This is a genomic window from Paenibacillus popilliae ATCC 14706 (genome assembly GCF_000315235.1).
Taxonomy (GTDB): Bacteria; Bacillota; Bacilli; order Paenibacillales; family Paenibacillaceae; genus Paenibacillus_B; species Paenibacillus_B popilliae.
Genome location: NZ_BALG01000064.1, coordinates 1 through 53,317 on the forward strand (window position 1 = coordinate 1; position 53,317 = coordinate 53,317).

Annotated in this window: 44 protein-coding genes, 9 pseudogenes and 2 riboswitches; of the genes and pseudogenes, 25 read left to right on the forward strand and 28 right to left on the reverse strand. The window is 52.1% G+C overall.

What is annotated here, in order from left to right:
- The first annotated feature begins 194 nt into the window (after positions 1-194).
- From PPOP_RS23315 to PPOP_RS23905, 3 genes and pseudogenes are all read left to right on the forward strand, one after another.
- Complete coding sequence (locus PPOP_RS23315; protein ID WP_006285376.1) at positions 195-353, forward strand: hypothetical protein; 159 nt, start codon at positions 195-197, stop codon at positions 351-353.
- A gap of 1,052 nt (positions 354-1,405) precedes the next feature.
- Positions 1,406-1,540, forward strand: a pseudogene (locus PPOP_RS23900) (transposase); the annotation flags it as partial.
- A 6-nt stretch (positions 1,541-1,546) separates the two neighbouring features.
- A pseudogene (locus tag PPOP_RS23905) lies at positions 1,547-1,691 on the forward strand (IS5/IS1182 family transposase); the annotation flags it as partial.
- Between the two features lie 320 nt (positions 1,692-2,011).
- Here the strand turns inward: PPOP_RS23905 and cydC are convergent.
- The 5 genes from cydC to PPOP_RS06690 all read right to left on the reverse strand — a co-directional run bounded on the left by cydC (position 2,012) and on the right by PPOP_RS06690 (position 9,778).
- Positions 2,012-3,769 carry a thiol reductant ABC exporter subunit CydC gene (cydC, locus tag PPOP_RS06670; RefSeq protein ID WP_006285377.1) on the reverse strand — a complete coding sequence of 586 codons (1,758 nt, stop codon included), beginning with the start codon at positions 3,767-3,769 and terminating at the stop codon, positions 2,012-2,014.
- The gene (cydD, locus tag PPOP_RS06675; RefSeq protein ID WP_006285378.1) at positions 3,766-5,493 is read right to left on the reverse strand and encodes a thiol reductant ABC exporter subunit CydD; all 1,728 of its coding nucleotides are present in this window, start codon (positions 5,491-5,493) and stop codon (positions 3,766-3,768) included. The genes cydC and cydD overlap by 4 nt, the downstream gene beginning before the upstream one ends.
- Positions 5,493-6,509, reverse strand: coding sequence for a cytochrome d ubiquinol oxidase subunit II (cydB, locus tag PPOP_RS06680; protein ID WP_006285379.1), 1,017 nt, complete (start codon positions 6,507-6,509; stop codon positions 5,493-5,495). The genes cydD and cydB overlap by 1 nt, the downstream gene beginning before the upstream one ends.
- Entirely contained in the window at positions 6,493-7,896 is a 1,404-nt protein-coding gene (locus tag PPOP_RS06685; protein ID WP_006285380.1) for a cytochrome ubiquinol oxidase subunit I, read from the reverse strand. Before PPOP_RS06685 ends, cydB begins: the two co-directional genes overlap by 17 nt.
- A gap of 385 nt (positions 7,897-8,281) precedes the next feature.
- Positions 8,282-9,778, reverse strand: a complete 1,497-nt coding sequence (locus PPOP_RS06690; RefSeq protein ID WP_148277855.1) for an N-acyl-D-glucosamine 2-epimerase — start codon at positions 9,776-9,778, stop codon at positions 8,282-8,284.
- Positions 9,779-10,017: 239 nt separating this feature from the next.
- Here PPOP_RS06690 and PPOP_RS21740 point away from each other — a divergent pair, with 239 nt between their 5' ends.
- The 3 genes from PPOP_RS21740 (at position 10,018) to PPOP_RS06700 (ending at position 12,413) form a co-directional block, all read left to right on the forward strand.
- The gene (locus PPOP_RS21740; RefSeq protein ID WP_006285382.1) at positions 10,018-10,335 is read left to right on the forward strand and encodes a hypothetical protein; all 318 of its coding nucleotides are present in this window, start codon (positions 10,018-10,020) and stop codon (positions 10,333-10,335) included.
- Between the two features lie 105 nt (positions 10,336-10,440).
- On the forward strand, positions 10,441-10,680 hold the full coding sequence (locus PPOP_RS06695) for a hypothetical protein (RefSeq protein WP_006285383.1): 240 nt from the start codon (positions 10,441-10,443) through the stop codon (positions 10,678-10,680).
- Between the two features lie 530 nt (positions 10,681-11,210).
- Positions 11,211-12,413 carry an MGDG synthase family glycosyltransferase gene (locus PPOP_RS06700; protein ID WP_006285384.1) on the forward strand — a complete coding sequence of 401 codons (1,203 nt, stop codon included), beginning with the start codon at positions 11,211-11,213 and terminating at the stop codon, positions 12,411-12,413.
- Between the two features lie 175 nt (positions 12,414-12,588).
- On the opposite strand, the gene PPOP_RS06705 is transcribed toward PPOP_RS06700, so the two are convergent.
- Positions 12,589-13,407: a GNAT family N-acetyltransferase gene (locus PPOP_RS06705; protein WP_006285385.1), complete on the reverse strand. Its 819-nt coding sequence runs from the start codon at positions 13,405-13,407 to the stop codon at positions 12,589-12,591.
- Between the two features lie 367 nt (positions 13,408-13,774).
- On the opposite strand from PPOP_RS06705, the gene PPOP_RS20165 reads away from it, so the two are divergent.
- Positions 13,775-13,906 (forward strand): DUF4023 domain-containing protein, encoded by a 132-nt coding sequence (locus PPOP_RS20165; protein WP_042227695.1) that lies wholly within the window; start codon positions 13,775-13,777, stop codon positions 13,904-13,906.
- 233 nt (positions 13,907-14,139) lie between these two features.
- Here PPOP_RS20165 and menA read toward each other — a convergent pair whose 3' ends face one another.
- Positions 14,140-15,093 (reverse strand): 1,4-dihydroxy-2-naphthoate polyprenyltransferase, encoded by a 954-nt coding sequence (menA, locus tag PPOP_RS06715; RefSeq protein ID WP_006285387.1) that lies wholly within the window; start codon positions 15,091-15,093, stop codon positions 14,140-14,142.
- A 240-nt stretch (positions 15,094-15,333) separates the two neighbouring features.
- A riboswitch (cyclic di-GMP riboswitch) is annotated at positions 15,334-15,423 on the forward strand.
- Between the two features lie 98 nt (positions 15,424-15,521).
- Here menA and PPOP_RS06720 point away from each other — a divergent pair.
- Positions 15,522-16,178: an anthrax toxin lethal factor-related metalloendopeptidase gene (locus PPOP_RS06720; RefSeq protein WP_042227698.1), complete on the forward strand. Its 657-nt coding sequence runs from the start codon at positions 15,522-15,524 to the stop codon at positions 16,176-16,178.
- Between the two features lie 65 nt (positions 16,179-16,243).
- Here the strand turns inward: PPOP_RS06720 and PPOP_RS19310 are convergent, their stop codons facing one another.
- Positions 16,244-19,519, reverse strand: coding sequence for an S-layer homology domain-containing protein (locus PPOP_RS19310; RefSeq protein ID WP_006285389.1), 3,276 nt, complete (start codon positions 19,517-19,519; stop codon positions 16,244-16,246).
- A gap of 104 nt (positions 19,520-19,623) precedes the next feature.
- Positions 19,624-19,711, reverse strand: a riboswitch (cyclic di-GMP riboswitch).
- 142 nt (positions 19,712-19,853) lie between these two features.
- Between PPOP_RS19310 and PPOP_RS23910 the strand changes: the two genes are divergently transcribed.
- From PPOP_RS23910 to PPOP_RS06755, 6 genes and pseudogenes are all read left to right on the forward strand, one after another.
- Entirely contained in the window at positions 19,854-20,261 is a 408-nt protein-coding gene (locus PPOP_RS23910) for a nucleoside hydrolase (RefSeq protein WP_042227699.1), read from the forward strand.
- A gap of 441 nt (positions 20,262-20,702) precedes the next feature.
- A complete protein-coding gene (qoxA, locus tag PPOP_RS06735; protein WP_042227701.1) occupies positions 20,703-21,608 on the forward strand; it encodes a cytochrome aa3 quinol oxidase subunit II in 906 nt (301 codons plus the stop codon).
- A 27-nt stretch (positions 21,609-21,635) separates the two neighbouring features.
- Positions 21,636-23,579 (forward strand): cytochrome aa3 quinol oxidase subunit I, encoded by a 1,944-nt coding sequence (gene qoxB / locus PPOP_RS06740; RefSeq protein ID WP_006285391.1) that lies wholly within the window; start codon positions 21,636-21,638, stop codon positions 23,577-23,579.
- Complete coding sequence (gene qoxC / locus PPOP_RS06745) at positions 23,576-24,172, forward strand: cytochrome aa3 quinol oxidase subunit III (RefSeq protein WP_006285392.1); 597 nt, start codon at positions 23,576-23,578, stop codon at positions 24,170-24,172. The genes qoxB and qoxC overlap by 4 nt, the downstream gene beginning before the upstream one ends.
- 1 nt (position 24,173) lies before the next feature.
- Positions 24,174-24,461 carry a cytochrome aa3 quinol oxidase subunit IV gene (gene qoxD / locus PPOP_RS06750; RefSeq protein ID WP_006285393.1) on the forward strand — a complete coding sequence of 96 codons (288 nt, stop codon included), beginning with the start codon at positions 24,174-24,176 and terminating at the stop codon, positions 24,459-24,461.
- Between the two features lie 117 nt (positions 24,462-24,578).
- Positions 24,579-25,285: pseudogene (locus tag PPOP_RS06755) on the forward strand (SDR family oxidoreductase).
- A 51-nt stretch (positions 25,286-25,336) separates the two neighbouring features.
- Here PPOP_RS06755 and PPOP_RS06760 read toward each other — a convergent pair.
- From PPOP_RS06760 to PPOP_RS06775, 4 genes are all read right to left on the reverse strand, one after another.
- Entirely contained in the window at positions 25,337-25,768 is a 432-nt protein-coding gene (locus PPOP_RS06760) for a threonine/serine exporter family protein (protein ID WP_006285395.1), read from the reverse strand.
- Positions 25,769-25,784: 16 nt separating this feature from the next.
- Positions 25,785-26,543, reverse strand: a complete 759-nt coding sequence (locus tag PPOP_RS06765; protein WP_042227703.1) for a threonine/serine exporter family protein — start codon at positions 26,541-26,543, stop codon at positions 25,785-25,787.
- 145 nt (positions 26,544-26,688) lie between these two features.
- The gene (locus PPOP_RS06770; RefSeq protein WP_006285397.1) at positions 26,689-27,345 is read right to left on the reverse strand and encodes a TVP38/TMEM64 family protein; all 657 of its coding nucleotides are present in this window, start codon (positions 27,343-27,345) and stop codon (positions 26,689-26,691) included.
- 266 nt (positions 27,346-27,611) lie between these two features.
- A complete protein-coding gene (locus PPOP_RS06775) occupies positions 27,612-28,463 on the reverse strand; it encodes a VOC family protein (RefSeq protein ID WP_006285398.1) in 852 nt (283 codons plus the stop codon).
- Positions 28,464-28,685: 222 nt separating this feature from the next.
- Here PPOP_RS06775 and PPOP_RS20170 point away from each other — a divergent pair.
- Positions 28,686-28,832: pseudogene (locus PPOP_RS20170) on the forward strand (winged helix-turn-helix transcriptional regulator); the annotation flags it as partial.
- Between the two features lie 138 nt (positions 28,833-28,970).
- Here PPOP_RS20170 and PPOP_RS06780 read toward each other — a convergent pair.
- Positions 28,971-29,258: an alpha/beta-type small acid-soluble spore protein gene (locus PPOP_RS06780; RefSeq protein WP_042227705.1), complete on the reverse strand. Its 288-nt coding sequence runs from the start codon at positions 29,256-29,258 to the stop codon at positions 28,971-28,973.
- A 186-nt stretch (positions 29,259-29,444) separates the two neighbouring features.
- Here PPOP_RS06780 and PPOP_RS20175 point away from each other — a divergent pair.
- Positions 29,445-30,148: pseudogene (locus tag PPOP_RS20175) on the forward strand (M20/M25/M40 family metallo-hydrolase).
- 49 nt (positions 30,149-30,197) lie between these two features.
- On the opposite strand, the pseudogene PPOP_RS20180 reads toward PPOP_RS20175, so the two are convergent.
- From PPOP_RS20180 to PPOP_RS06795, 4 genes and pseudogenes are all read right to left on the reverse strand, one after another.
- Positions 30,198-30,614, reverse strand: a pseudogene (locus tag PPOP_RS20180) (GTP-binding protein); the annotation flags it as partial.
- Positions 30,615-30,652: 38 nt separating this feature from the next.
- The gene (locus tag PPOP_RS06790; RefSeq protein ID WP_042227721.1) at positions 30,653-30,931 is read right to left on the reverse strand and encodes a hypothetical protein; all 279 of its coding nucleotides are present in this window, start codon (positions 30,929-30,931) and stop codon (positions 30,653-30,655) included.
- A gap of 16 nt (positions 30,932-30,947) precedes the next feature.
- Complete coding sequence (locus tag PPOP_RS25065; protein WP_267879060.1) at positions 30,948-31,070, reverse strand: hypothetical protein; 123 nt, start codon at positions 31,068-31,070, stop codon at positions 30,948-30,950.
- 229 nt (positions 31,071-31,299) lie between these two features.
- Positions 31,300-32,754: an FAD-dependent oxidoreductase gene (locus PPOP_RS06795; protein ID WP_042227707.1), complete on the reverse strand. Its 1,455-nt coding sequence runs from the start codon at positions 32,752-32,754 to the stop codon at positions 31,300-31,302.
- A gap of 440 nt (positions 32,755-33,194) precedes the next feature.
- On the opposite strand from PPOP_RS06795, the gene yedE reads away from it, so the two are divergent.
- The 5 genes and pseudogenes from yedE (at position 33,195) to PPOP_RS06820 (ending at position 36,971) form a co-directional block, all read left to right on the forward strand.
- Positions 33,195-34,394 (forward strand): selenium metabolism membrane protein YedE/FdhT, encoded by a 1,200-nt coding sequence (gene yedE / locus PPOP_RS06800; protein ID WP_006285403.1) that lies wholly within the window; start codon positions 33,195-33,197, stop codon positions 34,392-34,394.
- 3 nt (positions 34,395-34,397) lie between these two features.
- On the forward strand, positions 34,398-34,625 hold the full coding sequence (gene yedF / locus PPOP_RS06805; protein ID WP_006285404.1) for a sulfurtransferase-like selenium metabolism protein YedF: 228 nt from the start codon (positions 34,398-34,400) through the stop codon (positions 34,623-34,625).
- A gap of 244 nt (positions 34,626-34,869) precedes the next feature.
- A pseudogene (locus PPOP_RS25790) lies at positions 34,870-35,392 on the forward strand (IS256 family transposase); the annotation flags it as partial.
- A gap of 25 nt (positions 35,393-35,417) precedes the next feature.
- Entirely contained in the window at positions 35,418-36,152 is a 735-nt protein-coding gene (locus tag PPOP_RS25795; RefSeq protein ID WP_422730618.1) for a FecCD family ABC transporter permease, read from the forward strand.
- A pseudogene (locus PPOP_RS06820) lies at positions 36,149-36,971 on the forward strand (FecCD family ABC transporter permease). Before PPOP_RS25795 ends, PPOP_RS06820 begins: the two are co-directional and overlap by 4 nt.
- Before the next feature lie 147 nt (positions 36,972-37,118).
- Here PPOP_RS06820 and PPOP_RS06825 read toward each other — a convergent pair.
- The 6 genes and pseudogenes from PPOP_RS06825 to PPOP_RS06845 all read right to left on the reverse strand — a co-directional run bounded on the left by PPOP_RS06825 (position 37,119) and on the right by PPOP_RS06845 (position 43,554).
- Positions 37,119-38,546 (reverse strand): alanine/glycine:cation symporter family protein, encoded by a 1,428-nt coding sequence (locus tag PPOP_RS06825; RefSeq protein WP_042227709.1) that lies wholly within the window; start codon positions 38,544-38,546, stop codon positions 37,119-37,121.
- Positions 38,547-39,122: 576 nt separating this feature from the next.
- A complete protein-coding gene (locus tag PPOP_RS06830; RefSeq protein ID WP_006285411.1) occupies positions 39,123-39,959 on the reverse strand; it encodes a YitT family protein in 837 nt (278 codons plus the stop codon).
- Between the two features lie 188 nt (positions 39,960-40,147).
- The gene (locus tag PPOP_RS06835; RefSeq protein WP_042227725.1) at positions 40,148-40,489 is read right to left on the reverse strand and encodes a zinc ribbon domain-containing protein YjdM; all 342 of its coding nucleotides are present in this window, start codon (positions 40,487-40,489) and stop codon (positions 40,148-40,150) included.
- Between the two features lie 191 nt (positions 40,490-40,680).
- A pseudogene (locus tag PPOP_RS20185) lies at positions 40,681-40,830 on the reverse strand (Bax inhibitor-1/YccA family membrane protein); the annotation flags it as partial.
- A 145-nt stretch (positions 40,831-40,975) separates the two neighbouring features.
- Positions 40,976-42,937, reverse strand: a complete 1,962-nt coding sequence (locus tag PPOP_RS06840) for an ABC transporter ATP-binding protein/permease (RefSeq protein WP_006285414.1) — start codon at positions 42,935-42,937, stop codon at positions 40,976-40,978.
- On the reverse strand, positions 42,934-43,554 hold the full coding sequence (locus PPOP_RS06845) for a TetR/AcrR family transcriptional regulator (RefSeq protein WP_042227711.1): 621 nt from the start codon (positions 43,552-43,554) through the stop codon (positions 42,934-42,936). Before PPOP_RS06845 ends, PPOP_RS06840 begins: the two co-directional genes overlap by 4 nt.
- 280 nt (positions 43,555-43,834) lie before the next feature.
- On the opposite strand from PPOP_RS06845, the gene PPOP_RS06850 reads away from it, so the two are divergent.
- Positions 43,835-44,527, forward strand: a complete 693-nt coding sequence (locus tag PPOP_RS06850) for a Dph6-related ATP pyrophosphatase (RefSeq protein ID WP_006285416.1) — start codon at positions 43,835-43,837, stop codon at positions 44,525-44,527.
- 25 nt (positions 44,528-44,552) lie between these two features.
- The gene (locus PPOP_RS06855; RefSeq protein ID WP_422730619.1) at positions 44,553-45,611 is read left to right on the forward strand and encodes an endonuclease/exonuclease/phosphatase family protein; all 1,059 of its coding nucleotides are present in this window, start codon (positions 44,553-44,555) and stop codon (positions 45,609-45,611) included.
- A gap of 81 nt (positions 45,612-45,692) precedes the next feature.
- Here PPOP_RS06855 and PPOP_RS06860 read toward each other — a convergent pair whose 3' ends face one another.
- From PPOP_RS06860 to rlmH, 4 genes are all read right to left on the reverse strand, one after another.
- Entirely contained in the window at positions 45,693-46,859 is a 1,167-nt protein-coding gene (locus PPOP_RS06860) for a DUF6575 domain-containing protein (protein WP_042227713.1), read from the reverse strand.
- Positions 46,860-46,875: 16 nt separating this feature from the next.
- Entirely contained in the window at positions 46,876-47,268 is a 393-nt protein-coding gene (locus tag PPOP_RS06865) for a hypothetical protein (RefSeq protein ID WP_006285419.1), read from the reverse strand.
- A 187-nt stretch (positions 47,269-47,455) separates the two neighbouring features.
- Positions 47,456-47,593: a hypothetical protein gene (locus tag PPOP_RS22605; RefSeq protein ID WP_159101814.1), complete on the reverse strand. Its 138-nt coding sequence runs from the start codon at positions 47,591-47,593 to the stop codon at positions 47,456-47,458.
- A gap of 33 nt (positions 47,594-47,626) precedes the next feature.
- Entirely contained in the window at positions 47,627-48,106 is a 480-nt protein-coding gene (gene rlmH / locus PPOP_RS06870) for a 23S rRNA (pseudouridine(1915)-N(3))-methyltransferase RlmH (RefSeq protein WP_006285420.1), read from the reverse strand.
- Positions 48,107-48,587: 481 nt separating this feature from the next.
- Here rlmH and PPOP_RS06880 point away from each other — a divergent pair, with 481 nt between their 5' ends.
- Entirely contained in the window at positions 48,588-49,217 is a 630-nt protein-coding gene (locus PPOP_RS06880; protein ID WP_006285421.1) for a nitroreductase family protein, read from the forward strand.
- A 143-nt stretch (positions 49,218-49,360) separates the two neighbouring features.
- On the opposite strand, the gene PPOP_RS06885 is transcribed toward PPOP_RS06880, so the two are convergent.
- The gene (locus PPOP_RS06885) at positions 49,361-50,323 is read right to left on the reverse strand and encodes a DMT family transporter (RefSeq protein WP_006285422.1); all 963 of its coding nucleotides are present in this window, start codon (positions 50,321-50,323) and stop codon (positions 49,361-49,363) included.
- Between the two features lie 253 nt (positions 50,324-50,576).
- Between PPOP_RS06885 and PPOP_RS06890 the strand changes: the two genes are divergently transcribed.
- Positions 50,577-52,727 carry a YhgE/Pip domain-containing protein gene (locus tag PPOP_RS06890; RefSeq protein WP_006285423.1) on the forward strand — a complete coding sequence of 717 codons (2,151 nt, stop codon included), beginning with the start codon at positions 50,577-50,579 and terminating at the stop codon, positions 52,725-52,727.
- The last annotated feature ends 590 nt before the right edge of the window (positions 52,728-53,317 follow it).

Below are 53,317 nucleotides of genomic sequence, written 5' to 3' on the forward strand. Positions count from 1 at the left end.
CGATGGAACGGATTCCTTTTTAAGCTTTGGAGGGTTGGCAGGTGCCTCGGTACTTTTGGCTGCAAAATTGAGCATTTTTCACTTGCAAAAAACATTGTGCCCCGTATGATAAACAAGATGAACCTCATATTCGAATTGCAACAGGTGATTTTTATGATTTAGAAAAAGAGCATGGACGTAGAGACGCTATTTTATTGACTTTACAAAGTTTAGCTCATGAATTGCAACACTATTATCAATGGTTAGATGATGATGAGTTTCTTGAAGATGAAGCGGAAGAAGGTGCAGGAGAACTTATTAGAGAGTACCTCGAAGATAAATTTGAGGAGTTTTGGTCTTCGTTGAATGGGTAAGCCAGGGCTATCGTAGCGATAGTCCTTTTTTTGATACCCTCGTTTGTAGGGTGGTGATACTGTGAACGAGACAAATAGACCCCACCTAGCAGTCAGAATGGGGCACGTGTATGATGAATGCAGATTTGTTCATGCGACAGGAGTCCGGAAGGTACGACGACCATGGCATGAACGGCGCTAATGCCTGACTCTTGCAAGTCGGGGTGAGGAACATAGCTTGAGGCACTTCCCGTACGCTTGGTGCTGGCTGTTTAGGATCACAAGGCGATCCCAGAACATTTCATTATTCAAGCGAGCTTTTAATAACAGCACTTTGTCAACACGCTGATGGAATGTAATTCCTTGGGTTTATCGCCTTCCAAGCGGGAATTGATAGGATATTCCGTTAAAGATGAGGGGGAGCTTCCAGGGAGCGGATTCGCAGGTAGAGCACGAGGAAAGCCCGTGATCCAGGCACAGACGCCAAGATTCACGGGCTTCGGCGTAGAGGTTAGTGCATTTGTACGTACTAACCAAAGATACGTTCGCCCACCACATGAAGAATCGCTAATATCGCCAAGAATGCCATTTCAACCACTCCCGGATAAGAGATTCCAAGAAACTATAGCGTTCCTTGTACTATCTATATCGGCAATCTTTCTATCTTTTTGAACAATTGTTGAGAAAAAAAGAAAAAAAGTTCATGATGGAGCCATCCGTTCAGAGAATATCAAAGGGATGTGGACGGAATGTAATTCCTTAGGTTTATTACCCTCCTAGTAGGAATCGACAGGATATTCCGTTCAATCGTAGGGGCAGCTTTTTCAGGGAGCGGATTTGCAGGTAGGGCACGAGGAAAGCCCATGAACCAGGCACAGATGCCAAGATTCATGGGCTTCGGTGTAGAGGTTAGTGCTTATCTGAGACTTGATATAGCAGTAATGAATTGAGGTAAAAGCTTTAATATCTCTAATGCCAATGCCGCCATCTCAATCACCCCTAGATAAGAATTCAAGAAACTGTAACGTTCCTTGTACTATCTATATCAGCAATCTTTCTATCTTTTTGAACAATTGTTTAGAAAAAGTGACGCCTTTATTGTGAAGGTAATGGACGGCCTTCGTTCTAAACGCCAGCTTGAACGGGAGGTTCAACTCAACGTAGCCTATCGCTGGTTTGTCGGATTGGGTTTGACGGGACCGTGTTTCGGATCACAGCGGAGCTTCGAGGAGGCCAAAGAGCTCGTTGGACTTCGCTATTGCCGGTTGTACGGCAAGAAAAAAAGGGTTAGAGCAAGCGCTCATGTCCGCCATCTGCCAGAACGTCAAGCAGATCGCCAACCACCTGGCCAAGCTGGCCGGACAGGGCGATCTTCTTATTTTCGTATGCTCATTATTTCAAGATCTCATTTCATTATGTAAGCGAGCTTTTAAAAACAGCGCTTTGTCAACACGCTGAAAACACCCGCTAGGGGATTTTCAGCGTGCTCTCACAGGTTGACTGCGTTTGGTTAGCCTGAACAGCGCAGAAATATCCCCGTCTCATCATCCATCATCGGTTGCATTCCCCACCCCCTGCCTCCTCGGCTTCCACACTCAGCCCTATATGAACGAAGCCCCCGTGACGATAGGTCTCGGGGGCTTCCCGTATGGGGGGCACAGCAACGATAACCTGGCCCCCTATGGCCGCGACAAAAGCGCGGGCCGATCTAGACGGTACAGGTTATGGTAGCGCGGGTACCGCTCCAGCAGTTCCGCATGCGGCCCTCTCATCTCGATGCGGCCGTTCTCGATAAAGATGACTTCGTCCATCTGCTCCACGCCGACGAGATGGTGCGTAATCCAGAGCAGCGACTTGCCCTGCAGCGCGGTGAACATTGTGGCCAGCAGGGCGCGCTCGGTGTGCGGGTCAAGCCCGACGGTCGGCTCGTCGAGAATGACGATCGGCGTATCCTGGAGCAGGATGCGGGCCAGCGCGATCCGCTGCCGCTCCCCGCCCGAGAAGCGCCCGCCCGTCTCCAGCATCCGGGTGTCATAGCCGTCCGGCAGCGACTCGACAAGCGCATCCAGGCCGACCTGGCGCAAGACCCGGCGGATGTCCTCGTCCGAGGCATCGGGGCGGCCCAGCCGGATATTGTTCGCCACCGTCGTGTCGAATAGATGCGGGCACTGGTTCAAGACGGCGATCATCTCGGGGATATGCTCCCCATACGAGGCCGCCGGGATGCCGTTCAGCAGGACTTGGCCTTCATCCGGAGCCAAGGCTCCCTGCACCAGCTTCAGCAGCGTCGATTTCCCCGCTCCGCTGCGGCCGATAACCGCGATGCGCCGTCCTTGCGGGATATCGAGCGACAAGCCGTCCAGCGTCCAGGCGGCCGCCTTGTCGTAGCGGTAGCGGACCTGCTCCAGCCGGATATGCGCCGCTCCGGACGCCAGGGCCGGCTGCAACTCCGCCTGCGCCGCAGGACGAACGGGCTGTTCGGCCGCCGGAGCGTCCAACTTCGCGAGCCGATCCAGCGAATCGTGATACTGCGGCAGCTTCTCCACCGCCTCCGATACGGGGAGGAAGCCGTCCATGAGCGGGAATACGACCAGGGTGAACGCCGCGATGAAGGTGGCGGCGATGCGCCCGTCCGCATATTGGCCCCCTGCCCAGCAGAGCATGCATACCAGCACAGCTGCGACGACGCACTGCCCCAGCAGCATGCGAAGACGGGCCCAGCCGTTCAGGTGGCGCTCCATGCGGGCGACCGATTGCTCGCCCTCTTCATATTCCGCTGTGAACCGGGAAGCGCCGCCGCTAATGACCCAGTCGCTCATCCCCATCACCGCATCGGTCAGCCGCTGGTACAGCACGTTCCGCTCCTGCTTGATGCGGGTCTGCCAGGTACGGGTAATCAGCAGAGACACCCCAGGCAGTACCGCGATCAGCAGGAGCAACAGCAAGCCGATAAAGAATGCGAACGGCAGATCGAACCAGCCGAGCGCCGCGATGCAGGCGGCATAGGCGACGAGCGCCACCGCCCCCGGGAACACCGTGCGCAAGTAGACATTTTGCAGCTGCTCGATATCATCCGCCAGCGTGCTGAGCAGATCTCCCGTCTGGAAGCGGGAGCGGAGGAACAGCGCCTGCGGCTCCAGAATGCGGTACATCCGCTCCCGCATCTGGGACAGCACGCGCAGTACCGCATCATGGCCGATCAGACGTTCGACATAATGGACGACAGCCCGCCCGATGCCGAACGTCCGGACCAGAACGATAGGCACGTAGACGAGCAAAATATTTTCCGGACGGAGCGCCGACTTCGAAATCAGATAGCCTGACGTGAAGGTTAAGGAGGAGGCGCATAGCACTGTCAGCACGCCAAGGGCGATAATGACAGCGAAGCGTCGGGCATAGCGCCGCATATACGGCATAATCCAGCCTTCGCGGTTCATTGCGTCTCCCCCCCTTCCATGCGAATCATGTCGTAGTAAGCGCCCCGCTTGGCCAGCAGCTGCTCATGGGTCCCCGTCTCCACCACCTTGCCATCCTGCAGGACAATCATCCAGTCCATATCTGGCATCCAATGCAGGCGATGCGTAGCCAAGAAGACGAGCCGATCCCGGAACAGCTCCAGCATCGTCGACTTCAGCTCATATTCGGTCTCGATATCCAGATGCGCCGTCGGTTCATCCAGCAGCATTATCGGTCGGCTGCTCAGAAATGCCCGCGCCAGCGCAACCCGCTGCTCCTGACCGCCGCTGAGCGAGCGGCCGCCGTTGCCAATGCGTTCGTCCAGGCCGTTCGGAAGTTGTTCCGCCAACTGCCCCAGCCCCGCGGCGGCCATCGCCCGCTCGACCTCGTCATCGGTCGCGTCCGGCGCATAGAAGCGGACGTTATCCGCCAGCGAGGCGCTGAAAATGTACGGATGCTGCGGGATGTACGTCGTCTGCTTCCGCCAGTCCTCCCCGGTCAGCGACGCCCGTTCCTGTCCGTCCACCCGGATCGTCCCTGCGGTCGGGTCCAGGAAGCCGCCGATAAGATCGATCAGCGTTGACTTGCCGGCCCCGCTCGCGCCGATGATGCCGACCTTGCGGAAGCCTTGAATTTCCAGATCGATCTCCTGCAGCGAGGAGGGGCCCTCCTTCTCATGCCGCATCCCGATGCCGGTCATTTGCAGCACGCTATCCTGCGTCCAGGCCGGCAGCGCCTGCGAGGCAGGCGCCGGCTCCGACTGCGCTGCCGCGCGAATTAGGGCCTGCATCGCCTCCCCTGCTTCCTTCCCGTCCAGCGTCGCGTGATAATCGGCCCCGACCATGCGCACCGGAAGGAAATATTCCGGCGCCAAGATCAGGATCGTCAGCGCGGTAACGAGCATCATCTCCCCGTTCACGAGACGCAACCCGAGGCTGACCGCTACAGATGCGACGGACAGCATCGTGAAGAAGTCCAGGGAGAAGGAGGACAAGAAGGCGACGCGCAAGGTGCGCAGCGTGGCCGAACGGTATCGGTCGCTCACCTTGGAGACGGTGGCCCCGTGCGATCGGCTACGTCCGAGGAACTTGAGCGTTTCCAGACCGCGCAACGAATCGACGAAATGATTCGACAGCCGCCGGTACGACGCCCACTGCTGTTCGGTCTGCTTGCGCGCAGCCAAGCCGACCAGAATCAGAAACGCGATGAGAATCGGCATCGTCACCGCCAGAATCAGGGCGGCGACGATATCCTGGGCCACAATGTACGCAAGGATAAGCACCGGTGTCACGGCGGTCCCGATCATGCGGGGCAGGAACAGCTCCATATATTTGCGGAACTTCCCGACCCCTTCAAGCACAAGCGTTACCGTGGTGCCCGTTCCCACTGTCCGGGTATGCCGCGGCCCAAGACGGAACAGCGCCTCCAGCAGCTGGCTCCGCAGGCTGGCGCCGGTCTTCTCCGCGAAGCGGTAAGCCACCTTCTGCTGCAGCAGCGCCGTCAACTGGCGGAGGAGAAACGCAAGCAGGAACAACCCGATCTTGTCGGCTTGTTCCTGCCATGCCGCCCCGGCGAACAGAGCGGATATTGCTTCTGCCAGCCAGATGGCCAGCATAATAATAGATAGTGCGTGCACCAGGGCAAGGGCGCTCAGGCTGGCAAGAACCGGCTTGATCCCTTGGTAGCCGAATAGATTCTTGCCCATTAGTACTCGAGATGCTGCTTCTCGTTCACGCGCTTATGGAAGACGAAGTAGCTCCAAATCTGGTAGCCGAGCACGAACGGCAGCAAGGTCAACGCTACGATCGTCATCACTTTGAGCGAATAAGCGCCTGAAGCCGCATTATGAATCGTCAGGTCAAATGCACTGTTGATGGAGCTGATCATCACCCGCGGGAACAAGCCGATAAAGACGGATGCGATCGAGAGCAAAATAATGCCTCCGGTCATGCCGAACGCCCAGCCGTCCTTCTTCTGCTTCATGAAATATCCGGCGAGCAGAAAGATGATAAGACCAAGGACGGCGACGACAGCCAGGATGGCGCCGCGAACCTGGAACACATCGGTCATGAAATAGGTCATAACGGCGAACAAGACGAGCAGCGCGGCGAGCGGAATCATCAACTTCCGGCCGAGCCGGCGTGCGCGCGCCTGCAGATCCCCCTCCGTCCGCAGCGTCGTGAACATGAGGCCGTGCACGAGGCAGAGCACGGTGACGGTAATGCCGCCTACGAATGTATAGAGATTCACCATATCGAACAGGCTGGCTTTCATCTCCATGTGCTGATCGATTGGAAGGCCCTTGATCAGCCCGGCGAACACGACACCGAACAGGAACGGAGGCAGCAGGCTGCCTACGAAAATAGCCAGATCCCATGTTTTCTTCCAGCGCTCGCTGTCCACCTTGCCCCGGAATTCGAAAGCGACGCCGCGCACGATAAGCGCGAGCAGCACTACGACGAGCGGCACATAATAGCCACTGAACAAGGTCGCGTACCAGTTCGGGAAGGCGGCGAACATTGCCCCGCCAGCGGTCAGAAGCCAGACTTCATTGGCATCCCAGAACGGGCCAATCGAATTGATAAGCACTCGGCGCTCTCCGTCGGTGCGCGCCAGCAATTGAGTCGACATGCCGACCCCGAAGTCGAAGCCCTCAAGGAAGAAGAAGCCGACGAACAACACAGCGACAAGAACGAACCATAATTCATTGAGTGAGAGCATGACGTTCCTCCTTATCGAATGGATCGTGAGACACGTGGACAGCTACATCCTTGTTCGGTCCTTTTTTGATCACGCGTACGAACAGGTAGACCATCACAATAGCCAATACCGTGTAAATGGCGGAGAAGGCAATTAGGGAGAACAGCACCGAGCCTCCCGTGACGCTAGGCGATACACTGTCTTTCGTTGTCATCAGCCCGAATACGGTCCACGGCTGGCGCCCAATCTCGGTCATAATCCAACCTGACGTATTGGCAATGAACGGCAGCGAGATGGCATACAGCATAAAGCGCATAAACCATGTGTTCTTCTGATCCAGCTTCTTGCGCGCCATCAGGTATACGCCATACATGCCGAGCCCAATCATCAGCGAACCGGCAGCGACCATGATGCGGAAGCTCCAGAAGGTCGTCCGCACCGGTGGAATATAATTTCCGGGTCCGTAGGTTTGCTCGTATTCCGCCTGCAGCTCCTTCATTCCCCGGACATCTCCGGAAAATTTGCTATAGGATAGGAAGCTGAGTAAGTATGGAATACTCAATTCCATGTTGTTTTCTTGCTTATCTGGATCGATAGCCGCGATAACCGTCCAAGGCGCCGGGTCTGGACTCCGATCCCACAAGCTCTCGGCCGCCGCCATCTTCATCGGCTGTGTATGTACCAGGTACTGCGCTTGCTGGTGGCCGAAGATCGCTACCAGGAACGACGAGATTAAGGCGACAACGATTCCCAGCTTGAACGATTTTTTGAAAAACTCAACGTCTTGGCGACGCAGCATCTTATACGCACTGACGCCTGTAATAAGGAAGGCGCCTGTCGCAAATGCGCCCAGCACCGTATGTGGGAATTCCACCAGCAGTTGGCCGTTCGTAATCAGCGCGAGGAAATCATTCATCTCGGCCCGGCCATTGTTTATTTCGAAGCCAACCGGACGCTGCATGAACGAGTTGGCCGCGAGAATCCAGAAGGCGGATATCGTCGTCCCGAGGGCCACGAGCCAGATGCACAGTAAATGCACCTTCTTGCTCAGCCGATCCCAGCCGAAGATCCAGAGCCCGATGAACGTAGACTCCAAGAAAAAAGCAAGCAGCGCCTCGATAGCAAGTGGCGCGCCGAACACGTCCCCCACGAAGCGGGAGTAATTCGACCAGTTCATGCCGAACTGGAATTCCTGAATGATACCGGTCACGACGCCGACGGCGAAGTTGATAAGGAACAATTTACCCCAGAACTTGGCCATTTTCTTATACTCTTCCTTGCCCTTGACGACGTACATTGTCTCCATAATGGCGATAAGCAGCGCCAGCCCGATGGATAGTGGGACGAAGAAGAAGTGAAAAATCGTCGTCGTCGCAAACTGGATGCGGGATAAGATTAGCGTATCCATTATTTCGTTCCACCTTTCTTTATGATAGAGGCCCTGCCAGACGCTTCGGGTATCCGTCCTCGCCCTACGCGCATGGCATAAGCCGTTGACTGCGATACGAGGAACAGCCTGATCAATGACAAACGTTACAGGTCTCAGTGTTATTTTGTCAGAAGGACATGCCGGCTAATGTGATTTTTATCACACCTTATTAGAATAGAGTGAGCAAATTTCGAACTTTGTGCCATTGTTCACAAAAGCGTTGAACGTGGGGCAGATCCGGAAGAGAAAAGGCATTGCATTCCGGGTAAGGGAAGCTTTCGATTTCTGCCTTTTATTAGATATTTCCTATAGAATGCCATATATTCGGAGCAGCGGAGCGAGGCTGCCTCTTGCCCTATAGACGTTAATGATTCTTCTTGCCGACCTCCACAATCGTTCCGCTCTTGGTTGCATTGGCCGGCTGATCCTTGTTATACAGCCAGTAGGACGGCGTATCCGTCACTTGTTGAATCCGCAGGCGGAATTCCTTCTTCGGCAGTCGAGCCCATTCGATAATCAACATATTACCGTCGACGGCAATATGCTCCGGAGAAACGGGTGTCTCCCCCGCTTCGGTTATCATATGCAGGCTGCCGGGAAGCTTGGCCGAGGGCTTATCGATTCGCTTCTGGAACGAAATGACCACCTTATCATACCGTGGACGGGCTACTGTGATCGGAGCGGGTGCTTCCTCGTACATATATTTGCCAAGATGATATTCATAGGCTGTCCATGTACGGAATCCCATCTTCGCGGCCTCCCGGCCGAACGAGTCGTGCCAGGCGCGGTCCTTCACCATTGCCGGCGACGAGCCGATATCAGCCTGCACGCCAAGCGGAACATTCGGGTGAACGGTGCGAATCTGATCGACGAAGCTCTGATAGTTATGGATATACTGCGGCGGAAGCGCGTCCTGGGGCTTCATCCAGTCGGGCCAGTGCGTCTGCAGGATATGCAGGTCCGGCCGGACCGCCGCTACCATCTCTGCGGCATCGAGTCCCTGCATCCCGCGCAGCATATCCACAGAATCCGGGCCGGCGTCGATTGCGAGCGACCAGGTCGCAACAAGAATATCCTTGTTCGCTTCCCGCACTCCGTCTGTCCCGTTCATCAGCTCATTGAGGAAGCGGTTGACGGCCTCGACCCGGAACTCGATCCAATCCTCATACAGCTCCACATTTGTCAGATAGAAATCGGGATCATCCGGATCGGTGAAATTCGGAATGCAGTCATGACCGTACTGCTCGCGGAAGGCCGCTTGGGCAAGCGGACCAACATCGCCGTATACACCGCGATCGATGCCGTCCCACTCCGGAAAGTATGGCTCTGCGACTTCAATGCCGTCGAACGGGATATCCCGGACCAGGCTAGCCAGCTTCTCCTTCTTCCACTGCATATAGGCCTCGCTATGGGGGGAGAAGCGGTAATATCCGTCATTTACCGGGGTCAACAGCTCCATCTGCCAGCTCGGCCAATCGGGGGGGAAGCCTTCCACAGCGTACGATCCGTTGCCAAGGACAAGCGCCCAGACGAACAGCCCTCTCTCCTGGAAGGCCTTGACCAGCTCGCGGTTGACATGGTTCTCATTGACGACGAAATACCGGACGGACGTATACCCGTTCTGTACAATTTCATCGGCGATGCTCGCTGCTGAGCGCTCTTGATAATAACGGAACCCCGGATCGACCTGAATGGTCGGACCCGATAAGGCTGAAGCCTTGCGCAAGCCGAGGTCTGTGCTGTGCTCGCCTTGTTCGGCGGCCTGCCCGCTTCCAGAAGGAAGTACGAAAAAAAGAAACGTTAGTGCAGCCACACACATGCCCGGTTGCCGGAGCCATCGGTGTTGGCGGAATATGAACATATTGAACACCTCTTGAACACCTTTTTTTGCAGGACTTTTACGGACCTAGAGCTACTTCCTGCACAGCAACTATGGCAACTAATCCACTTATTAGGTCGCTTGGCCGCCTATAAGCCATACTCGATCATGCTGATGATGGCGACAATCAATTCGGAAGGAACCGGGGCGCGTCCCGCCTTGAAGAACCTTAGAAATGTTATTTAGTTTCCCCAAATCGAGATGCTGCTCACTGCCAATTAATGCTTAATTATTTAGACGATCCTTCACCAAGCAATGGACAAGTCCTTGATGAAGCTTTTCAGGAATTTTACTTGGAACTGCGCTTTACTACCTATATACTCTCTCTAATTCGTTATGCCGCAATCGACTTTGATAAAAAAGTAAGGAAGAATAACGATCGTAATGCTTTGCTTTTGGATGGGGATGTTCCCCTGACCTTTGCATCGGCTAGTGATCTACTGTCTGAAGTAAAATTTACTCGATTAGAGGATGTGGTAACAAGTCCAAAAATAAGGTTTCGCAGCAAGCGGTTTCAAAATTACGATCCCAAGCATTAAGCAGGACGCTGGGGATAGCGAAATGTGGTGAAGCTTGGAAGGGACTCATCGCATTTCTCCCCTTCCCTCTCTCTAGCGTTACAATTCGATTGTAAGGTGTGTTGAATGTCACAAGCTAAATATGTAAGCACTACCCATAATGGTAGTGCTGTACGCTACATCGAAGCAGATTTAGACACCATTCAGATTGAATCCATTAAAGGGGAAAGTGTTGAAGATTCGGGAAAGTATAGAGTAAACGGTACGTTCTTTTACGAGACGAAATTGACCGGTATCGCGGTGAATCGGAAGGCAGACGGAAAGAGCGCGCCTGTCCTCAAAGGCGGTGACAACACTTCCACATGATTGAACTGAGCGTTATCAAGCGAAACAATGATGCTCAGGACCTTCGGGGAAACTTCCGCCTGGCCGTGCTCTCTTTTCTTCAGTTGTCCCGGCTTATCTGGCAATCATCGCTGGATTCGGATTCTACGGTGACATTCAGGGGATGATCCTGTCCTCCATAACCGATCCGTTCGCGGCTGATGCCGGCATAGAGGCGATAGTGAAGGAAAGCCTATTCCACACCTTGTATCGTTATCATGTGAGGATATTCAACACATTCCTACCTGTATAACGAGGGCTAGCCAGCACTCGTTATGATGAGTCGGTTTGAAAATATTACAGTTCTTCAACCTTTTCAGATCATTCTTATTCTATTATGGAGCTTATATGCATGAAAGCGAGGTCCAAGACCCGCCGAAGGTCCAGGATCACAGCCGCACTCCAGTCCATGTCCAGTCCGCCCCTTTTCGGATACGATAAGGGTAACAAATTCAGAGAGAAGAAGTAGCCAGAGATGGTGAAGTTATAAATAAAGGGAGATGTTAGGAAACATGTATGATCGGGGTTACGGAAAACAGCCGAAGGAGAAGGTGCTCGTACTCGCAGGATCGCTCGGCCACGGCCATCTGCAGGCGGCTCACGCGATTCGGGAAGCGGCCCGCACCTGGTGCCCGCAGGAAGCGGAAGTGCATGTCGTCGATTACCTGGAACAGGTGTCGCCGCATCTGCACACGGTCGGTTCGTACTGCTTCGTGCAATGGTTGAAAATGTTCCCGAATATGTACGGCTTACTGTTCGAGATGACACGCCGGGATCATCGCTTCTCCCAACTGATTAAGAATGTTCCGCTGACGAGGCTGCGTCCGCTCATCAAGCTGATTCGCAAGCTGCAGCCGACGATTATCGTCAGCACGTTCCCGGCGGCGAGCGCGGCGGTATCCCGCCTGAAGGAACGCGGAGCTGTGCAATGCGGCCTGGTTACGGTCATTACCGACCATACCGATCACAGCTTCTGGATTCACCCCCATACCGACCGCTATCTCGTCGGATCGGAGGAGGCCCGGGCCAAGCTGGCCGGACAAGGCATTCCCGCCAGCCGGATCGAGGTATCCGGCATTCCGGTTCGTCCGGAGTTCTATGGAAGCTATGACAAAGCGGCGCTGCGCCGCCGCCACGGCCTGGATACGAAGCGGATGACCGTGTTGCTGATGGGAGGCGGCTGCGGTCTGCTCGATCCCGAATTCTTCCGCGCTATGGAAGAAACTGACTGGGCTGCCGACATGCAGTTCATCGTCATCTGCGGCCGGAACGAGCGGCTGCGCCGCCACCTTGAGGAATGGGCGGCCTCGTCCCCGCTTCAAATCCGGGTCGAAGGCTACGTGCAGCCGGTCCATGAATATATGGCGATGTCCGATCTGTTGATTACGAAGCCAGGCGGGGTGACGACGACCGAGGCGGTCGTCCAGCGGCTACCGCTGCTCATCTACAAGCCGCTGCCGGGCCAAGAGATGGACAACATCCGCTATCTGGTCCGCAAGGGTCTGGCCTGCCAAGCCGAGATCCCGGAGGATCTCGTGTCTCAGCTCTCGTCCTTCGCTTCCCGGCCTGAAGCACTGCAATGGATGAGCGTCCGCGCCCAGGCGGAACGCCAGCATACGCACGCACGCGTGCTGGAAGCGATTCTGCAAGTTGAACGGCACCCGATTGTGCCGCGCAGGACGGCAAGACTCCGCTTTCGCCGCAACTACGTTTAACCATACTAGGTAAAAAATAGCCGTCAGGGTGTTCGCCCTGGCGGTTTTTTGCGCGGGTTGAGACGGTCATTTATAAGAGCCGCCATGTTGAAAAAGAGGATCGCTAGAGGTGAACAGAGCGATGAAGATACGGTCCAGCGTATCGTCTTTCACGCGTTCCTCCCGATTTATGGCGTCACATCGATATGCTCAATATTGCGGAGATAATGACATCATTCATGATCAGCTTCTTCGCAATCTCGTTCTGCGGCAGATCCGTGTCGTAGATCCGAATGACCTGCTCGTTCATCAACCGCAAGTTCGTGAGGTTCATCCGGACACCTTCACCGTCGTGTTGCGTTACGACATGGCTGTCGGATGCCCGGGACTCTCGTTCTGCCAAACCGCCGTTTCCAGGCAGACAGACCATGCAATATTGCTTCAGGTCGCTGTTCCGCATCTGGATCGTATCCACGATAGTGAAGCCGTAATGCTCGTACAACCCGACATTGCGTGGATTTTGCGTCTCCAGGGTACAGGCGATTCTCCGTTCACGACATTCGGCCAGCAGGGGGGACATTATCTTCCGCACCCAGCCCTGACCCCGGTATTGCGGCTGCACCACGAGCATGTCGAGATGCAGATAAGGCTGGTCGCCCAATGAGGCCAACCAGGCCGAGCTCATGCTGCGCAGGCCCGACAAGGCGCGCAGGAAGCCGGCGGGACTGATGTAGCGGCACATGCGAAGCGACTTCGCGATGGCCCGGGCAACGCCCCATGTGTAGCTCATGCGGGAAGCCCAAGAGGCTCCCACCCGCTCCGAGCGGAAGACGAGCGCGACGGCCTCCATCTTCTCGGATGTCGCATATAAGCCGCCGTAATCATACAGCAACTCGATATAATTGCGAAAAAACAGCTTCAACACTTCCACACGGGTGGACGGATCGGGCAGCAAGTGCACATACAATCCGTCTTCCTTGAAGTTATCGGCCATGACCGCAGCCACAGCTTCCATACGCTTGCGTTCCAAGAGCAACAGCTTGGCGCTACAAATAGTTCCACCCCAAATCTTTGGAATAAGGCTCCTGCGCTGCTCTACGGCGCCGGAACTTCTGCTGTCATCTTACTGCGCTGGAGCGGATGTGTCAATTGTTCCCATCGTGAACTCAGGTGGATGCGAAGCCTTCAGAGGTGGCGGCCCAAGCCGCATCGAAGGAGGATGACGCCCATCGAGCGCTCCCGCCTTATCGTGGTCCGGGCCGATGTGCCCCCTGATTGGCCGGTTATGCACGGTTGGAGTGCTCATGCTCCAGGATGGCTCAGGGCGAACGGAATGAAATCATTGGAGTTGGCAATAGTAAGTGCCTAAGGAGGTGCCAACGATGGAAAATACGCATGATTATGTAGAGAAGCTGAAGGAGACGCGGGAGAAGGCGGAGCGCAATCAGCAGCGGCAGGGTAAAGGCTCGCCAGGCAACAAGCTGCCGAACAAGCAGCATAGTACGAATAAGTAGAGGAACCTACTCCGACATCCATTCACAGCCAGGCGGGGTACCCTAGCGTCTAGCCCAGGTAGGTAGCCCGCCTATCCTCCGGCTTCATCCGCAGCAATTCGCCGGATTCGCATGCTCGATGAAGTACATGGTCCTGCACTTCATCCTTCATGAACGCGGGCTCATGGGAACCGGGGCGCGCGAAGAGAACGCTATGAACATGATGGAACACCTCTCTCACGGATTGGGAATGCCTATATTAGGTTGAACAAAATCGCTGCGCCCAGAGCGGCAATTCGGGCCATATTCGTGATGATGAAGTTTTTGACCGCCAAGACGAAGGTATGCTCCTTGGTCTGCTTCTGCTGGAAAGTGCGGATATTGCGCTGTACCGGTATCAGCGTGCTCAGGACAAGCAGCACAATAATCGGGTTGACCTTCAAGATAAACAGGACGATAAGATCCAGATAGGATGCGTAATAGACGATGCGGAACAAGGCAAGCGCACTCGCCTTCCCGATATAGACCGGTAGCGTATACCGCTTATTTTCCACATCGTCTTCCATGTCGCAAATATTGTTGGCCAGCATAATATTCGCGATGCACAGAATCGCCGGAATCGAGATCAGGAATACCAGCAGCACTTCGATCATATTGATATCAACCTTTATATGCCAGTCCTCCAGCCACAAGGCCACCAGCTGATGATCTTCCACATGAATATACGTGGAGATGAAGATGATAACGAACCCCATGAACAACCCGGAGAACAATTCCCCCAGCGGCATGCGGGAGATCGGGACCGGCCCGAGCGAGTACAAAAAGCCGACCAAAAACGATATTCCGCCTAAAAGCAGGATCAGCAGGCTGGTCTGGAGGAACAGAACAACCCCCGTGCTTATCGCGATTACGAGCAGCGTCATAATAGTGGCGACGACAGTCGATTCCTTCAATTGGTACTGCACGATCGCATTATGGACCTCATAGCCGTAGCCATAGGTTTTGATCGCCTTCTTGTAATCGTAATAGTTGTTGATGGCCGTGGCCGCCATATCGAAGGACAGCAGAGAGGCCAGCATCAGCAAAAAATGGCCGACTTCGAAGGATTGGAACCGAAATACGGCATACAGACTGCCGATAAAGAAGGGGATCATGCTGGCTGTTTTGGTCTGGATCTCGACCAGCTTGAGAAAGTTTTTGATCGTCACGTTTCAAGCTCCTCTGCATGTACAGCACCCGTAGGGGCATCTTTCTGTTTTACTTCTTTTCCTCTAAACTGTACCACCAGTTCCAAGGACCGTCCAGTTCCTTCGTTTCTCCCGAAAAACACAAAAAAAGCCCATAAAAATCTAGTCCGTGCACGCGGTTCATCTTGACAAGCCATTCTATCAATATTACTCTAAAGACAGATAAATCGCTAGATTTTTCTTCCAATTGGATATCTATCCTAGTAATAAAAGCAAACCTATCGAAGGATGGGGACACAAGGCTACAGGGGTTTCAGCGAATGAGACTCGCTATGCCAGCCAGCTACCAAGAATGAAGCAAGCTCCGAACTGCGCGATCAACTCTACCAATCCGGATGGAATGGAAGAGTCGCGGAGCAGAGACGCCAGGCTTAAGAGGAGAGATTGCGATGAAATGGGACAAGCGTCTGTTGGGCATCTTTGTATTGACCGGTATCTTGTTCATGGTACCGGTCTATCCGGTTCATGCCAAGGATGCCATTATCGAAAAATTAGTCGTGCTGCCAAGCAGTGATTATAATGTCAAGGAAGCGGAAGCCATGAAGGAGCGGCTAGCCAAGATCCCCGCCCACATTCTGAACAAGCTGCATGACAAGGGTGTCAAAATCAAGCTGACGAACGATATTATTACGAACGAACCGGAGTTAAGTTATTTGAAGGGCGTTACGCCGCGAGGCTGGGAAGGCACCGGCAAGACGTGGGACGATGTTCCCGGCGTCAGCGAGCACGTAGTCGTTGCCCGTATCGGTTACAGCAAGCAGGGCCAGGGACACAATTCGTTCAATCTGGAACTTCACGAGACCATGCATGCGGTAGACTGCATCGTCTTCAATGAAATCAGCAGCACCAAGGAATTTAAGAACATCTTCAACCAGGAAGCGAACATCAACTATTACGAGGACGGCTACGTGTTGGCCTATCCAGTCGAATACTTCACGGAGACCGCCAGCTTGTATGTATATAGCGACGCCACGCGGGAAGAGCTTAAGAAGACCACCCCGCTCACCTATGAATTTATGGACAAGCTGTTCACCAATCCATCATAGTCACAGAAGCTCCTTCTGGGCAGTTGCCGCGGAAGGAGCTTCATGTTCATGCAGGCGAGCTTGCCTTACGGGTAAACCTGGTCCGGTTGGATGGAATCCCACGACTCATAACCGTCTTCAGAACGGCTGTACTCGTGGTGATTCGTTGCTTCCAATACATCCGAATAGTACCATTTGCCCGGCTTGTTGTCCGGCCATTGCTTCGCATCCGCATGGATATCGGCTGCCTTCACCTTCCGATTCAGCACACTGTTGATGAACGCCATCGCTTCCGCCCGCGTAATGTACTGATTCGGCTTGAAGGTGTCGTCCGGATAACCCTTAATCCAGCCTTTGTTCGCGGCCGATACGATATATTTCTCTGCCCAATGTCCGGAAATATCCGCGAACATGTCGTTCGCTTGATTATTGAGCTTGTCGAATCGGGACGCAATTGCGGCGAATTCCGCCCGCGTAATGGATTGGCCCGGCTTGAAGGTGCCATCCTGATATCCGGTGATAATACCGACACGCTCCATCGTCGAGATATATTTGTTCGACCAACGCTTCTTTACTACATCGGAGAATGAATTCTGACCGGTCATATAGTTCGTGAAGCTCTCGTTCTCCATCAGACGATAGAAGATGGCGGCGATCTCTTCCCGGGCAATCTGATTCTCTGGCTTCACCGTGCCATCCGGGTAGCCGTTGATGTAGTTGGAGTGATTCTCCATATCCAACTTCGGCGGTACCGGCGGCAATGGCAGCAGCGGCTTCGGCGACGGCGTTATCGTAGAGGAACGGCTTCCTCCCGAACTATCGCCGGAACCCGGATTGGACGAATTTTTTGTGTAGTAAAAGATGTAATCCTGTCCTTCCTTTTCGATGAACTTGTACATGTCGCTGGGCTTCATCGGCGTATAGCCCGCCACTTCTTCCGCCGTCAGTTCAATTGTCTGTCCGGTTACGCCTCCAAACTTCTTCTCCGCGGCCAGTTTTTTCTCCGTCCCTTGCTCCAGATACTTCACTGTCAGCATCTGACTGCTTTCGACGTACTGGGAGATGGTCAGTTCGGGGAAGATTCGCTCCAGACTGTCACTGTTGCCTGAGTAATAGCCTTTGTTCGCTTCATCCTTCAGCGTATTAGTTGCATTGCTATTGTTGCCACCATCCAACCCGATAGAATAACCAGCATCGCAGGCCAGTTTGGCTTCGGAATCCGTCCCGATTCCATTGTCAACAACGTCATCACCTTCGATATTCATCCCGATTCCACTGTCAACAACATCATCACCTTCGATATTCATCCCGATTCCACTGTCAACAACGTCATCACCTTCGATATTCATCCCGATTCCACTGTCAACAACGTCATCACCTTCGATATTCATCCCGATTCCACTGTCAACAACGTCATCACCTTCGATATTCGTCCCGATTCCACTGTCAACAACGTCATCACCTTCGATATTCGTCCCGATTCCACTGTCAACAACGATATTACCATTAACAAAATCTTTGCCCGTTGCTCGATCTACGTAACGAAGCTCTACACCCTGATCCTGTGCTGTGTAATTGAAAGCAATCGTTACATCCTTGCCTGGCATTATGCCATTTACATGCCCATTGTCCACACTCAGTCCGCTGCCCTCGCTAACTTCGATACTTGAGAACTCGTATTCGGTGAAGTTTTTGGTGCTCACATCAATGGATTCGCCCGGCGTTTCCTCTGCATCGCTGCGCTCCAGCACCCTATCTCCCGATCGGTGAACAATCGTAAGCTTGTTAGGTATATCGCTGTAGCCAAGCCAAGTAAATAGTGAAGGCTCGTTCAACGTTACGTTCACATTCGTTGGATTGCCGCCAACCTTCAAGGTGTAACCTGGTACGACTGGCGCAGGTACGGAATAGGATTTGCCGACTTCAAGCGCCTCGCTCCCATTCTCCTCATGATAACGGCTGTACAGCTCTTGGGCCAAATCCGGACGCTCGACTTCTTGACCGTCCGAATTGATTGGCTTGCCTTTGGCATTGACCTTATACGCCTTTACCAGAATCGATCCTTTGCCCATGCTCACTTGTGGCACTTCGAAATCCTTCGAGGTTCGTTCACCCTTGGCATCGGTGTAGACCATCGTCGTTGTCTTATTGGTTGGGTACAATCGGTTCGGTTCCAGGTTTTTGGAATGATCCAGTTTGACTCGGTAAGTAATCGTCGCCGGTTCACCTTCCATGACATTGCCAATGTTCCAGTTTAAGGTCTCGGTTTGCGGGTCCAAGGTTACTTCCCCTTGAGAAGCCTTGTAGTCGTCTGGGCCGAAGAAGCTTCCCTTCAACTTCAGGTCGAACATGTCCCCCATCGGGTCAGTGACTGCTGCATTCTCAACTGCAAAAACAATTTTGCTGGTCAGTTCGGAGAAGATTCGCTCTAGACTGTCGCTGCTGCCTGAATAATAACCTTTATTCGCTATCTCCTTCAGTGTATCGGTTGCAATGCTATTGTTACCAACATCCAACCCAATAGAATAAATACCGATACCAGCATCGCCAGCCAGCTTGGCTTCGGAAATCGTCCCGATGCCATTATCAAGAACTTCATAACCATTTACAAAATAGGAGTTGCAAAAGGTATATCCAGAATCACTGCCAGAATTACTGCGACCATACCTTAAACTATATTTACACGAACCAATTATCTCATCGGCACCATAATCGAAATCTGAGAGCATAAAATTGTGAGAATTGTAATTCCATGATCCAGGGACTGCTTTGCCAGCCTTATAGCTATACGTAGGCTCTCCATCACTAAGCAGAACAATTACTCTGTTATTGGCGCTGCTTGTTTTTAAAAGTTCCTGAGCTTCATGAAGCCCAGCCTGAATATTCGTTCCCTCGACCACCTGCGCCTGTATGTTATCAATGGCACGTTTCAATTGCGTCTTCTGGTCAAGGCCTTTGAAGTCAGATACCTGTTCAGAAGTCGTATTGAAGGATACTACTGCAATTCTTATTTCTGAGCCTTCAATCAACAGATTATCAATAAATTTCTTAGCTGCATCCTTGGCCTTCGGCAATCGATTCTGGTTCGGGCTCCGGCTCATGCTTCCCGACTTGTCGATCACCAACACGATATCCGAGGAGTCCGATTTCAGGTTCTTGCCTTCGACTGTCAGTGTGATATCCCATTCATCCGGCTTGCCTTCGACCGGGTTCGCTGCCTTCGTGAGCTTCACGGCTCCCGGATTCGGCCACTCAAGCTCCCCGGAATTCGCCGCCTGAGCGCTGAGCATGTCCGGAATCGTTCCAAGTGCGACAATCAGTATACACAACCCTGTAACTAGTAGTCTGAATCGGCGTTTCATCGTTTGACCTCCTCACGCCTTATGTATAGTTCTGCAGGCCAAAAATACTGCGGAGAATTGTCCTATGAATCATAAAAAAATCCGGCTGCGATTTAACTATTGTTAAACGCAGCCGGACGATCATGGGCCTGACGGCCTTTAGATTCCAAAGCTTTGCGGCCTAATCTTTCGATTAGTGTGCCCAATGTAGTTGACATATCCAATACCAAGCTAAGCACTATGTAATGCTTAATATATTGGACAACTTCCTATTTGTCAATCATTTTGTTGAAAATCTATTTCTCTTAAAATAATATAAAGGCCGGTTACACGTGGAAAGAAAGGATGATCCGTCATGACCACGATCAAAGATGTCTCGAGATTGACGAGCGTTGTATATTCATGCGTTGAAGCAGAAATACATCGACGGCTTCATCCCTTGCTTTATGCCGATCCGGAAGCCGCCAGTATCGTATTCAATGCGGGTCTGCCACTGGTGATGGTCGGTCTTGACGTGACCAGCCAGGCTACATTGAAGACAGAGATTGTAGAGAAGATAAAGGGAATGAACAAGACGGGCTTCGTCCGAGGAATCCACAGGTCTTGCTTTATCGGATCCTTTAAGATCCAATCCTCACCTTTCGGCAGCAAACGAGAGCTTACGCAAGATCACCTGCAGCGCAAAGTCATTTTTGTACACACTAAGAAGACAATAGTCCACCCAAGGGATAATTGTTCTTCATCGAATGTTACGATTTTATGACAGCCCGATATCGCATAAGGAACCACCCATCCTGAACGCGGGCCGCTCGTGAAGAAGGTGGGAAAAACCTGATGTAACAAGACTTTGCCCGATATTGACATAGCCATATTATATACAAATAATTACCAGTAAAGGCAAAGCAAAATCCACGATTTCCACCCCGCCTCTAATGTGACAATATTGAAAACTCGACCTTTTCGCCCATAAATGTGTACAAAAATCAAAATAGTCGATTTCAGCCGAATATGCGCGATTTTTAGCACATATCGGAAATAATCATTAATTTTTTTGTTTTCGTACCTCATTAAATGGGAATTAATGTTATTTATGGTTTTCAATATGCTTTGCTTTTTCTACTCCCTTCTTACTAACATAGACTGTGAAACCGTTATCCCATACATATTTCAGCGAAATTCATCACACATAGAAAGGGGTATATTTGTGAAAAAGAGATGGTCGTTATCTTTTCTTTTTCTCTCTCTGGTCATCCTGCTGACCGGATGTGATTCACCACTGCTCGTGTTGGATCCAAAAGGACCGGTGGCCAAGACCCAATCGGACACCATCCTCTTCTCCATGCTTATTATGGCGGGTGTACTGCTGGTCGTCTATGTCCTGTACATCTACATGCTGACCAAGTACCGGGCGTCGAAGGCGGCGCCGGACTATGAGCCGCCGCATATGGAGGGAAGCAAATGGCTGGAAATTACATGGACGCTGATTCCGGTCATTATCGTCATCATTCTGTCGGTCGTAACGATCCGCACGACGAATGCCGTAGAGACGACACCGGCAGGGTATGAGAATCAAAAGCCGCTTGTCGTTTATGCCGTCTCATCGAACTGGAAGTGGCATTTCAGCTATCCGGAGGAAGGCGTCGAGACCGTGAACTACGTCAACATGCCGACGAACCGGCCAGTCGAATTCCGCCTTTACGCATTCGGACCGATTACAAGCTTCTGGATTCCGCAGCTCGGAGGGCAGAAATACGCCATGAGCGACATGGTGACCAAGCTGCGGCTCGTCGCGGAGCATGAAGGCTCCTTCATGGGCAAGAACTCCAACTTCTCGGGTGAAGGCTTCGCCCACATGGACTTCGAGGCATTGGCGATGTCGCCGGAAGCCTTCGACAAATGGGTGAACGAAGTGAAGACCACCGCTCCGGAACTGACGAGCGAAGAATTCGATACCTTGCTCGCGACAGAGCATGTCGGTCGCAAAAGTTATTCGTCAACCCATCTGGCCTTCAAGCCTGCGCCTGAAGGCGAGCATGCAGGCCATCATCACGGATCGGGCGATGCGACTGCTCCGGAATCAGGCTCGGAGCACGCTCAGCATGGCAACTAGAATCACAGAGAAAGGAGTCGAATTGGTATGAAATGGGACGAATTTTTCGTTACCGGAGAACCAATGATCTACGGCGCGATGGCCAGTATCGTCATCGCTTCGCTCGCCATCGTCATCGGGCTAACCTATTTCAAAAAATGGGGGTACCTGTGGCGCGAATGGCTGACGACCGTCGATCATAAGCGCATTGGCGTCATGTACATAATCGCTGCGCACGTCATGCTGTTCCGCGGAGGCGTCGACGCCCTGCTGATGCGTACGCAGCTCGCGGCTCCAGGCATGAAGTTCCTGGACGCGCAGCATTATAACGAAATTTTTACGACACACGGGGTCATCATGATCCTGTTCATGGCGATGCCATTCATTATCGGCTTAATAAACGTCGTTATCCCGCTTCAGATCGGGGCCCGCGACGTCGCATTTCCCCGCTTAAATGCGGTCAGCTTCTGGCTGTTCTTCTCCGGGGCGATGCTGTTCAACATTTCGTTCGTTATCGGGGGTTCGCCGGACGCCGGCTGGACCGCTTATTTCCCACTCGCGAGCGTGGAATTCAGTCCAACCGTCGGCATGAACTACTACTCTATCGCGCTGCAGATTGCCGGTATCGGTACATTGATGACCGGGGTCAACTTCATCGTGACGATTCTCAAAATGCGCGCGCCTGGCATGACGCTGATGCGCATGCCGATGTTCACGTGGTCGGTTCTCATCACCTGTATCATCATCCTGTTCGCATTCCCGGTTCTGACGGTGGCGCTCGCCTTGATGATGTTCGACCGGATGTTCGGGTCGCAATTCTTCACCATGGCCAATGGCGGCATGGATATGCTGTGGGCCAACCTGTTCTGGGTATGGGGCCATCCGGAGGTCTATATCGTCATCCTGCCTGCGTTCGGGATTTACAGTGAGATTATTTCGACATTCTCGCGCAAAAATTTGTACGGCTATAAATCGATGGTGGTCAGTATGGTTGCCATCTCGCTGCTGTCCTTCATCGTATGGGCGCACCACTTCTATACAATGGGTCATGGTGCGATGGTCAACGGATTTTTCTCCGTCACGACAATGGCGATTGCGGTGCCAACCGGCGTCAAAATATTCAACTGGCTCTTCACATTGCAAAAAGGGAAGATACAGTTTACGACGCCAATGCTGTATACCCTCGCCTTCATTCCGATCTTCACCATCGGGGGCGTAACGGGCGTCATGCTCGCGATGGCGAGCGCCGACTATCAATACCATAATACGATGTTCCTGGTCGCGCACTTCCACTATGTGCTGATTCCGGGCACGGTGTTCGCGGTCATTGCCGGCATGTACTACTGGTTCCCGAAACTTTTCGGCTTCCGTCTGAACGAGCGTCTGGGCAAAATCAGCTTCTGGTTCATTGCAATCTGCTTCAACATCACGTTCTTGCCGCTGTTCTTCCTCGGATTGAACGGCATGACGCGCCGGATGTACACCTACTCGGCCGAGACCGGCTTCGGTCCGCTGAACTTGATCGCCACGATCGGCGCCTTCGGTCTGGCTTTCGGCTTCGCGATTCTCGTGTACAACATTTACTGGAGCGCCCGGTATGCGCCGAGAGACAAGACCGGCGATCCTTGGGATGCGCGCACGCTGGAGTGGAGCACGCATAGTCCAGTGCCGGAATACAACTTCGCTGTCATCCCGAATGTGAAGAGCCTGGACGCGTTCTGGTTCTGGAAAAAGGACAAACAGCCGTTGTATGAAGGAAAAATCGAAGAGATCCATATGCCGAACAACAGCGGGCAACCGTTTATTCTCGGCGTCATCTTCTTCTTCCTGGGCTTCTTCCTCGTCTTCGGTTGGTGGATTCCGGCGATTATCGCCGGCCTAGGTGTGCTGATTATGCTCGCGGTGCGCTCCTTCGAGCGCGATCACGGCCATCACATTCCCGTGAAGACGATTCAGGACACGGAACAACGATTGCGGGGTGAACAAGCATGAAATTAGATAACACGCTGCCGCTTGAATATCGCTCGGAGGAGAACAGCAACCGTATTTTCGGATTCTGGTTGTTCTTAGGGGCAGAGATTGTCCTCTTCTCCACTCTCTTTGCTGTCTATCTGACGTTATGGGATCATACGGGCAGCGGCCCGACGGGGCCGGATATTTTTGAACTGAAGGGCGTCCTAATCGAGACGTTCCTGCTTCTGACCAGCAGCTTCACCTGCGGTCTCGCAATTCACAGCATGCGTCTCGGGCTCAAGAAGCCGACGCTCGTCTTCTTCGGCATCACCCTGCTGCTCGGCCTCGGCTTCCTTGGCGTCGAGATCAGCGAATTCGTGACGTATGTCCATGACGGCGCAACCCTGCAGACGAGCGCCTTCCTGTCCAGCTTGTTCGTGCTGCTGGGCACACACGGCGCGCACGTCACGCTGGGCTTGCTGTGGGGAGCGGGGATCATGATTCAAATTTCGCGCGAGGGCTTCACGCTGGATACGGCGAACAAGTCGTTCATCTTCTCGCTGTACTGGCACTTCCTTGACGTTGTCTGGATCTTCATCTTCAGCTTTGTCTACTTGAAAGGATTGATGTGACATGAAACAGCTGTTCCCGATTCGTCATGTGATGGGATATGTCTTCTCTCTCATCCTTTCTGTCGTCGCGCTGGCCGTCCTCTTCTGGGATATGTCGTTCGCCATGGGAATGACTATCCTGCTCGTCTGTGCAGCTATCCAGGCATCCGTGCAGTTGTTCCTGTTTATGCACGCTACGGAAGACAAGACAACGAGGGCGTCCAACATGACGAATCTCGCCTACGCACTGTTCGTCGGTCTGGTAACCGTCTTCGGTACGCTGTTCACGATGATCTGGGGTTATCAATAAATCGATTCAGCCAGCGGCTGCTTCTGAGGTCAGAGACTTCGGGGCAGCCACTTTTTTGCGCCGGGCGGCAGCTGCAGTTGACTGCCATAAGACGGTTATCGTACAGGGCAGGCGGGATTGGAATATATAATGTGTCCGCGGCCAATCTCGGAGACTCCGTCTTATGCCGGCAGCGGCAAGCTTCGGGAGCGGGTTGTACTTATTACGGGCGGAGACAGCGGCATAGGCCGGGCCGTGGCCATTGCTTGCGCCAAGGAAGGCGCGGCGGGCGCATTCGCTTACTTATTATGAAGAGGTCGATGCGCAGGAGACCTGTGCCCGGATCGAGCAGTTGGGCGGGCGCGTCCTGGCGATGAAAGCTGATCTGCGCACCCGGGCCGCGTGCAGCGCTATCGTGGAGCAGACGCTGCGCTGCTTTGGCCGGCTCGATGTGCTGGTGAATAATATCGGGATGCAATATCCGCAGCAGAGCCTGCTTGATATTACGGAAGAGCAGTTGGAACAGACGTTTCGCACCAATATTTTCTCCTTCTTCTTCATCACGCAGGCAGCGCTGCCTCATCTGAAGCCGGGCAGCTCGATTATCAATACCGCCTCGGGGCATTCGCGTCAACGCCGTCGCTCCTGGCCCGATCTGGACGCCGCTCATTCCATCGAGCTTCTCCGCCGATCGGGTGGCGGTCTTCGGCTCGGATACGCCGATGAAGCGGGCCGGCCAGCCGTTCGAGCTCGCTCCTGCCTACATCTACCTGGCGAGCGACGATTCCCGTTACGTCACTGGCGAGACGATGCACGTGAACGGCGGCGGGTTCATTACCTCCTGACCGGCGGCTCGCTGTCCGGCGGCCGGCCAAGCAGCCGGTTGCCGGCAAAAGCTAGGCCGTCCTCCTTCGCATCACTTGGTAGATGACCTCGGAGAAGACCAGCCCCATCGCGATCGCACCCGAGATCATTGCCGCCTTGACCGCAAGCTGGATCGCGATGTCATATCGATTCTCAACCGCGTGCCGCATCGCGTCATAGGCCATGCCGCCGGGCACAAGCGGGATAATGCCGGAAACATTGAATACAATGATAGGGGTCCGGTACTTCTTTGCGAACACGTGGCTTACCATCGTCACGACGAAGGAGGCGATCAGGGTCGCCGGAATGGCATCGATCGCGACCATCGTACACGATAGGTAGACGAGCCACCCGATTAAGCCGACGAAGCCGCACTGCATGAGATTTTTCCCAGGAACATTGAAAAGAATGCCGAAGGCGGCCGTTGCGAAGAAGCTGACCGCCAGCTGTTCGATGAAGCCCATCCTCATCCTCCTTTTGCTACCCGATGGACAAGACGCATGCGATGCCGGCTCCGATCGCGAAGGCGGTCAGGAAGGCTTCCGCTCCCTTCGAGATGCCAGAGACCAGATGTCCGGCCATCAGATCCCGCACGGCATTCGTAATCAGCAGTCCGGGTACGAGCGGCATGACCGAGCCGATGGTGATTTTGTCCAGGTCGCGCCCCAGCCCATATGTGACGCATAGATAGGATACCGTCCCGATGGCGATCGACGCCAGGAACTCGGCGAAAAACTTGATGCGCACGAGTCCGTGCACATACAGCAGCAGTGAGAAGCCGATGCCGCCCGCCAGCATCGCGGGCACGAGCTCAGGCCAGCCGCCCCGGAACATAATGGCGAAGCAGCCGCTGGATACCGTCGCTGCAGTGATTTGCAACCAAAGCGGATAGACCAGCCGGGACTTATCGATCCGCTGCAGCAAGCGCAGCGCCTCTGCCGCCGGAAGCCCATCGCCGCTAATCCTGCGCGAAATATTGTTCACGAGCGCCACCTTCTTCAGATCGGTCGACCGCTCCCCGATGCGGAACAGCTGCGTCGCCGTCCCGGAGCCGTCAATGGCGAAGATGATGCCGGTCGGCGTCACGAAGCTGTGACTGTTCTCGTATCCGTAAGCAGCGGCAATCCGCATCATCGTGTCCTCCACCCGGTACGTCTCGCCGCCGCACTGGAGCATAATTTTCCCCGCGAGAAGACATACCTGGGTCAATTCGTAGCTTGCACTCGGCTGTGCGCTCATTCCTTCACTCCCCATACTGGCCATCTGCGCTTCCATAGATGAGATGATTTAGACATCGGCGATGTCCATTCGCAGATAGTGTAACCGAGGCCTCCTGGTTTAGTCTAAATAAGGAAAATACACACGAACCGACTGCATTTCGAACTTATGATCCTATCGTCGATTCCTTCCGCTCGGACACCCACGGCTCCTGCTCTTCTTCGGACGGGAGAGCCCTGGTGAAGCGTGCTTCTAATTTCTTGCCGACCCATAGCGAAGCGGCAAGGAACAAGATGACGTAAATGATCTGAGTCGGATGATGAACGAACCGCATGATATCATGTCCAATGTAAGAGACCGCGAACACCATAAGCGCCTTGCCGAGCGTGACCGCAATGAAGAAGGAACGGATGCGCATCCTGGCGATGGCGGCTGCCATATTGATGATAACGAACGGGCCTACCGGAAAAATACTGAGTAGGAAGACATAGCTGAACGCATTGCGCTGCACCCACAGCAAGCTCTTCTTTACCTTGGGCTTTTTCGCGTAGCGTTGAAAATAACGATGTCCGGCAATGGAACGGACGATAAGGAACGTGACCATGCATCCGGCAACTATGCCGAGCCAGGAATAGAAGAACCCGAGCCACAGCCCGTATACGGCGGCATTGACGCCGACAATCACGATCGTGGGCAGCGGGGGAATGAACGACTTCATGAAGGTCAACAGAATACCGGGTAGCGGACCGAACGAGCGGAACTGCTCCAGCAGATTCCTGAGGTTCTCCTCCGTCACGTAAGACATCATATTCGATAATTCCATCTTTTGTATGCACCAACTTCTATTCAGCTTGATGGGAAAGAGACAAGCTATTCGCTTCGCCACTTATCCTCCGCCTTAGCATAGCATAAATATCGGGTCAGGAGGTTGCCGATCCGCCCTGGCATATTGTTCAATAATGGAACAGGGGATCATTATCCAATACCCCGGATGAAGATTCCGCCCATATACAGCAAAATAGCAGATAGCCGAAGCCATCTGCTATAAGTTGCCATGCAGCCCGACCTATAGCGAATGGTATATCAGGACTAAGCTTGCAGGATGAGATGAATCCCGTTCGGATCTACCGTTCGTACCTTGCCCGCTTCTTCCTCAACCGGCGCGTGAAGCTGACGCAAGCGCTCTACAGTCTGCTTCCGCGTCTCCTCATCCGGCAGCACGAGTATGAACCATTTCAAGCCTGCGCTATCTATGTCAGGAGCGGGCGCTCCCGCGCTGTGCCATGTATTCAAGCCAATATGATGATGGTATTTGCCGGACGAGATGAACAACGCTTGCCGGCCGTAACGGGCGACCGGCTCGAAGCCCAGCCCCATACAGTAAAATTCCTCTGTCTTCTCCAGTTCGGATACCTGCAAATGGATGTGGCCGATGATGGTCCCGCTTGGCATCGCCGTCCACGAGCGTCCTGTCGCTTCATGCAGCAGGCTGTCGGCCTGCAGCGCCACGGTCGCCATACCGACCTGGCCGCCCTTCCAGCTCCATGTATCCGGCGAGCGATCAGCATAAATCTCGATGCCGTTGCCTTCTGGATCGGCCAGATAGAGCGCTTCGCTCACATCGTGATCCGACGCTCCCTGGAGAGGGTATCCGATCTGGATGAAGTATTGAAGAATATCGGCCAGCTCGGAGCGGCTCGGGAGCAGGAACGCAATATGGTACAGCCCGGTCTTGCGCAGGTTCCGCGGCTGGATCGAATCCGGCTGCTCCAGCGTGACGAGAGGCGTTATGCCATCCGCTGTCAACACGGTGCTGGTGCAGGATTGTTCGAGCACCTTGAATCCGAGGATATCACAATAGAACAAGAGCGAGCGTTCCAGACTCTCAACGGCCAAAAGGACATGCCCGACATACGTATGCGGGTAACGATGAAAATTCATAGGTTGGGTTCCCCCTTCAGGAACTAGGTTTGTTCATGCGCTTGGCTGGTTGCCGAAGAAAAGACGAGCGACGATGGCATAAGCCGCAGCTCTGGGCAGCCCCAGACTCTCGAAGAATCCGATAGGATTGCCAATGAAACCTAGCATTTCCAACACATTAGTTACTAATTACAAGTAAATATAAATTAGTTTATAAATATCGAATTCTAGAGGTGATGGAACATGAACGCAATATCCTGTGAACGATGCCCCCGCTTCGACAAAGCAATGAGCCTTATGAGCCAGCGGTGGACAGGGCTTATCATCCACCAATTGCTGACAGGACCGCAACGCTTCTGCACGATGGAAGCGGCAATCGCGATTAGCGGAAATTGAAGCTTGGGCCGCACAATGGATCGAGTTATAACCCGGCGTTGCGCAGCGCCTCGCTACCGATAACAACAAAGCCGGATCTCTTTCGTGGGAGACTCCGGCTTTATTCGCCTGCGTACTTATAAATGGCTATGGCTACTGCATCGGTTTCTTCGTAAGCTGCTCCTGCGCGAGACGAATCATCTCCCGCACCATCGTACCGCCAATCCTGCCCCCAACAAGGCCTGCCGACTCCGTCGACAACTCTCCGTTGTCTCCCGGCTGCAGCGGCACGCCCAACATCTTGGCGACCTCATACTTGACGTCGTCCGGCTGGTTCGGATCAACGGCGAAGCCTTCCTGCCGCATCACTTCCGCCTTAAACGCATTGACGCCCTGCTCTGCTCCGTTCACCAACAGCCTTCTTCGATTCCTGCGGGCCATCATCCTGCCTCCTTGCCAGTATTAAGTATAAATCCTTCATACCATGGCCTGGAAGCGGTCAAATTATGTACCTCCCTCCTTAAGCGATCGGTCTCTGTATTTCTGCAGTGTGAGGATATGTCGTTCATTCATCGGTGTGATAGTATAGGAAAAGGGACTACATACCATTGTTGGAGGTGAAGTATCGTGAAAAATGAAATGATTCAACGATTTACAACCTATGCCAAAGTAGATACCCAATCGAATGATAACAGCCAGACATGCCCGTCGACACCGGGGCAATTGGATCTAGCCCGCTTGCTGGCGGAAGAGCTGCACACGCTCGGCATGCAGGAGGTTACCTTGGATGAGAACGGTTATGTCATGGCCACACTGCCGGCCAATACGGACAAGGACGTCCCGACGATCGGGTTCCATTCACCGACGGTTATGGTGGCTTCTACCATCTCATCTCCATCCACGGAGATGTGGAGCGAACCGAACTGCGCTATATCATCCGCGACTTCGACAAGGCCAACTTCGAAGCCCGCAAAGCGAAGCTTGAAGCGATCGTGAAGGAGTTGCAGGGCATCTTCGGAGAAAAAAGCATTATTCTCAATATGAACGACCAATACTACAACATGAAAGATAAAATCGAGCTGGTCAAGCATATTGTCGATATCGCCTATCAGGCGATGAAGCAGGTCGGCATCGAGCCGATCATTACCCCGATCCGGGGCGGCACGGATGGCTCGCAGCTGTCTTATATGGGGCTCCCGACACCGAATATTTTCACCGGCGGAGAGAACTATCACGGCAAGTTCGAGTACGTCTCGGCCGATAATATGGTGAAGGCGACGGAGGTTATTATCGAGATCATCAAGCTGTACGAGCAGCAGGCTGCGGAATAGAGCATGAAAGGGGCATCCCGTCATCCCATTCCGCTTCACCGCAGGCGAGGCTCATATCAACCGCGTCCGGCGTCAGTTGGGCGCGAAAATCGTTCAACACCCGCCTGGCATCCGCTCCGGTCCGATCCGTCTTGTTGATGAAAAAGAAGACCGGCACCCGGGCCTGTCCAGCAGCTGCCAGACCGTCTCTGTATGGCCCTGCACGCCCTCCACCGCGCTGACAACGACAATGGAATGGCAGCATCCATCGCCTGGATGGCCCGCTCCATCTCGGCGGGGAAGTCGACGTGCCCAGGGTATCAATCAAAGTGTAGGTACTGCAATTGTATGTCATCACCGCCTGATCGGCGAAGATTGTAATGCCCCGTTCCTTCTCGATCTCATGGCTGTCCATGTAGGCGTCCCGGTTGTCGACCCGTCCTCGGCTCCGAATGCTGTAGGTATGGTACAGCAGTTGCTTGGCCAGCGTCGTCTTCCCTGCGGGAACCGGCCAAGCGTGCGCGCTTAAAGTTTCTGCAGAAGGATAGCTTCAAGGAGATCTCCTACACTGATATTATTGAGTTCTTCGGCAATCCGGTCCGCCTTTGTTTTTTTGCGAATGGAGCCTTCGAGCACAATTTCAATTCTTTGATTTTTGTCGATCAAGACAGAAGTAACCTCAAGTGCATTGGCTAATAGACCGACGACCACTGCAATCTGCTGCGGCGTCAGCTTCGATTGAGGGGTTTTTCTTTTGCTGTTTTTCTTGCTGCCGCCGCTAACTCCATTTCCGTTCTTTGCCATGGCCGTCACCATCCGATCAGACTATAATCGTCTCCGCAGGCCCCCCGCCTTCCTCGGCTCCGATTCCAATGATGAAGGAAGTAATGATTACGATGACTACGATTAAAGTAAGTATTCTTGTGTTGTCCTCTTCGCCCATACTAACCCACCTATTCCATAATTCTTTTTACTTCATCATATGACGATACCGCTCCCGCGTACCGGGTATCCGGCAATTTAGCGAGTTCGTCCGTGGGCTGACCGCTGGACGGCCAAGCATGATTGCACGATCGTCTCGCCGCCGATTCCATTCTAGAAGAAGAGAGGCCCGCATTCCGCTGCGGGTCTCCCTGTTTGTCCGGCTCTCTCCGGTGGATAGCCGTCGTCCATTAACGGTTGAGCACAATGCTGTATTTCCGTTCCAGGTACTTATGTATCCGTTGAAAATCGGCTTGCGTCAATTGCTTTAGCCGCTTATACTTCAGCTCTTTCCCTAAAATAATCCCGATCGTCTCGGCGGCCAGCGCGGTGTTCGGCATAATCCGGGCCGTGCCGTACGCTTTGATCGTCGCCCCGACATTTTTACCAACGACGAGCACGTTCTCATAGTTCCTCAATTCGAAGGAGCGCAGCGGCAAGCCATACCGATTCGGCTTGCCGAAGCCGATTCCTTTTGGAATGGCCCGAACCGCCTGCAGATCGACCGAGTAGCCGCCGATGCTGACATTGTCCCAGAACATTTTGCCTGACATTACGTCCGAATAGTCCAAAATATAGTCGGTCTCGAAGCGGTTGTAATCCCGAATATATAAATAATCGGGAAACCCGTTCAATTCGGCGTTCTTATATCCGGGAATATACTTTTGCAAAAATTTCAGAATATGCGGCGCCTCGGCCTTCCCCTTCTCGACCGCCAATCGGACCGATTCCGGATTCGCCGGATCGACGTTGAAGATGAGCAGTGCGTTCATAATCACTTGACCATTCCGCTGGTAGGTGGAATTGATGCCGCGAAAAACGAGCTGATCATCCTTCGGCTTGTATTGGAAGGTCAGATTGCTGAAGCCCGTCGCCGAGTTCCAATCGACATATGTATTCGGACCATACTTCTTCTGCACGTTGGTCAGCGGGTAATCGAGTAGCACCTTCTGGTGCAGTTCATTCCAATCCACATTTTTGAACCTCAGCATAAGGGTAGCGGCCATATGATCCGGCTTTTTGCCGTTATAGATGCTCTCCATGCCGGGAATCCGCTTGACGCCCAGCTTGCTCGTCAAGGCGTTAAAATCGGTATTTTCAACGAAGTATTCCGCTTCCGCCTTATACTGCTTGCCGTCCTTCGTCCGGTATGTCAGCGACTGAAGCGCCTTCTCCTTCCCCCGGGGGCCGACCTCTACCGCTTCGATGCGGATGCTGTTTTGAATCGGAATATTTTGAATGGCCGATTGGAAATAGCGGTTGAATTCTTCTTCCTTGCGAATGGTGCCTGCGTTATAGCCATTGAATAACCTCCGAATCTCGCCCTGCACGAGGCTTTGCTTCTGATTGTCATTCGGCTGGTCGATCACGAGCATCTGACCTTGAATCAGTTCGCCTCCTGGCTTGCTGCGCGGATCGAGGATCATCACCTTCAGCCCAAGATCGCGGGCGGCCTTGGCCAGGAGCACCCCCTGAATCTCACTGCCGATGACGACAATATCGTAACGGGCGCACCCAGTTCCGCAGGAAGACTTGGCCGGGGCAGCATCCGCCCCCGAAGGAAGGATGGATGCGCCGACGAGTACGGCGGCGAACAACAACATCATGTACCGGATGATGATAGAACGGTTCTGTGACGGTTTCATTTTCGTGTACGTTACTCCCTCTACCAAAAATTTTTATAGTTCTTTCATTCTTCTCCTTCTATAGAGGCTTTCATCAATGTTCTACGGGTGAGTGTGTGATTCAATTATATTTTCCAATAAAAGGTTGTTATTATTCATAGTAACCTTCTGTCATGATGAACGTCAAGCTGTAAGGTGACAGTTAATGAAGCTTTTTTTTGGGGGGAATTGCAGCGAACAAAAGTACCCGTATTAGTGGAGATGCAACATACACTGCCTGCGGTAAAAAACGACGGAGGACCTTCTACAGCTAGCAAAGCTTTGGGATCGCTTGCATGAATTCACGCCAGCTGAAGGCCCCCCTGGATTGACAATGGTAGTACAATAAAGAGTGGCATAATTATTATTTTATTTCATAGATCGTTGATAGGGGATTCTAATAAGATTGAAGGGGTATACAGATGAAATTCAGGCTAGACAAAGTGTTCGACCAATATTGGAGCCCTTATGCCGCCATGGGCATTGCCGGCATCCTCAGTGCGGTGTACTTCGGCATCACCGGAACCGTATGGGCGGTAACCGGGGAATTTACCCGTCTAGGCGGCCACATCCTGCAGATGCTCGGCGTCGATATTTCCGATTGGGCTTACTTTCATCTGATTCATATGGACGGAACGACAGGGAGCCGGACGGATGGTTGGATCGTATGGGGCATGTTCATTGGGGCTTTGATTATGATTTTGTTCAGCAATAATTTCAAAATACGCGCTCCGCGGCAGAAGCGACGCTTCGTCCAGGGGCTAATCGGCGGCATCATTGCAGGCGTAGGGGCACGGCTGGCGCTAGGCTGCAACCTGGCGGCCTTCTTCACTGGCGTCCCCCAGTTCTCGCTCCATTCCTGGATCTTTATCGTGGCGACGGCGGCAGGGACGTATCTCGGCACGAAGGTCGTCAACACTGCCTGGTGGAAGGGCAAGCCTGCCCTGAAGCGCGGCGGAACGGCTGCGCGTCCTGCGAAGGCCCGCAAGATTCAGCCGTATGTTGGCGGCCTGATTGCGCTGCTGTATGCAGGGCTGATCGTATATTTCTTCCTCTCCGGCCGCACGATGCTGGGCGTGGCCGCAATATTCGGCGCCGCCTTCGGCATTCTGATCGAGAGAGGGCAGATCTGCTTCACATCGGCCTTCCGCGATCTGTGGATTAGCGGCCGTGCGACGATGACGAAGGCGATCACGGCCGGCATGGCCGTTAGTTCCGTGGCGACGCTTATCATCATTCTCGTGTACGGCATGGAGCCGATCACGAAGATTGCCGCGCCGAGTACCCTCGTCGGCGGTGTCCTGTTCGGCCTCGGCATCGTCATGGCCGGCGGCTGCGAGACCGGCATGATGTACCGTCTTATGGAAGGACAGGTCGTCTTCCTACCGGTATTTATTGGCAATATCATCGGAGCGACCGGACTGGCCTATGCCTGGGATCATCTCGGCGTATACAACCTGTTCGTGAAGAGCGGTTCGCCGATCAATTTGATTGCCGCTATAGGGCCTGCCGGCGCGCTTATCGCGACGCTGCTTCTGCTGGGCATCGGCTTCATCATCGCCATGTATTGGCAGAAAAACTACCGCTTCGGCGTCGGATTCAATTACAAGAAAGGAGCCTGAAGGATGACTGTCGATTTCACGTTGGATCTGCGAGGAGAACCATGCCCATATCCGGTAATCTACACACTGGAGACGTTGCAAGGGATGAAGAAAGGCCAACGGCTTCAAGTGATCGCTGACTGTCCGGCTGCCTTCCGCAATGTGCCGGAAGAGGTCGTCAAGCACGGTTATACGATGGCGCAGGAGCCTGAGCGGAACGGTCAAGAGTTCACGTTCTATATTACTGCTTAATTGAAAAATGGAGAGCCCGGCTTGCGGAGAGTAGAGCCGGGCTCTTTTGTACGAAAATGACTCCTTATATGACAGCCAATAAACTCCGCCTTTCGGAGCTCGGAGCAATTCGAGCACAGTACCCTTTACCGCCTTGCAACCCAGAACGACGGAAGGGTTATGAATCTAGCAACTAAGCCTTTACCCACCCAGTAGAGCGAAGAGCCCAATTTTTTTATTCTTTTCGTTCTCTGTCCTGCATAGATTGGATAACCTCCCCGGCTTCTCCCAAGCGATCACGGCTTGCTACCCGAAGACCGAGATTCAGAAATGCATCATTCACCAAATCCGCAATTCGACGTGCTACGTGTCCTACAAGGATCTCAAGAAAGTAACGGTAGACCTGAAGCCCATCTACAAGGCCGCAACAGAAGAAATGGCCCTTGTGGGGAGCTTGAGTGCTTTGAAGAGACGTGGGGCCCAAAATATCCGCTGATTATCCGTTCGTGGCGTACCAACTGGGATGAACTCGCTACGTTCTTCAAGTATCCGCCAGAGATCCGCAAGCTCATCTACACGACAAACATGATCGAAAGCTACCATCGCCAGCTACGAAAAGTGACCAAGGGCAAAAGCATCTTCCCGACGGACGAGGCATTGCTAAAGATGCTATACCTCGTCACTATGGATGTCACTCGCAAATGGACGGGCGCGTGCAAAACTGGGGCCAAATGCTGCTGCAGCTCTCCGTTTTCTTTCCAGAGCGCATCGGCCAGCGTCTGCCGTGATGGTGAAGCCCCCCCAAGGGGCGAATTGCCCCTTAGCATAAATGCTGTCCGACCGATCCGGGAAGAACACGGAGAGCTGGAGGAGCATTTGACCCCAGCGGGATACTTGACAATGGTGGCAGCTTGCTTCCTCGGAGCGGCAGCAGGAGTCGGGATGGTGTTCGGGATCGGCGCCCTGGCCAGGGGAGGCTTCTCCCCGCTGCGGATGGTGCTGGCCGGCGCGGCCGTCTCCGCGCTGCTGTATGCCTTCGCCGAAGGAGTGGCCCTTTATTTTAACATATCGAAGGATGTGTCGATGTGGACCGTCGGCGGCTTGATCGGCATGTCCTGGATACAGATGCGAGCGGTTGGTCCGTTCCTTGCCCTTGGCATTGTCATTGCCCTGCTGCTGGCCAGACAGCTTACCATACTCAGCTTAAATAAGGAGGTGGCGGTCGGACTGGGGCAGAAGACGAACCGCATCAAGGCGATCCTGTTCGCTGTCATCGTATTGCTCGCCGGAGCGTCTGTCGCTCTGGTCGGCAATCTGACCTTCATCGGTCTGATGATCCCGCATATCGCCCGCGCCGCCGCTGGGACCGATTACCGTTATGTGCTGCCGATGTCGGCCATTATGGGCGCTTCATTCATGCTGCTCGCCGACACGTTGGGGCGAACCATCCATGCGCCGTATGAGACGCCGGTCGCGGCGATTATCGCCATCGTCGGCCTGCCCTTCTTCCTGTTCATCGTGCATAAGGGAGGGAAGGCATTCTCATGATCGAACCCGCTCTGCGTCTTAGACAGCGCCTTATCGTATCGAGCCTGCTGGCTCTTATCGTCATTACGATCGTTATCGGCATGGGAATGGGCTACGCCTCGTTGTCCTACGACAGATTGATCCCGACGATTCTCGGACAAGGCAGCTTCAAGGAGGAGTTTGTCTTATTTTCCGTTCGCCTGCCGCGCATTCTCATCACGCTGCTGGCCGGGATGGGTCTGGCGCTGTCCGGCGCGATACTGCAAGGCACGGCAAGGCTTGCAGCCGATTCGGATCGTCCTGACCGGGGTCGGCTTCTCCATGGCGCTGTCCGGGGTAATGATCGTCCTGATCTCCTCGGCGGAGCGCACTAAGGTGGACTTTATCGCCAAATGGCTCGCGGGAAACCTATGGGGAACGGACTGGCCGTTCATCGGGGCGCTTCTCCCCTGGCTGCTCGTCTTAATTCCGTTCACGCTGTACAAGGCCAACCGCCTGAATGTGCTTGCGCTTAGCGAGCCTGTCGCCATCGGGCTCGGCATGCCGCTGAACCAAGAGCGGCTCGTCCTGCTGTTCGCTGCGGTCGCGCTGGCCGCGTCTGCCGTCTCCGTCACTGGCGGCATCGCCTTCATCGGTCTGATGGCGCCTCATATCGCCAAAGCGATGGTCGGCCCGCGGCATCAGCTCTTCCTCCCCGTCGCCATTCTGATGGGCGGCTGGCTGCTTCTGGTTGCCGATACCGTCGGCCGCCAGCTGGCGGATCCCGACGGTATCGCCGCAGGGATCATGGTCGCCTTTATCGGCGCGCCATACTTTATCTATTTGCTGCTGAAGAAATAAATGCTTACCCCAAAAATCCCTTGAGTTCGGATGCTCAAGGGATTTTCGGCATGTGAGGGCGAGATTGTTCGTGCGGAAGCCGGGCAAGCTGCATGTGCTGCATGTCCGTCCAACGCAGCAACTCGCCAATCGAGTAAAAGATGAAACTTATTTGAGATCAGGTTGTTCAGCTGGCTCTCCCCAGCATTCGACATTGCGAAGCGACTTGAAATTCGAGATATGGAACACCGGGTTTTTGCCCTGGTGCTTCTGCTCCCGGTAATCCCGCAGTGCGTCGAAGGCGACTCGACCCAGCATCACAATGGCAATCAGGTTCGTAATCGCCATGAACGCCATGAACAGGTCGGCTAAATCCCATACGATCGTGACCTCAGCAACGGATCCGAACAGAACCATGACCACCACAGCAAGACGATAAATGAACAGCCACTTTTTACTGTTTTTAATAAACTCGATATTCGTCTCCCCATAATAATAGTTGCCGACGACCGAGGTAAAAGCGAAAAGGAACACGGCAAACGCGACGAAGCTAACGGCCCAGTTGCCGATATGAGCGGACAACGCAGCTTGCACAAGCTCGATTCCCGTCAGCCCTTCTGTACCGTACGCGCTGGAGAACAGTACGATAAAAGCGGTCGCGCTGCATACCAGCAGCGTGTCCACAAAGACGCCAAGGGCCTGCACCAAACCTTGCTTCACTGGATGCGTAACGTCGGCTGCGGCTGCGGCATTCGGGACGCTACCCATTCCCGCTTCATTGGAGAACAGCCCCCGCTTAATCCCCATCATCAGTGCAGCGCCCAATCCGCCGCCGGCTACTTGCTCAAATCCAAATGCGTTCCGTACGATGAGTCCCATCACCGCAGGAAGCTCCGACAGATTGGTAATGACAATGTAAAGGGCAAGAAGTACATAACCGCCCGCCATCACGGGAACCAAGTACTCAGAAGCCTTCACGATTCGCTGTACGCCACCAAAAATGACAAACGCAGTGAGGGCTGCAACACCGACGCCGACCCAGAGGCGATCCAGTCCATAGGCACTCTCCAAGGCTAGGGAGAGCGTGTTCGCTTGCACCGAGTTAAACACAAAGCCGTAGCATACGGTAATGAGAACGGCGAACAGCACGCCCATCCAGCGTTTGTTCAGCCCCCTCTCCATATAATAGGCAGGCCCGCCGCGGAAGCCGCCTTTGTCCTTCACCTTATAGATCTGCGCCAGTGTCGATTCAATGAACCCAGTTGCCGCTCCAATCAAGGCGATAATCCACATCCAGAAGACGGCACCCGGTCCGCCCGCTGCAATCGCGAGCGCAACCCCCGCCAGGTTCCCCGTGCCTACCCGGGAAGCCGCGCTGAGGCAAAAAGCGCCAAACGAGGATACCCCGCCTTGGCCTTGGTCGCTCTTGGTGCTGCTTGCACCTTCTCCCAATAAGCGAACCATCTCGCCCACCATTCTAAATTGAACGAACTTCGTTCTGAACGTAAAGTACAGGCCGACCGCAATCAGAACAACAATCAGTACATAAGACCATATCGTATTGTTAAAAGAAATAATATCGTAGATAAACTCCAAAATTCTATTCCACCTTCCTTATGTTCGTCATATGTTATCAACCGCACGCAGCTACTGGAAATGTGAAATGATGGGCAGCCAAGATGGAGCTGTGCGAGTGGTAGAATCTTGGCGACTATCTTATGAAAATGTTTTAATTATTATACATTCACGAGAACAATATGTAAATAAAATCTATTAATTGGTGCGCTACGGCCCTTGATTGGTTAACATCCTGAACCTATAAATAAAAATCAAATTTTCCGGCGAGGTGTGTGCCTCCCCTTCACAGCCCACCACATCGATACGTCACAGGCGTGGGATGTGATGTCATGCGGGATTATCCGCCAACTTCGCAGCATCTTATCCGCCTGAATACGAGCATGCGGAGATCCGAAGCTGGCGCACCCGGCAGCTTAAGGCTAAGCAGCATCTGCGCGCTCATGGGCTGGAGTTTCACAGGCATTATATTGGAAGCGCCGACCGACTTGACAACTTCGGATTTTCAGGCTGGATCGGCCCGGAGCCGCACGGCCCAAATCCCCGCAACTCAACTCCGGCTCCTCCGCTGCAGCCGGCTTAAGCGGCCGCGAACGGTTATTTCGATATATCGACGAACCCTTCGCCGAACACGTCGCGCACATCATGAATCGTAATAAAGGCGTCTTTATCCACCGCCTTTACGATCTTTTTGAGCGTGCTCACTTCCTGCTTGCTGATGACAATATACAGAATCTCCTTCGGCATTTTCGTATAATGTCCATGCCCATATAGGACGGTAACCCCCCGATCCATGATGACATTGACTTGCTCGGCGATCTTGTCATGCTCCTTGGATACGATCATAACGGCCTTCTTCGGATTGACGCCTTCAATGATGAAGTCCATCACCTTCGTCCCGATATAGAGCATCACAATGGTGAACATCAGACTCTCTGCGCCAATAATGAAGTAGGAGGAGAAGGCGACGATGAGATCGAAGAACAACAGCGCATAGCTCACGTTCCAGTCCAAATACTTATTCATAATTCGGGCTAGAATGGTCGTTCCCGCGGTCGTTCCACCGACTCTGATAATCAGGCCGATCCCTACGCCCGTAAAAATTCCCCCGAATATCGTGTTGATGATTAATTCATTGGATTCTATGCGCCAATCATGGGTCAGATGCAGGAATAGCGAGTTGAAGACGACGGCGATGATCGTATACACGGTCGTATTTTTGTCCAGAAATTTGTACCCGACGATTAACAGAATAGAGTTCAGAATAAAGCTTACCAGTCCCGGGGACCACTGGAACAGGTAGTACAGAATGATGGTGACCCCCGTCACCCCGCCTTCGCCCAACTCGTTCGGAATGACGAACAAATTGATGGCCAAGGCAAAAATCAATGCCCCGACCATAATGACAAAAATGTCGATACAACGTTTTTTCATAATACGATCCTTTCCCGTAACCCTTATCATGATCGGGGCAGCTATCCGATGCACGCGCGTATGCCCGTTCCCCGTTTATTTTATCAAGGGAGTCTGGTATGCGATTCGAAGCAAAGAAGCACCTGACCTTAACGCCGGTGCCTTATGCTTATGTTTCTAAGTATACTTGGAATCCAGGAGCGCTCTTTCTAGATTTTTTTTACAAATTCTGATTTTAACTTCATCGCTCCAAAGCCATCGATTTTACAATCAATATCATGATCTCCCTCAACCAAGCGTATGTTTTTTACTTTTGTTCCGATTTTCACAACGGATGAGCTTCCTTTGACTTTCAAGTCTTTAATCACGGTTACGGAATCCCCATCGTTCAGAACATTCCCATTGGCATCTCGGATGATTCGTCTATCTTCGCTATCTTCCGCTTCCGACTCTGGCGTCCACTCATGTGCACATTCCGGGCACACCAACAGATGTCCATCTTCATACGTATATTCAGAATTACACTTTGGGCAGTGTGGCAAATTAGACATCATTACGTTAGCTCCAATCGTTATTAATATGATTATATACTGGCATAGATTTCTCGTATTGGCAAATTGCCATTGCAGCTTGTACGAAATCAGTATTCCCAAATTTGCCCGACTACAAAAGGTGGATCCCAAAAAACGGAATGCCTCAATGAAAGACACTCCGCAAGATCGCGAACCTGTTTCTATTCCGATTAATCCCGATTCGCCAGCTTGGCGAGGAGACGAACCATCTCCACATACAGCCATACGAGAGTTACGAGCAATCCGAATGCCCCGTACCACTCCATATACTTCGGCGCGCCCTGCTGCGCCCCCTTTTCGATGAAGTTGAAGTCCAGCACCTTCCTTACCCTGTTTTTATTCCATATTATTACATATTAGTATGCCCCTCTACCTCGATTCGTCAATACGATGCAGGGTATACAAAAACTCTACCCCTACCCGTTTCAGGGCAAGAGTAGAGTTTTCTATCGCACAACCTGCGAATCATTCAAATCTTAAAGATTCCATAGGATCCAGCTTGGCCGCTTTGGACGAAGGCATAAGCCCTGCAATGATGCTGACAAGCAAGCTGACGGCGATCCCAAAGATCATCGTTTGACCTGTTAGATTAATAAGCTCTGCGCCAAAGCTTTTGGATAACAAACTATTTCCAATAGTGCTTATGATCATACCCGCTGCAACCGCGATTAAGCCGCTGAATAACCCGAGCAAAGCCGATTCGGAGAAAAAGATTCTTTTGACATCTTTTTTCCGGGCTCCGATCGCTCGTAATATGCCGATCTCCTTCGTACGCTCAACTACGCTTATATATAGCACGACTAATATCATGATTCCCGATACGATAAGGGATATTCCGGATATTCCAGCAAGAATCACGGTTGCCATATCCAGGTAAGTTGTCACTTGTTCCAGCATCGCAGCGGTTTGCGAATTGGCGTACCCTTCTTCTTGTAATATTTCTTTTATCCCTTCCACATGCTCTTGTTTATCGGCAAAGGCATTGATTTGTGTTGGACGCAAGGTCAGTCCCTGGTTGGCAAAGGCTGTCTCCAGTGTTTCATAAGGCACATAAGCAGCGGTCATGCTTTGCGGCCCCATATTGTCGGCAAGAACGCCGGAGACTTTCCATGTTGCTTCTATCAGTACGGGCTTGTTATCCAGACCCACATCATTCACATACACGCTAATTTCTTGACCGACTACAGATTCGTATGGCTCGCTGCCGCTTAATGCTTTCGCAAGAGCTGATGTGATAACAATTTCATGATCGGCCGGCAGCTTCCCGGCCTCTATATTATCCTCTGTAATGGAATTGGTTAGCGTAGAGAACTGAATAATATCCGACCGCTTGTCGCCTAATACCGCATTGCTTTTCATCATATACGCAGTTGCTTTTTCAATGCTGTGTACGTTAGGAATGTTTTTAATCTGTTCTATATTTTCTTCTGTAAAAGGCTCCTGTGTTACCATCATTGGGATCGATTGATCCGGGCCATTTCCGCTATCTTCGGCCTGCTTGGTAATTTCGATCATCAACGGATTCATGCTAGCGTTTATTTCATCATTGATAAAATTCGTCACTCCACTGCCTAAAGACAGCATCAGAATCACACTAATGATTCCGATGGAGCCCCCAACAGCAACGAGAATATTTCGTTTTGCATTCAATTTCATATTTTTTAATGCAAGTTTGATGGAGGACATCAAGCTAAGACTTTTTGGATTCATCTGTTCTGTTTTTTCAGTGGATCGATAAGCATCCTTTCGTCTGACATCTTCCACCACTCTGCCATCTTCAATCTTAACGATTCGGGTGCCTGAATCAGCAACCTTCTGAGAATGGGTTACCGTAATAACGAGCTTGCCCTTCTTTGCGATATCGTTTAATAGATCTAATATTTGCTGGCTCGTTTCTTTATCCAAAGCTCCTGTCGGTTCATCAGCCAAAATGATATCCGGATCATTAGACAGAGCCCGGGCAATCGATACGCGTTGCTTTTGTCCCCCGGAAAGTTGGTTTGGCTTTTTCATCATATGATCCTGTAAACCAACATCAGTCAAAAGTTGTTGTGCTCTCTCCTTGCGTACTTTTTCACTTTTGTTGGCCATTTGCATCGCAATCATTACATTTTCCAATACCGTAAGATGAGGGATCAAATGGAAGCTTTGAAATACGAATCCAATTTTACTTTTCCGGTAATCATCAAGTTCGCTTTCCTTTATATGTTTCAAGTTCTTGCCTTCTACCAGGACATCTCCCGTATAATTTGAATCCATGCCGCCAATGATATTCATCAATGTTGATTTCCCGCAACCCGACTCACCAAGTATCGATACAAATTCTCCTTTGTTGAAGCTCAAACTTACGCCGTGAAGAATTTTAGTTTCTAATTTTTTGTCTATGGTGTAGGATTTCTTGATGTCTACAATTTCCAAAAATTTCATTTATTATCCCCCTTATAAAAACCGCGTTGTAGTAAATTCATCTCCAACATATAGTTGTCCATTGCTTTCTCAAAAGGCACCTCTTCGGCAAAATTTTGAATTAAGTTTTGAATCGTAATGGCCATCATCATTTTCATCATATGAAATAAGTCTTGTTCATTCGTCATATTCAATTTATCCGTATTCATTAATTTGCGAATCTCCAGAAAATGCTCACTGGCATTGACCTCATTGAATCTCTGTGTAAAGGTGGATTCCATCCTATAATTCATATTTAAAAACGTATTTCTAAAAAAGTTTCCATTTTCCTTATTTTGGAATAGAAGCGTCTCTTGAAACATTTCAATAAATGCATTAAAGATATCGCCATCAAACTTTTTTAAGCTCGCAATAAATGTCTCCTGATTGTCTTTGGCGTACTGCTCTAACAAAAAGTAAAATGCCTCTTCTTTATCTTCAAAATATTGATAAAAGCTGCCTCTTGGGATCCCGGCTGTCTGGACGATATTCGCAACGGAAGCTTCGTGCAAGGGAACTCGCGAAAATTCCTCCTTGATTGCATTCACTAACTTTCTTCGTTTGTCTTCGGATAAATTAAAAAAGGTTTGTTTTGGCACCCGTATTCCTCCCATCACTGAAATGACACCATGTCATATCGGGAATATCTTAATCATAAAAGATACGGTATCCTATTTCAATAGTAATATATGACACTGTGTCACAAGGGCGGTTCGACTCCGTCGCTTCACTCAGCCAACATCAGTATCTCCAATCTGATTCCGCGATTACACGCATCCTATTTCTTCGATCTTTTTCGTGATAGAATGTAACAAGAAAAAAACACCCAATACGGCCCTTCTACAGATTCGCGTTCGGGCTGGAAGGAGAAAAACAGGAATGACAGAAACAGCAGATTGGAAACACGGCGCCCGCGGGCATAAATTTGTCGCTTCCTTCAGCGGGGGAAAAGACAGTACACTGGCGTTATATAAAGCGATGCAGGTTGGAGAAGCCGTCGGCCTTATCGTCATGCTGGAGGAAGAAGGGCAACGTTCCCGCTCCCATGGCATGCCGCCGAAGCTGATACAAGCCCAAGCGGAATCCATCGGCTTGCCCATATATACGGTTGCCACGAGTTGGACGGATTATGAGAAGAACTTTATGATCCTGTTGGCCAAAGCAAAAAGCGAAGGCGCAGAAGTGCTGGTCACCGGCGACCTGGATATGCCCGCACATGGCTGCTGGCATGACAGAGTGACGCAACATGCTGGCTTAAAGCTGGGAATGCCCCTCTGGGAGATGGATCACCTGGAGGCGGTCCGGCAGTTCATTAATCTCGGCTTTGTAACGATGCTGGTGACCGTGAATTTATCGCTAGGCATGCGGGAAGACGACCTGGGCCGAATGCTAACCCATGAATATGTGGAGGAGCTTCTCGCCCGCGGCATCGACCCCTGCGGTGAAGGCGGCGAGTTCCATACGACCGTCCTTGACGGGCCTATGTTCAGACAGCCCATTCCCGTTCGTAAGGGTAAGGTGGTTAGCAACGGCGAATATGCGTTTTTGCCTTTGGAGTTGGGAATTAGATAACACAGGAGGTACCTACGATCAAATGATCAAAAAATTGTTAAAATGGCTGGGCTGGATCGTGCTCACGCCCCTAGCTGCGCTTGCCATTTTTCTCATCTATATGACAGCGGTTGATGATAAGCCCCCCGCTCAAGTAGAACTTGCAACGAACAATAACACCACCTCTACGCTGAAGCAGGGCCAGCCGTTCACCGTCACGACATTCAATCTCGGCTACGCCGGCCTCGACAAAGGGCAGGACTTCTTTATGGACGGCGGAACGATGTCCCGCTCCAGCAGCAAGGAACAAACGGAAGCAAATCTGAGCGCAATGATCGATTTTCTACAGGGCACCCGCTCCGATCTGTATATCCTGCAGGAAGTGGACGTTCATTCTTCCCGCAGCCATCATAGTAATCAGGTTCAGATAATTGGTGACCGCCTGCCGGGATACAGCAGCACATTCGCCTATAACTATAAGGTGGCGTGGGTTCCCGTGCCGCTAACCCATCCGATGGGTTCGGTGCAGAGCGGCTTGCTGACGTTATCCACGTTCTCCAGCGCCTCTCATACCCGCTTCGATCTGCCGGGCAAAGAGAGCTGGCCTGTGCAGCTATTTGAGCTGGATCGCGCATTTATCGAGAGCCGCTTCCCTGTCGATAACGGAAAAGAGCTTGTCATGATTAACCTGCATTTATCGGCCTTCGACAAGGGCGGCACCATCCGCAAACAACAGCTTGATTTTCTGGGGGACTATATTCAGCAAGAAATGAAGAAGGATAACTATCTCATCCTCGGCGGCGACTGGAACCACTCCTTGCCGGGAACCGATCATAGCCGCTTTCTCGCACAGCAGGAATGGCCGCAGTGGCTGCAGCCCTTCCCCGACACCTTCGCTCCGACTGGTTTCCAATGGGCGGTAGACCCGAGCACGCCTTCCGTCCGCACACTGGACAGCGCGTATCGGCCAGGGATTACCTTCCTCGCTGTTATCGACGGCTTCCTCGTCTCCCCGAATGTCGAAATCGTCGCTGTCACCGGACATGATCTGAGCTTCGAGCACAGTGATCATAACCCGGTGAGCGGGAGATTTATATTGAAATAAGCCTGACGCCAAACAAGCCAACGCCCCCGATGTTCGGAGGTGCTGGCTTGCTCTACGGTTCCTGCGAACACGGGTGGAGAATTATTCAAGTGAAATTAAAGTGAATGTTGACTTTTCCTCTTCGGTAAATACATGGACCTCTGTCTTTTGCTCAACTACTGCTGTTACATTTGCTGGCACCACAAACTGCTGCTCTCTTAGGCTCTTACCAATCACACCACTTATTTGCTCATCATCTTCCGTGTGAAGATTAAATTTATTTGACTCTGTATTAACTCCCACCAACATACCTTTTACTTCAATCTGTTTTATTTCTGTTTTTGTTTCTTTTATAAGTATATCTACAGCCTTTTTAATACTCCCAGAATCAAGTACGGCTTCTTTGTATTTTTGGCTTGGCGATGCCCACTCGATTTTAATCCTTGTATCCTCATTGTCCAACTTATTTAATAATGTATAATATGTCTTTATGGCCCGGATACTTAAACCTTTTATAACGGTTCTAAACTTTTCTACTTCAGGTGTAGACTCGAAAAGCTCCATCAGTTTTTCCATTGTATCTGACGCATCGGTATCACCAAAAAGTCCTTGATGTGTATCAGACTTCAAACGGACCCCAAAGGATGCAGCAAAGAATCCGCTGGCCTTGAGTTTATTTGCATTAATCACGTCTCTAGCAATAGGTCCTCGACTATTTATACAATTCGATCCCATATAATATGCTAAATTCTGAGTAGTAACTAGCACTTCCCCAAGTAAATCTGCATCAATTTCATTACTGTGCTGATCACTCACATTTAAGATTAAATCTAGAACATCTCTTCCTGTACGAGCAGCTGTAAGAGCTGTAGGTTCTTCCCTTGGAGGAAGAGTTGATTCTTGCTGCTCAAGTTCCAAGTATGAATCTGGATCAGGCAATTCTTCCTCAACAATAGTACCTACTTCTCTATAATTAATCTCTACAGTGTTATACTGTCCCTTGGGTGTCTGGACTTCCAACACCATGTTATTCTCTGAATGAAGAATGCAGTCACGTAAAGAGACCCTCCCATTCAGAATAAGAAGGTATCTCGTTCCACTCACAGGCACATAAAACCATGTGTCATTATTGGAAGTGGTATCGATCCAATTGACTACGTATTTTTGTCCCGTTATGCTCTCGCAAGCAAACACTTTGGGACCGTCATAGTACTCAAACACGTTAATGATTTTAACGGCCCCAATAGGGAAAGGAAGAGTATAATCCATAGAAACCATCCCTATCTTAGGAATTATCCTTAAAATACTTTTTTACATCAATACCAGTATAAACCCACCAGTTAATATGAGATTTATGATCTGGTTCTGAAACAACGCCAGTTTCACTGGTTATCTTGCCTTGAGCTATGTGGCCTTTATTCTTGAAAAGAATAATTTTTTTCTTAACTTTTTGAATCTGATCAAAATCAGTGAATACCGAAATCGCACAAGCTTCACATTCTTTGTTCGGTGGATAACGTAGATTTTCTTCTTTATGACTGTGAAAATCCTCGTCTAGTGGAGGGTTATTCAAAGTTAATCTATAAACTGGGTCTACATCTTTTGATTTTGCACTTTCAGGAGGGCAAGACACTGGATAGTGGTCTCCCCAATTACCATTATTACCACTGTCAGACATTGTATCCTCTCCTATTTATACTTAAGCAGCAGAGACAACATGACAAATAAATGAAATGATTTCCATCTAATCTTAACCTACCTCTAGGCCATTCGTAAATAGAAAATCACTGCTCTCCACAGACAGACGGTGTGCGGCGATATTTTGAAACTTCTAGGGCTTCACAATCTCCAACAACTTCTCGTAATTAGGGCTTGCTAACGAAAAAAATCAAGCCAGTTGGTGATGCAATCGACGGGTACGTCTCGTACATATCGTTATCCTCCATGTGCACGATTTTTGGCCCGTTTTCTGCAATACCCATCTTCAAGCGTTCGATCGTCAACCGACATTCCCCTTGTTGGAACAGTCGTTACCCTCACTTATGATACGGTTCCCCCCGATTAATTTTCACTGCCCGGTAAATCTGCTCCACAAGCACCAGGCGCATTAGCTGATGCGGCAGCGTCATGTGGCCGAAGGACAGCTTTGCCTGAGCGCGTCGCAAGACAGTGTCGGACAAGCCATTAGAACCGCCGATAACAAAGACGACGTGGCTTGTTCCGTAAGTCGCCAGGCGATCGATATGGGAGGCCAGGTCCTCGCTCGACCAGAGCTGGCCGTCAATCGCCAGTGCCACGACATGCGCATCCGGCTTGATATGGCCGAGGATGCGCTCGCCTTCCCGCTCCTTCACCTGCTCCACCTCGGCGTCGCTCAGTTTCTCAGGCGCCTGCTCGTCGGGGACCTCGACCACCCGGAACTTTACATAGGGCGCCAGCCGCTTGCTATATTCCGCATTCCCCAGCACCAAATATTTCTCCTTCAGCTTCCCAACGCATACCAATTGAATGAGCATTGTTGTCGTTAACCCCGTTTCGCTTTGTTTACTTTATCCAAAAAAGGGCCATCGCCCCGTAAACTTCCATCATTGCTTCTAGTGTACCCGACATTTCCTCCGTGCGTCTATTCAACGGCCCCAGATATCCCACGTTGCTCGTATTGTGATCAACAGTACCCCCGTCAGCAGTTATAACTTTCACGTCACTTCTGCAAAAAACAACGCTGGATAATGATCTCACCTCAAGCTCCGTTCCCGTTATCCTGACCGAATGGGAGAGTGACGACAAGACCTTAAACACACTCACGAACCCCCGACGCCCCCGGCCATCCGAAGCCCATTCTTATCAAATTCTTACCCATTCATCGGGCTTGGCTCGGATCCCTCAAAATTTAAATAACAAAATTAATGTTAATTTTATTATAATATGTACTTACTTTTAATAAGTTCAGGTGATAAAATAGGACCATCAACGGTTTTCAAAGGAGGCGTGTTTGCAATGACACAAGATTTTGAAGCTATCATCAAAGAAAGGCGATCCGCCAATAAATTTATTGAGAACACTCCTATCTCCGAGTCGGAGCTGGAAGAGATATTCTCGCTGGTTAAGTTCGCCCCGTCCGCTTTCAATCTGCAGCATGCGCATTACGTTACCGTAACGGACGGAGAGCTCAAGGAGCAGCTGTACGAAGCAACGAGCAAGCAGTACAAGGTGAAGACGGCTTCCGGCGTTATTGCCGTGTTAGGGAGCACGGAAGCCCATCTGAAGGCGCGGGAGCTGAACGAAGGGTTGCTCCAACTCGGAGTGCTGAGCCAGCAAGAGGTAGATACGATGGCAGAGTTTACAATCCGGTTCTATGAAGAGCGGGGAGAGACGTTCAAGCGGGATGAGGCGATTCGCAATGCCAGTCTATCCGCCATGCAATTCATGCTCGCGGCCAAGGCCAAGGGATGGGATACCTGCCCAATGATCGGCTTCGATCCAGACAAGGTGCGGGCGATTTTGAATATTCCCGACACATACATCCCGGTTATGCTGATCACGATTGGCAAGCATGACCCGTCCAGCCTGCGGCCACGCGGTTACCGCAAGCCGGTGCGCGAATTTGTGACTTACCAGCGCTTTTAACCGGGACGATCGCGAAGCCGCAAGCCACCGCTCCATTTCAATACTTATCCCATTTAATAAAGGCACCCGCTTCCGGGTGCCTTCCTCTGTCCGCAGCCGATTGAGATTTTCGGCCACACCTTCCCGGCTACCACCAAGAAGGTTCAAGGGCCACTGCTGCAGCCTTTGCTCTTCGGCGTCCGATAGCCGCAAGTGTCCCCTCTCCGCAGACGGTGCTGGCGCAGCCACTCTTCGAGGGCGCCCGAGCCGATCAGGACGCCGATCAGGATAAGCGCGAAGCCCGATATCTGCACGAGCGTGACGGCCTCGCCCAGCAGGAGCGATGACCCAATCAAGGCGAAGAACGGATTCAGATTGATGAAAATCGACGCCTCCGCAGCACCGACCTGGCCGATCGCGTAATTATACGCCATATGCCCGACGGCCGTCGCGATAACCGCGGAACCAAGGAAGACCGCCCATAGCCCGATATCGGTCTGTGCCAAGCTGGCCATCCCCTCCGGCTCCAACACCAGACTTAACGCGTACAATCCGACAGACCCGAAAAACAGCATATATCCCGTCATCAGCCGCGGATCGAGCGTAGTTGACATTTTTTTGATCATTATAAAGCTGATCGCCTGCGACAGTATGGCCAGGAAGACATACACATCCCCAACGGAGACGCCGCTCATCCCCGAGCTGCCATGCGTAACGATGAAGGCAACGCCGGACAAGCCGAGCACGATGCCGGTCATATTGAACCCGGTCATCCGGGTACCCAGGAACAGAATCGCCATCAGCGTCGTTAATAACGGCCCCAGACCGATAATCAAGCCGCCGTTGGAAGCCGACGTAGTCGTCAGGCCAAGCGACAAAAAATAATGTTGCCCCACCACATTGAACAAGGAAGCAACAAGCACATTGCCCCATTCCTTGCCCCGCAGCAGCCGCAACTGACCCATCGGCACGAGCAGCAGGAACACGCTCAGCGCCGCCGTCATAATACGGAATGCGCTCATCGTGACCGGCATAAAATGCGACACCAGCACCTTCGTCGCCGTCACGTTCAAGCCCCATGCGACCATCACGCCGACCAGCATGAGATAGATGGCGTATTTTTTCACACAACTACACTTCTTTCTATCTGACTTCGGAAGAATCATGATTGTTTTCTACAATAACTCATCTATCCTCTCATATCTGCACCATTTGTCAAGACCCGGCCTGCCCCCTTCCCAAGCCCCCACTCTAATTCACCAGCGCATATACATCTACTGCATAACACGGGCCGATTCATCTGGCTTCGCCTGCCTGTCCGCATGATTGTATCCCCCGTGGCAAATACTGAAAACAGTACATCTGGAAGCGGAGGCCGTCATGAGACCTATTTTTTCCATTTATGCGAACGACCTGAAGCGAATCGGATCGAATTGGGCCGCAACCGTCATCATTCTCGGCTTGAGCATTCTTCCCTCCTTGTACGCGTGGTTCAATATTGAAGCATCGTGGGACCCGTACAGCAATACGCACGGCATCAAGATCGCCGTCGTCAACCTCGATCAAGGGGCACAGATTATGGACAAGCCCGTCAATATCGGCAACGAGGTGGTTGAGAATCTGAAGACCAACACCCTTATCGGCTGGATCTTCGTCGACAAGGACGAAGCGATGAGGGGCGTAAGCCACGGCGATTATTACGCCAGCATCATCATTCCTGGGGACTTCTCCGTCCGGATCGGGTCCGTGCTATCAAAGGAGCCGATCAAGGCCGAGATTCTCTACTTTGTTAATGAAAAAATAAATGCCATCGCTCCGAAAATTACGTCCAAGGGTGCCACCGGCATCATCGAGGAGGTCAGCGATAACTTCGTCAGAACGGCCAACCGGACAATTTTCAAAATCTTCAATGAGCTCGGAGTTAAGCTGTCTAATGAGCTTCCGACCATTGAGAAGGTGAAGAACCTCGTGTTCAAGCTGGAACAATCATTCCCCCGCTTCTCGGATACGGTGAATACCGCGATGAGAGACGTGACTACGGCGGACCGGATCGTGAATGAGGCGCTGAAGAACCTGCCCACCGTCGCCCAACTGGCAAAGGATGCGCAGCAATTCTCATCTAAGCTCGCCGACTTGCTCCAATACAGCCGGGAAGGCATCGAGACCATCTCCCCCTTCATTAAGCAGGACTTGAGCACCCTGCAGCAGGCGGCCGAATCGGTGAGCCACGTTACGGCGATTCTCGAGGAAGTCACCGCCGATCCGTCGCTGACCAGTAAAGGGCTAGGACAGCTGTCCGAGAAGCTGGGCGCCGCAGTGAAGATTGCGGATAGCACGGCGGATTGGTTCAACCGGCTCAGCCAGGCGGTCACCGGCGGCCAGCTTCACGGCGTAACTGACAGGCTAAGGCAGCTCTCGGACAAGCTTGCCCAGCAGGCCGCGACCGTCAATGAGATCAAGGCAGCCATCGATCGCGGTGAAGAGATCGGTACCGAGCTGCTGGACCATCTCCACCGGCTGTCCCAGGACGCGGGAGCCATTGCGGGGGAACTGCTGAACCGGTACGACAGCGAGTTGAAGCCTGCCATGCTGCAGGGCGTGGACAAAGCGGTCGAGGATATCGCCAAGGTACAGCAGGTGCTCCGAAATACCATCCATAATATTCCGGACATCGAGACGTTGTTGAAGGACGCCTCGATGTTAAGCGCAATCGGCATCGAACAGATTCCGGTAATTCAGGAGAACCTGCCTGTCGTTCAAGCCAAAATTACGGAATTTGCGGACAAACTCCGTACGCTCGAGGCACAGGGTGACATTACCGAAATTATCGATCTGCTGAAGAATAACTTCGAGAAGGAGAGCGAGTTCTTTGCCGAGCCGGTCATCCTGAAGGAGAATAAGCTGTTCCCGATTCCGAACTACGGATCGGCCATGTCTCCGTTCTTCACGACGCTGTCCCTGTGGGTTGGAGCACTGCTGCTCGTCTCGCTGCTGACGGTGGAGGTGCACGAAGAGGGTAAGCATTACACGGATGTTCAAATCTATTTCGGCCGGTACTTCACCTTCCTGACCATCGCCTTGCTCCAATCGCTGTTCGTGACAACCGGAGATATTTATCTGCTGAAGACCTATGTGCTGCATCCGGGCTGGTTCGTCGTCTTCGGTCTCATCATTAGCGCCGTCTTCATACTTGCCGTCTACACGTTGGTCTCGGTTTTTGGCAACGTAGGGAAGGCGCTCGCCATCGTGATGCTCGTCCTGCAGTTGGCCGGCTCCGGGGGCACCTTCCCCATTCAGACGACGCCACCTTTTTTCCAAATGATTCATCCGTTCCTGCCGTTCACCTATGCGATCAGCATGATGCGGGAAGCGGTCGGCGGCATACTATGGGAAATTGTGCGACGCGACATCTATGTACTCGTCGTCACCGCCGGCCTCTTCCTCCTTATCGGCCTCGTTCTCAAAAGCCCCATCAACAAGGCGAGCGCGGGGCTGGTGCGCAAAGCGAAGGAGAGCAAGCTGATCCATTGATCTGTAATTTCCAGTATACCGGGGAGACGGCGCATATCGCAAACGTTAGCGCATAAATTAGACTGTGACCATTTTTGACTTAGGGACTGATCTCGCCAAAGCCTTGTGTAAGTTTCTCTTTCAGACGCAATAGAAGTCCGTTCCAAGCGTTTTTTGGGGCGAGGCCATCTATATAGTAAGTGTGGAGCTATGCTCATTGTACTTACCATGCAAATAAATTATAAATACATTGTAAATAAATTAAGTGAAAGTAGGGGTTGGAAGTGTCACAAAGGCCTTCGCATATGCTGCAGAACAAGCACGAGCTGCAGGAGCTCCATTTTATTATGTGAATCTGCGCTATGCCTTCGGCGCGGACGGGGTTACGGCTGCTGGACGAAACGGAGCCGTAAAATATTGATTTATATGTGTCTGCATAAAAGAATGGTAAATGACCTACAGTAACTACAAAAGCCGAAGCACCAGCACCTTTAAGGTAAACAAACATGGACATTCCCTGTTTATTGCATACTAAAAATGCCTAGAATTGCAGCGTAAAAGTGCTTAGATCAGATGCAAAAAAAAGGCACTTGTCAGCCCCTTACATTCCT

Bases quoted from the DNA above. Each gene is read 5' to 3' on its own strand.
- PPOP_RS06700 (WP_006285384.1), top strand. From the start codon at position 11,211: ATGTATGATCGGGGTTACGGAAAACAGCCGAAGGAGAAGGTGCTCGTA.
- qoxB (WP_006285391.1), top strand. From the start codon at position 21,636: ATGAAATGGGACGAATTTTTCGTTACCGGAGAACCAATGATCTACGGC.
- PPOP_RS25065 (WP_267879060.1), bottom strand. From the start codon at position 31,070: ATGGGCGAAGAGGACAACACAAGAATACTTACTTTAATCGTAGTCATC.
- PPOP_RS06795 (WP_042227707.1), bottom strand. From the start codon at position 32,754: ATGAAACCGTCACAGAACCGTTCTATCATCATCCGGTACATGATGTTG.
- yedE (WP_006285403.1), top strand. From the start codon at position 33,195: ATGAAATTCAGGCTAGACAAAGTGTTCGACCAATATTGGAGCCCTTAT.
- PPOP_RS06765 (WP_042227703.1), bottom strand. From the start codon at position 26,543: ATGAGCGCACAGCCGAGTGCAAGCTACGAATTGACCCAGGTATGTCTT.
- PPOP_RS06860 (WP_042227713.1), bottom strand. From the start codon at position 46,859: ATGGATTATACTCTTCCTTTCCCTATTGGGGCCGTTAAAATCATTAAC.
- qoxC (WP_006285392.1), top strand. From the start codon at position 23,576: ATGAAATTAGATAACACGCTGCCGCTTGAATATCGCTCGGAGGAGAAC.
- PPOP_RS06830 (WP_006285411.1), bottom strand. From the start codon at position 39,959: ATGAAAAAACGTTGTATCGACATTTTTGTCATTATGGTCGGGGCATTG.
- PPOP_RS06850 (WP_006285416.1), top strand. From the start codon at position 43,835: ATGACAGAAACAGCAGATTGGAAACACGGCGCCCGCGGGCATAAATTT.
- PPOP_RS06835 (WP_042227725.1), bottom strand. From the start codon at position 40,489: ATGTCTAATTTGCCACACTGCCCAAAGTGTAATTCTGAATATACGTAT.
- PPOP_RS06760 (WP_006285395.1), bottom strand. From the start codon at position 25,768: ATGGGCTTCATCGAACAGCTGGCGGTCAGCTTCTTCGCAACGGCCGCC.
- PPOP_RS06685 (WP_006285380.1), bottom strand. From the start codon at position 7,896: ATGGATACGCTAATCTTATCCCGCATCCAGTTTGCGACGACGACGATT.
- yedF (WP_006285404.1), top strand. From the start codon at position 34,398: ATGACTGTCGATTTCACGTTGGATCTGCGAGGAGAACCATGCCCATAT.
- PPOP_RS06840 (WP_006285414.1), bottom strand. From the start codon at position 42,937: ATGAAATTTTTGGAAATTGTAGACATCAAGAAATCCTACACCATAGAC.
- PPOP_RS06880 (WP_006285421.1), top strand. From the start codon at position 48,588: ATGACACAAGATTTTGAAGCTATCATCAAAGAAAGGCGATCCGCCAAT.
- PPOP_RS21740 (WP_006285382.1), top strand. From the start codon at position 10,018: ATGCTTAATTATTTAGACGATCCTTCACCAAGCAATGGACAAGTCCTT.
- PPOP_RS20165 (WP_042227695.1), top strand. From the start codon at position 13,775: ATGGAAAATACGCATGATTATGTAGAGAAGCTGAAGGAGACGCGGGAG.
- PPOP_RS06890 (WP_006285423.1), top strand. From the start codon at position 50,577: ATGAGACCTATTTTTTCCATTTATGCGAACGACCTGAAGCGAATCGGA.
- cydB (WP_006285379.1), bottom strand. From the start codon at position 6,509: ATGCTCTCACTCAATGAATTATGGTTCGTTCTTGTCGCTGTGTTGTTC.
- PPOP_RS19310 (WP_006285389.1), bottom strand. From the start codon at position 19,519: ATGAAACGCCGATTCAGACTACTAGTTACAGGGTTGTGTATACTGATT.
- PPOP_RS06775 (WP_006285398.1), bottom strand. From the start codon at position 28,463: ATGAATTTTCATCGTTACCCGCATACGTATGTCGGGCATGTCCTTTTG.
- PPOP_RS06790 (WP_042227721.1), bottom strand. From the start codon at position 30,931: ATGGCAAAGAACGGAAATGGAGTTAGCGGCGGCAGCAAGAAAAACAGC.
- PPOP_RS06720 (WP_042227698.1), top strand. From the start codon at position 15,522: ATGAAATGGGACAAGCGTCTGTTGGGCATCTTTGTATTGACCGGTATC.
- PPOP_RS06865 (WP_006285419.1), bottom strand. From the start codon at position 47,268: ATGTCTGACAGTGGTAATAATGGTAATTGGGGAGACCACTATCCAGTG.
- cydD (WP_006285378.1), bottom strand. From the start codon at position 5,493: ATGGGCAAGAATCTATTCGGCTACCAAGGGATCAAGCCGGTTCTTGCC.
- PPOP_RS06780 (WP_042227705.1), bottom strand. From the start codon at position 29,258: ATGGCCCGCAGGAATCGAAGAAGGCTGTTGGTGAACGGAGCAGAGCAG.
- cydC (WP_006285377.1), bottom strand. From the start codon at position 3,769: ATGAACCGCGAAGGCTGGATTATGCCGTATATGCGGCGCTATGCCCGA.
- PPOP_RS06690 (WP_148277855.1), bottom strand. From the start codon at position 9,778: ATGTTCATATTCCGCCAACACCGATGGCTCCGGCAACCGGGCATGTGT.
- PPOP_RS06705 (WP_006285385.1), bottom strand. From the start codon at position 13,407: ATGGAAGCTGTGGCTGCGGTCATGGCCGATAACTTCAAGGAAGACGGA.
- PPOP_RS23910 (WP_042227699.1), top strand. From the start codon at position 19,854: ATGACCACGATCAAAGATGTCTCGAGATTGACGAGCGTTGTATATTCA.
- PPOP_RS06695 (WP_006285383.1), top strand. From the start codon at position 10,441: ATGTCACAAGCTAAATATGTAAGCACTACCCATAATGGTAGTGCTGTA.
- qoxD (WP_006285393.1), top strand. From the start codon at position 24,174: ATGAAACAGCTGTTCCCGATTCGTCATGTGATGGGATATGTCTTCTCT.
- PPOP_RS06770 (WP_006285397.1), bottom strand. From the start codon at position 27,345: ATGGAATTATCGAATATGATGTCTTACGTGACGGAGGAGAACCTCAGG.
- rlmH (WP_006285420.1), bottom strand. From the start codon at position 48,106: ATGCTCATTCAATTGGTATGCGTTGGGAAGCTGAAGGAGAAATATTTG.